At 70.6% G+C, this 57671-nt stretch carries 52 protein-coding genes, 2 pseudogenes and 1 riboswitch (1 of these 55 running past the window's edge); of the genes and pseudogenes, 20 read left to right on the plus strand and 34 right to left on the minus strand.

What is annotated here, in order from left to right; translation table 11 throughout:
- The first annotated feature begins 271 nt into the window (after positions 1-271).
- Positions 272-943, plus strand: coding sequence for a potassium channel family protein (locus tag ADK57_RS10630; protein WP_053749146.1), 672 nt, complete (start codon positions 272-274; stop codon positions 941-943).
- Complete coding sequence (locus ADK57_RS10635; protein ID WP_053749147.1) at positions 943-1620, plus strand: potassium channel family protein; 678 nt, start codon at positions 943-945, stop codon at positions 1618-1620. The genes ADK57_RS10630 and ADK57_RS10635 overlap by 1 nt, the downstream gene beginning before the upstream one ends.
- A 73-nt stretch (positions 1621-1693) precedes the next feature.
- Here ADK57_RS10635 and ADK57_RS10640 read toward each other — a convergent pair whose 3' ends face one another.
- The 8 genes from ADK57_RS10640 to ADK57_RS10675 form a co-directional block, all read right to left on the minus strand.
- Positions 1694-2455, minus strand: coding sequence for a DUF3159 domain-containing protein (locus ADK57_RS10640; protein ID WP_053749148.1), 762 nt, complete (start codon positions 2453-2455; stop codon positions 1694-1696).
- Positions 2456-2458: 3 nt separating this feature from the next.
- Positions 2459-2857, minus strand: coding sequence for an OB-fold nucleic acid binding domain-containing protein (locus ADK57_RS10645; protein WP_053749149.1), 399 nt, complete (start codon positions 2855-2857; stop codon positions 2459-2461).
- Positions 2858-2902: 45 nt separating this feature from the next.
- On the minus strand, positions 2903-3586 hold the full coding sequence (locus ADK57_RS10650) for a response regulator (RefSeq protein ID WP_053749150.1): 684 nt from the start codon (positions 3584-3586) through the stop codon (positions 2903-2905).
- Complete coding sequence (locus ADK57_RS10655) at positions 3583-6147, minus strand: sensor histidine kinase (RefSeq protein WP_053749151.1); 2565 nt, start codon at positions 6145-6147, stop codon at positions 3583-3585. Before ADK57_RS10655 ends, ADK57_RS10650 begins: the two co-directional genes overlap by 4 nt.
- A gap of 123 nt (positions 6148-6270) precedes the next feature.
- Complete coding sequence (locus ADK57_RS10660) at positions 6271-6963, minus strand: ABC transporter ATP-binding protein (RefSeq protein WP_053749152.1); 693 nt, start codon at positions 6961-6963, stop codon at positions 6271-6273.
- Positions 6964-7171: 208 nt separating this feature from the next.
- A complete protein-coding gene (locus ADK57_RS10665; RefSeq protein ID WP_053749153.1) occupies positions 7172-7945 on the minus strand; it encodes a DUF3710 domain-containing protein in 774 nt (257 codons plus the stop codon).
- Between the two features lies 1 nt (position 7946).
- Positions 7947-8507 (minus strand): dUTP diphosphatase, encoded by a 561-nt coding sequence (gene dut / locus ADK57_RS10670; protein WP_053749154.1) that lies wholly within the window; start codon positions 8505-8507, stop codon positions 7947-7949.
- Entirely contained in the window at positions 8504-9088 is a 585-nt protein-coding gene (locus ADK57_RS10675) for a PaaI family thioesterase (RefSeq protein WP_053749155.1), read from the minus strand. The genes dut and ADK57_RS10675 overlap by 4 nt, the downstream gene beginning before the upstream one ends.
- 58 nt (positions 9089-9146) lie before the next feature.
- Between ADK57_RS10675 and ADK57_RS10680 the strand changes: the two genes are divergently transcribed.
- A complete protein-coding gene (locus ADK57_RS10680; RefSeq protein ID WP_053749156.1) occupies positions 9147-9608 on the plus strand; it encodes a DUF3093 domain-containing protein in 462 nt (153 codons plus the stop codon).
- 101 nt (positions 9609-9709) lie between these two features.
- On the opposite strand, the gene ADK57_RS10685 is transcribed toward ADK57_RS10680, so the two are convergent.
- The 4 genes from ADK57_RS10685 to ADK57_RS10700 form a co-directional block, all read right to left on the minus strand.
- A complete protein-coding gene (locus ADK57_RS10685) occupies positions 9710-10642 on the minus strand; it encodes a hypothetical protein (protein WP_053749157.1) in 933 nt (310 codons plus the stop codon).
- A gap of 13 nt (positions 10643-10655) precedes the next feature.
- Positions 10656-10952, minus strand: a complete 297-nt coding sequence (locus tag ADK57_RS10690) for a DUF4193 domain-containing protein (RefSeq protein ID WP_005481602.1) — start codon at positions 10950-10952, stop codon at positions 10656-10658.
- Positions 10953-11357: 405 nt separating this feature from the next.
- Positions 11358-12608, minus strand: a complete 1251-nt coding sequence (locus ADK57_RS10695; protein WP_053749158.1) for a sensor histidine kinase — start codon at positions 12606-12608, stop codon at positions 11358-11360.
- A gap of 6 nt (positions 12609-12614) precedes the next feature.
- Positions 12615-13268 (minus strand): response regulator transcription factor, encoded by a 654-nt coding sequence (locus tag ADK57_RS10700; protein ID WP_007385219.1) that lies wholly within the window; start codon positions 13266-13268, stop codon positions 12615-12617.
- A 417-nt stretch (positions 13269-13685) separates the two neighbouring features.
- On the opposite strand from ADK57_RS10700, the gene ADK57_RS50420 reads away from it, so the two are divergent.
- Positions 13686-13859, plus strand: a complete 174-nt coding sequence (locus ADK57_RS50420) for a hypothetical protein (RefSeq protein WP_199830532.1) — start codon at positions 13686-13688, stop codon at positions 13857-13859.
- A gap of 143 nt (positions 13860-14002) precedes the next feature.
- On the opposite strand, the gene ADK57_RS10705 is transcribed toward ADK57_RS50420, so the two are convergent.
- Both ADK57_RS10705 and ADK57_RS10710 read right to left on the minus strand, forming a co-directional pair.
- The gene (locus tag ADK57_RS10705; RefSeq protein ID WP_053749159.1) at positions 14003-14818 is read right to left on the minus strand and encodes an inositol monophosphatase family protein; all 816 of its coding nucleotides are present in this window, start codon (positions 14816-14818) and stop codon (positions 14003-14005) included.
- A gap of 8 nt (positions 14819-14826) precedes the next feature.
- A complete protein-coding gene (locus tag ADK57_RS10710) occupies positions 14827-15954 on the minus strand; it encodes a ferrochelatase (protein ID WP_053749160.1) in 1128 nt (375 codons plus the stop codon).
- A gap of 165 nt (positions 15955-16119) precedes the next feature.
- On the opposite strand from ADK57_RS10710, the gene ADK57_RS10715 reads away from it, so the two are divergent.
- From ADK57_RS10715 to sepH, 3 genes are all read left to right on the plus strand, one after another.
- Positions 16120-17358 carry an MFS transporter gene (locus tag ADK57_RS10715; protein WP_053749161.1) on the plus strand — a complete coding sequence of 413 codons (1239 nt, stop codon included), beginning with the start codon at positions 16120-16122 and terminating at the stop codon, positions 17356-17358.
- Positions 17318-18637, plus strand: coding sequence for a D-arabinono-1,4-lactone oxidase (locus ADK57_RS10720; RefSeq protein ID WP_053749162.1), 1320 nt, complete (start codon positions 17318-17320; stop codon positions 18635-18637). Before ADK57_RS10715 ends, ADK57_RS10720 begins: the two co-directional genes overlap by 41 nt.
- 655 nt (positions 18638-19292) lie before the next feature.
- Positions 19293-20354, plus strand: a complete 1062-nt coding sequence (gene sepH, locus ADK57_RS10725; protein ID WP_053749163.1) for a septation protein SepH — start codon at positions 19293-19295, stop codon at positions 20352-20354.
- Positions 20355-20414: 60 nt separating this feature from the next.
- Here the strand turns inward: sepH and ADK57_RS10730 are convergent, their stop codons facing one another.
- Positions 20415-21266 (minus strand): sulfurtransferase, encoded by an 852-nt coding sequence (locus ADK57_RS10730; RefSeq protein WP_053749164.1) that lies wholly within the window; start codon positions 21264-21266, stop codon positions 20415-20417.
- 297 nt (positions 21267-21563) lie between these two features.
- On the opposite strand from ADK57_RS10730, the gene ADK57_RS10735 reads away from it, so the two are divergent.
- The 3 genes and pseudogenes from ADK57_RS10735 to ADK57_RS51020 form a co-directional block, all read left to right on the plus strand.
- Positions 21564-22367 carry a VOC family protein gene (locus ADK57_RS10735; protein WP_053749165.1) on the plus strand — a complete coding sequence of 268 codons (804 nt, stop codon included), beginning with the start codon at positions 21564-21566 and terminating at the stop codon, positions 22365-22367.
- 201 nt (positions 22368-22568) lie between these two features.
- A pseudogene (locus ADK57_RS51015) lies at positions 22569-22949 on the plus strand (ABC transporter transmembrane domain-containing protein); the annotation flags it as partial.
- Between the two features lie 277 nt (positions 22950-23226).
- Positions 23227-23451 (plus strand): annotated as a pseudogene (locus ADK57_RS51020) (hypothetical protein); the annotation flags it as partial.
- Between the two features lie 23 nt (positions 23452-23474).
- Here ADK57_RS51020 and ADK57_RS10745 read toward each other — a convergent pair.
- Genes ADK57_RS10745 through ADK57_RS10760 form a run of 4 tightly spaced genes read right to left on the minus strand, consistent with a single transcriptional unit; the run spans position 23475 to position 28840 of the window.
- Positions 23475-24092, minus strand: coding sequence for a thymidine kinase (locus ADK57_RS10745; protein WP_053749167.1), 618 nt, complete (start codon positions 24090-24092; stop codon positions 23475-23477).
- Positions 24093-24141: 49 nt separating this feature from the next.
- Positions 24142-25344: an alkaline phosphatase family protein gene (locus ADK57_RS10750; RefSeq protein WP_053749168.1), complete on the minus strand. Its 1203-nt coding sequence runs from the start codon at positions 25342-25344 to the stop codon at positions 24142-24144.
- Positions 25344-25940 (minus strand): DUF5998 family protein, encoded by a 597-nt coding sequence (locus ADK57_RS10755; RefSeq protein ID WP_053749169.1) that lies wholly within the window; start codon positions 25938-25940, stop codon positions 25344-25346. Before ADK57_RS10755 ends, ADK57_RS10750 begins: the two co-directional genes overlap by 1 nt.
- A gap of 53 nt (positions 25941-25993) precedes the next feature.
- Entirely contained in the window at positions 25994-28840 is a 2847-nt protein-coding gene (locus tag ADK57_RS10760) for a bifunctional GNAT family N-acetyltransferase/acetate--CoA ligase family protein (protein WP_053749170.1), read from the minus strand.
- Between the two features lie 178 nt (positions 28841-29018).
- Between ADK57_RS10760 and ADK57_RS10765 the strand changes: the two genes are divergently transcribed.
- Positions 29019-29300 carry an HPr family phosphocarrier protein gene (locus ADK57_RS10765; RefSeq protein WP_053749171.1) on the plus strand — a complete coding sequence of 94 codons (282 nt, stop codon included), beginning with the start codon at positions 29019-29021 and terminating at the stop codon, positions 29298-29300.
- Between the two features lie 126 nt (positions 29301-29426).
- Here the strand turns inward: ADK57_RS10765 and ADK57_RS10770 are convergent, their stop codons facing one another.
- From ADK57_RS10770 to ADK57_RS10785, 4 genes are all read right to left on the minus strand, one after another.
- Positions 29427-30122, minus strand: a complete 696-nt coding sequence (locus tag ADK57_RS10770; protein WP_053749172.1) for a GntR family transcriptional regulator — start codon at positions 30120-30122, stop codon at positions 29427-29429.
- Between the two features lie 278 nt (positions 30123-30400).
- Positions 30401-31186, minus strand: a complete 786-nt coding sequence (locus tag ADK57_RS10775) for a M23 family metallopeptidase (RefSeq protein ID WP_053749173.1) — start codon at positions 31184-31186, stop codon at positions 30401-30403.
- A gap of 12 nt (positions 31187-31198) precedes the next feature.
- A riboswitch (cyclic di-AMP (ydaO/yuaA leader) is annotated at positions 31199-31366 on the minus strand.
- Between the two features lie 215 nt (positions 31367-31581).
- On the minus strand, positions 31582-32970 hold the full coding sequence (locus tag ADK57_RS10780; protein WP_053749174.1) for a M16 family metallopeptidase: 1389 nt from the start codon (positions 32968-32970) through the stop codon (positions 31582-31584).
- On the minus strand, positions 32967-34316 hold the full coding sequence (locus ADK57_RS10785; protein WP_053749175.1) for a M16 family metallopeptidase: 1350 nt from the start codon (positions 34314-34316) through the stop codon (positions 32967-32969). The genes ADK57_RS10780 and ADK57_RS10785 overlap by 4 nt, the downstream gene beginning before the upstream one ends.
- Positions 34317-34708: 392 nt before the next feature.
- Here ADK57_RS10785 and ADK57_RS10790 point away from each other — a divergent pair, with 392 nt between their 5' ends.
- A complete protein-coding gene (locus ADK57_RS10790) occupies positions 34709-37165 on the plus strand; it encodes a DNA gyrase/topoisomerase IV subunit A (RefSeq protein ID WP_053749176.1) in 2457 nt (818 codons plus the stop codon).
- On the opposite strand, the gene ADK57_RS10795 is transcribed toward ADK57_RS10790, so the two are convergent.
- Entirely contained in the window at positions 37162-38271 is a 1110-nt protein-coding gene (locus ADK57_RS10795) for a CobW family GTP-binding protein (protein WP_078973057.1), read from the minus strand. The genes ADK57_RS10790 and ADK57_RS10795 overlap by 4 nt on opposite strands.
- 378 nt (positions 38272-38649) lie before the next feature.
- On the opposite strand from ADK57_RS10795, the gene ADK57_RS10800 reads away from it, so the two are divergent.
- The 3 genes from ADK57_RS10800 (at position 38650) to ADK57_RS10805 (ending at position 40176) form a co-directional block, all read left to right on the plus strand.
- The gene (locus tag ADK57_RS10800; protein ID WP_234390120.1) at positions 38650-39147 is read left to right on the plus strand and encodes a DUF6082 family protein; all 498 of its coding nucleotides are present in this window, start codon (positions 38650-38652) and stop codon (positions 39145-39147) included.
- Between the two features lie 285 nt (positions 39148-39432).
- Entirely contained in the window at positions 39433-39588 is a 156-nt protein-coding gene (locus ADK57_RS49860; RefSeq protein WP_159050038.1) for a hypothetical protein, read from the plus strand.
- 351 nt (positions 39589-39939) lie between these two features.
- A complete protein-coding gene (locus tag ADK57_RS10805; protein ID WP_107091523.1) occupies positions 39940-40176 on the plus strand; it encodes a hypothetical protein in 237 nt (78 codons plus the stop codon).
- A gap of 173 nt (positions 40177-40349) precedes the next feature.
- On the opposite strand, the gene ADK57_RS10810 is transcribed toward ADK57_RS10805, so the two are convergent.
- Positions 40350-41516 (minus strand): citrate synthase/methylcitrate synthase, encoded by a 1167-nt coding sequence (locus ADK57_RS10810; RefSeq protein WP_053749179.1) that lies wholly within the window; start codon positions 41514-41516, stop codon positions 40350-40352.
- A gap of 123 nt (positions 41517-41639) precedes the next feature.
- On the opposite strand from ADK57_RS10810, the gene ADK57_RS10815 reads away from it, so the two are divergent.
- The 4 genes from ADK57_RS10815 to ADK57_RS10830 all read left to right on the plus strand — a co-directional run bounded on the left by ADK57_RS10815 (position 41640) and on the right by ADK57_RS10830 (position 46388).
- Positions 41640-42896: a citrate synthase gene (locus tag ADK57_RS10815; RefSeq protein ID WP_053749180.1), complete on the plus strand. Its 1257-nt coding sequence runs from the start codon at positions 41640-41642 to the stop codon at positions 42894-42896.
- A gap of 54 nt (positions 42897-42950) precedes the next feature.
- The gene (locus ADK57_RS10820) at positions 42951-43895 is read left to right on the plus strand and encodes a sucrase ferredoxin (RefSeq protein WP_053749181.1); all 945 of its coding nucleotides are present in this window, start codon (positions 42951-42953) and stop codon (positions 43893-43895) included.
- 145 nt (positions 43896-44040) lie between these two features.
- The gene (locus tag ADK57_RS10825) at positions 44041-45711 is read left to right on the plus strand and encodes an ATP-binding protein (protein ID WP_053749182.1); all 1671 of its coding nucleotides are present in this window, start codon (positions 44041-44043) and stop codon (positions 45709-45711) included.
- The gene (locus ADK57_RS10830) at positions 45708-46388 is read left to right on the plus strand and encodes a response regulator (protein WP_053749183.1); all 681 of its coding nucleotides are present in this window, start codon (positions 45708-45710) and stop codon (positions 46386-46388) included. The genes ADK57_RS10825 and ADK57_RS10830 overlap by 4 nt, the downstream gene beginning before the upstream one ends.
- 78 nt (positions 46389-46466) lie before the next feature.
- Here ADK57_RS10830 and ADK57_RS10835 read toward each other — a convergent pair whose 3' ends face one another.
- From ADK57_RS10835 to ADK57_RS10860, 6 genes are all read right to left on the minus strand, one after another.
- Positions 46467-48059, minus strand: coding sequence for a cation acetate symporter (locus tag ADK57_RS10835; RefSeq protein WP_053749184.1), 1593 nt, complete (start codon positions 48057-48059; stop codon positions 46467-46469).
- A complete protein-coding gene (locus ADK57_RS10840) occupies positions 48056-48616 on the minus strand; it encodes a DUF485 domain-containing protein (RefSeq protein ID WP_078973058.1) in 561 nt (186 codons plus the stop codon). The genes ADK57_RS10835 and ADK57_RS10840 overlap by 4 nt, the downstream gene beginning before the upstream one ends.
- Before the next feature lie 69 nt (positions 48617-48685).
- A complete protein-coding gene (locus tag ADK57_RS10845; RefSeq protein WP_053749186.1) occupies positions 48686-49369 on the minus strand; it encodes a response regulator transcription factor in 684 nt (227 codons plus the stop codon).
- A complete protein-coding gene (locus ADK57_RS10850; protein ID WP_053749187.1) occupies positions 49366-50517 on the minus strand; it encodes a sensor histidine kinase in 1152 nt (383 codons plus the stop codon). Before ADK57_RS10850 ends, ADK57_RS10845 begins: the two co-directional genes overlap by 4 nt.
- Entirely contained in the window at positions 50514-51038 is a 525-nt protein-coding gene (locus tag ADK57_RS10855; RefSeq protein WP_053749188.1) for a DUF1453 family protein, read from the minus strand. Before ADK57_RS10855 ends, ADK57_RS10850 begins: the two co-directional genes overlap by 4 nt.
- Positions 51039-51619: 581 nt before the next feature.
- Complete coding sequence (locus ADK57_RS10860) at positions 51620-53740, minus strand: DNA gyrase/topoisomerase IV subunit B (RefSeq protein ID WP_053749189.1); 2121 nt, start codon at positions 53738-53740, stop codon at positions 51620-51622.
- Positions 53741-54179: 439 nt separating this feature from the next.
- Between ADK57_RS10860 and ADK57_RS10865 the strand changes: the two genes are divergently transcribed.
- A complete protein-coding gene (locus ADK57_RS10865) occupies positions 54180-54410 on the plus strand; it encodes a DUF7455 domain-containing protein (RefSeq protein WP_053749190.1) in 231 nt (76 codons plus the stop codon).
- A gap of 109 nt (positions 54411-54519) precedes the next feature.
- On the opposite strand, the gene ADK57_RS10870 is transcribed toward ADK57_RS10865, so the two are convergent.
- The 3 genes from ADK57_RS10870 to ADK57_RS10880 form a co-directional block, all read right to left on the minus strand.
- Entirely contained in the window at positions 54520-55377 is an 858-nt protein-coding gene (locus ADK57_RS10870; RefSeq protein ID WP_053749191.1) for a serine protease, read from the minus strand.
- Positions 55378-55499: 122 nt separating this feature from the next.
- A complete protein-coding gene (locus ADK57_RS10875) occupies positions 55500-57038 on the minus strand; it encodes an RNA polymerase sigma factor (protein WP_053749240.1) in 1539 nt (512 codons plus the stop codon).
- A gap of 430 nt (positions 57039-57468) precedes the next feature.
- A protein-coding gene (locus tag ADK57_RS10880) for a FadR/GntR family transcriptional regulator (RefSeq protein ID WP_078973059.1) crosses the window boundary here: on the minus strand, positions 57469-57671 show its 3' portion. It continues 685 nt past the right edge of the window; 203 of the gene's 888 nt are visible here — the last part of the coding sequence; its start codon lies beyond the right edge, outside the window — the gene reads right to left on this strand; its stop codon occupies positions 57469-57471.

Consider the following 57671-nt stretch of genomic DNA (forward strand, 5'->3'; position numbering starts at 1 on the left):
GCGTCCACCTCTCCGAGGAATTCCAGCTCCACCCCGAACAGTCCACCGACGCCATCGTCATCCACCACCCCGAAGCCAAATACTTCAACGCACGCTGAGCCAAGCCCTCGCCCGTACACGGATGAGGGCATGGACGGAGTTGCGGCATAAGCTCGTGTTCGGGCAACGCCGGATGCTGTTGCCCCTTGTGGCCCGGCAGACTGAGAGAGAAGAGTGATCAGGGTGTTTTCGCAGGTCATCGGGATGACCAGGACTGCGGGGTAGGGCTTAAGTGCACATCGTCATCATGGGCTGCGGGCGAGTGGGTTCGGCCCTCGCCCAGACCCTGGAGCAGCAGGGGCACACGGTCGCCGTGATCGACCAGGACCCCACCGCCTTCCGGCGACTGGGCTCCGGGTTCGGCGGCCGTCGTGTCACCGGCGTCGGCTTCGACCAGGACACCCTGCGCGAGGCGGGCATCGAGGAGGCCGGCGCCTTCGCCGCGGTCTCGAGCGGGGACAACTCGAACATCATCGCCGCGCGCGTCGCCCGCGAGATGTTCGGCATCGAGAACGTCGCGGCCCGTATCTACGACCCGCGGCGTGCCGAGGTGTACCAGCGCCTGGGCATCCCGACCGTGGCGACCGTCCGCTGGACGGCCGACCAGATGCTGCGCCGCCTGCTGCCCTCGGGTGCCGAGCCGCTGTGGCGCGACCCCACCGGCGGCGTCCAGCTCGCCGAGGTGCACACCGCCACGTCCTGGGTGGGCCAGCGGATCAGCCGTCTCCAGGAGGAGACCGGCGTGCGCGTGGCGTTCCTGACCCGGCTCGGCGAGGCGATCCTGCCCACCTCGCAGACGGTGTTGCAGGAGGGCGACCTGGTGCACGTGATGATGCGCACCGACGAGGTCGACAAGGTCGAGGCGGCGTTCGCCAAGGGTCCCGAAGAGGAGGGCGGTCACTGATGAGGGTCGCCATTGCCGGTGCCGGCGCGGTCGGCCGCTCGATCGCGGGCGAGCTGCTGGAGAACGGTCACGAGGTCCTTCTCGTCGACAAGGCGCCGACCGCCATCTCGGTCGAGCGTGTCCCCCAGGCGGAGTGGCTGCTGGCCGACGCCTGCGAGATCACGTCCCTGGACGAGGCGGCGCTCCAGCGCTGCAACGTCGTGATCGCCGCGACCGGCGACGACAAGGTCAACCTGGTCGTCTCCCTGCTGGCGAAGACGGAGTACGGCGTTCCGCGCGTCGTCGCCCGGGTGAACAACCCGAAGAACGAGTGGCTGTTCAACGAGTCCTGGGGCGTGGACGTCGCCGTCTCCACCCCGCGCCTGATGTCGGCGCTGGTCGAGGAGGCGGTGAGCGTAGGTGACCTGGTCCGGCTGCTCCGCTTCAGCCACGGCGACGCCAACCTGGTCGAGTTGACCCTGCCGGAGGAGTCGGCCCTGGCCGGCACCCAGGTCGGCGACGTCGAGTGGCCGCAGGACACGTCCCTGGTGACGATCATCCGCGGCACCCGTGTGCTCACCCCGTCCCAGGAGGACTCCCTGGAGGCGGGCGACGAGCTCCTCTTCGTGGCCGCCCCGGCCCGCGAGGAACAGCTGGAGGACCTGCTGTCGGTGCGCCGGGACGACACGGTGAGCTGATCCCTCCGGGGGTAACGACGAGGAAGGGCGCCCCGAACACTCGGGGCGCCCTTCCTCGTCGTACGGGCTACGCCTACCGGCGGTGCCGGCCCGCTGTCGACTCGTCGTGGTCCTGCGCGGAGGCCGCCGTGCGTTCCTGCTCCGCGCGCTCCTGCGCCTCCATCTCGGCGAAGACGTCGATGGGAGCCGGTGCCTTCGCCAGGAACACCCACGTCAGGTAGACGGCCAGCAGGAACGGCGGGATCTTGAGGGCGATCAGGACCCAGCCCAGCTGGGTCGTGTCGGCCCACCAGTACAGCGGGAACAGGATCGCGCACTTGGCGAGCAGGATCAGGCCCCAGGCCCAGCTGGCCTTGGCGTACGCCTTCTTGCGGCCCGGGTTGCGGGTGCGCCAGGAGAGGTTCTCCTTGAAGACCGGGCCGAGGATCAGGCCGATCAGCGGGACGCCGCAGAGGGTCGTGATGATGTAGGCGAACCCCAGGCCCAGCGTGTAGAGCATGCCGGGGAGATAGAAGTCCTTGGCGTTGCCGGTCATCATCGCGAAGACGACACCGAAGGCCACGCCGAAGACACCGCTGAAGGCGTGCTTGACGGTGTCCCGCATCGCCAGCCGGACCACGACCAGCAGCAGGGACACACCGAGGGCGGCGATCGCCGACAGGTGCAGGTCCTTGTTGATCGTGTAGATCGTGACGAACAGGAGGCCGGGCACGACGGTCTCGACCATGCCCCGCACGCCGCCGAAAGCTTCGAAGAGCGCGGCCTCGGTCACCGCCCGGGCGTCCGGCTGCTCAGTGACTTCGGTGTCTTGTGTCGGCTTGTCGAGCGACGTCACCGGCTACTCCCGTCCGAGGGGTCTGAGTTCGTATTTCGGGTTGAACAGCACCCGGCGGCCCCGGCTCATCGAGACCCGGCCCGATGCGATCAGCTTGCGGCCCGGTTCTATCCCCACGATGGAGCGCCTGCCGAGCCACACCACGTCCAGCGCGGCGGAGCCGTCGAACAGCTCGGCCTCCAGGGCCGGGACTCCCGCGCGCGGGCGCAGGGTGACCGTGCGCAAGGTACCAGTAACGGTGACGACCTGGCGGTCGTGGCAGTCACCGATGCGCGTGCAGCCGGCGGTCGCGGTGTCCTCCCGCAGCTCCTCGGACTCCAGGTCCTCCTGCGACGAGGAGAGCCGGTCGAGCATGCGCCGGAACCGGCCCACCGGCTTCTCGGAACGAGGAACAGCACTCATATCTGAAGCGTACCGGGGCCCACCGACAGCTACGTACCCCCGGTGCTAGCGCTCGAACCGGTACCCCATGCCGGGTTCCGTGATGAAGTGCTTGGGATGCGAAGGATCCGCCTCCAGCTTGCGCCTGAGCTGCGCCATGTAGACCCGCAGGTAGTTCGTCTCCGTCCCGTACGACGGCCCCCACACCTCCTGGAGCAGCTGTTTCTGGCTGACCAGGCGGCCGGTGTTGCGCACCAGCACCTCCAGCAGATGCCACTCCGTGGGTGTCAGCCGTACGTCCTTCCCGTGCCGCCGGACCTTCTTCGCGGCCAGGTCGACGGTGAACTCGTCGGTCTCGACCAGCGCCTCGTCCTCGCCGCCCCCGGTGGGTTCGGCGCGGCGGACGGCGGCGCGCAGCCGGGCGAGCAGCTCGTCCATGCCGAAGGGCTTGGTGACGTAGTCGTCGGCGCCGGCGTCCAGCACCTCGACCTTCTCGTCGGAGGAGTGCCGGGCGGACAGCACGAGGATCGGCACGCGGGTCCAGCCGCGCAGGCCCTTGATCACCTCGACGCCGTCCATGTCGGGCAGGCCCAGGTCGAGGACCACCACGTCCGGGTGGCGGGCGGCGGCGAGTTCGAGGGCTGTGGCGCCGTCGTGCGCCGCGTCGACCTCGTACTTGCGCGCCCTGAGGTTGATCACGAGGGCACGCACGATCTGCGGCTCGTCGTCGATCACCAGCACCCGGGTCATGTGACCTGCCTCTCGGGTCGTAAGGGGTGAAGAAGCTCCTCGGGGTGAAGCAGCCGCTCGGGGCTCGATCCTGCCGCCCGGAGCGTGAGGACCATGGTGAGGCCGCCCCCGGGCGTGTCCTCGGCGTTGAGGGTGCCGCCCATCGTCTCGGCGAAGCCGCGCGCGACCGCCAGGCCGAGTCCCACCCCGGCCCCGCGCGGGGCATCGCCGTAGCGCTGGAAGGGCTCGAAAATGCGCTCCTTGGCCTCGTCGGGGACGCCAGGACCCCGGTCGACCACCCGCACCTCCACCCGGTCCGCGATCGCGCTGGCGGACACCAGGACGGCCTTGCCCGCCGGGCTGTACTTCACGGCGTTCTCCACCAGGTTGGCCACCGACCGCTCCAGCAGCCCGGGGTCCACGGCGACCATGGGCAGCGTCTCCGGAATGTCCAGGTCGGCGGTGCCTTCGGGCACTCCGCCGAGCGCCATCGGCACCACCTCGTCGAGGTCGATCTCCCGGATCAACGGGGTGACCGTGCCGGTCTGCAGCCGTGACATGTCGAGCAGATTGCCCACCAGGTGGTCGAGCCGGTCGGCGCCGTCCTCGATGCCTTCCAACAGCTCAGCCTGGTCCTCCTCGGACCACGCCACGTCGTCGGACCGCAGCGACGAGACGGCCGCCTTGATCCCGGCCAGTGGCGTACGGAGGTCATGACTCACGGCGGCCAGCAGCGCGGTGCGGATCCGGTTTCCCTCGGCCAGCGCGCGGGCCTGGTCGGCCTCCTCCTGGAGGCGCCGCCGGTCCAGCACCACCGCGGCCTGGGCGGCGAAGGCGGCCAGCACCCGCTGGTCCTCGGCGGGCAGGACGCGGCCGGTCAGCGCGAGCGCCATGTGGTCCCCCACCGGCATGTCGACATCGGCGTCCTCCGGCCGCTCCACGGGCCGCCCGAGGCCGACCCGGCCCGCGCAGGTCCACGGGTCGACGTCGCTCTCCCGCTCCAGCAGGGCCGCCGACTCCATGCCGAAGGTCTCGCGGACCCGCTCCAGGAGCTCCTCCAGACCGGTCTCGCCGCGCAGTACGTTGCCCGCGAGGAAGGACAGGATCTCCGACTCGGCGCGCAGCCGGGCCGCCTGATGGGTGCGGCGGGCGGCGAGGTCGACCACGGAGGCCACCGACACTCCGACGCCCACGAAGATCGTGATGGCGACGATGTTCTTGGGGTCGGCGATGGTCCAGTGGTGCACGGGCGGTGTGTAGAAGTAGTTCAGCAGCAGGGAGCCCACCGCAGCCGAGGCCAGCGCGGGCAGCAGCCCGCCGAGCAGGGCCGCCGCCACCACGACCGTCAGGAACAGCAGCATGTCGTTGGCGAGGCCGAGGTGGACGGTGTTGAGCAGGACGGCCATGATCACCGGGCCGGCCACGCCGACCAGCCAGCCCCAGATGATCCGGGCCCGGCCGAGCCGTGCGCCCCGGGCGACCGGCAGGCCGCGCCCCTTGGCGACCTCCTCGTGGGTGACGATGTGCACGTCGAGGTCGGGCCCCGACTCCCGGGCCACGGTCGTACCGACGCCGGGTCCGAAGACGTACTGCCAGGTCTTGCGGCGCGAGGAGCCGAGGACGATCTGGGTGGCGTTCACCCCGCGCGCGAAGTCCAGCAACGCGACCGGTATGTCGTCGCCGACCACGTGGTGGAAAGTGCCGCCCAAGTCCTCGACCAGGGTCCGCTGGACGGCCAGTTCCTTCGGGGAGGCCGAGGTCAGCCCGTCACTGCGGGCTATGTAGACCGCCAGCACCTCGCCCCCGGCGCCCTTCTCCGCCAGCCGTGCCGCACGGCGGATCAGCGTCCGCCCCTCCGGGCCACCCGTCAGCCCGACCACGATCCGCTCCCGCGACCCCCAGATCTTCGACACCCGGTGATCGCTGCGGTACTGCTTCAGATGCGCGTCGACCTGGTCCGCCACCCACAGCAGCGCCAGTTCCCGCAGCGCGGTCAGGTTGCCGGGCCGGAAGTAGTTCGAGAGCGCCGCGTCCACCTTGTCGGGCTGGTAGATGTTGCCGTGCGCCATCCGGCGGCGCAGTGCCTGTGGCGACATGTCGACCAGCTCGATCTGGTCGGCCCGCCGCACCACCTCGTCCGGCACCGTCTCCCGCTGCCGCACCCCCGTGATCGACTCGACCACGTCCCCCAGCGACTCCAGATGCTGGATGTTGACCGTCGAGACCACGTCGATCCCGGCCGCCAGGAGTTCCTCCACGTCCTGCCACCGCTTGGCGTTGCGCGAGCCGGGGATGTTGGAGTGGGCGAGTTCGTCCACCAGAGCGACGGCGGGGGCCCGCCGGAGCACGGCATCGACGTCCATTTCGGTGAAGACCCCGCCTCGGTACTCCAGCTCCCGGCGCGGGATCTGCTCCAGGCCGTGCAGCATCACCTCGGTGCGCGGCCGCCCGTGACACTCCACGAAGGCCACCACGCAGTCGGTGCCGCGCTCGACCCGCCGGTGCGCCTCGGACAGCATCGCGTACGTCTTGCCGACGCCCGGTGCCGCACCGAGGTGGATCCGAAGCTTGCCGCGTCCCATGGCCTCATTGTCTTCCGGTCACTGCTGCCTACGCAGCGTCGACCTTACGGCCAATAATCGCGACAAAAGGGGTCGGCTGCCGTCCGCGGACCGTCTTTGACGCAACCCTGACGCCCGGAGGCGTCACCTCTCGACGATCTCCCCGTCGCTCAGCTCCAGAACCCGGTCGGCCAGGTCCAGCAGGTTCGCGTCGTGCGTGGCGACGAGCGCGGTGACCTGCTCACTGCGTACGACGGCACGCAGCAGCTCCATCACGGCGTGACCGGTCTCCGCGTCCAGCTGGCCGGTCGGCTCGTCGGCGACGAGGAGCGAGGGGCTGTTGGCAAGGGCGCGGGCGATGGCGACCCGCTGCTGCTGGCCGCCGGACAGCTCGCCGGGCCGCTGCTGCGCGTGGTCGGCGAGTCCGACCAGGGACAGCAGCAGCTCGACACGCTCCTCCCGCTCGCGCGGGTCCGCCCGGCGCAACCGCATCGGCACACCGACGTTCTCCGCGGCCGTGAGGATCGGGATGAGCCCGAAGGACTGGAAGACGAACCCGATACGGTCCCGGCGCAGCGCGAGCAGCCCGTCCTCGCCCAGCTCCGCGAGGTCGAGCCCGTCGACCGTGACCTGTCCCTCGTCGGGTACGTCGAGCCCGCCGACGATGTTGAGGAGCGTGGTCTTCCCGGACCCCGAACGCCCCTTGAGGGCGACGAGTTCGCCGCGCGGCACCTCGAAGGAGACCCCGCGCAGGGCGTGGACTGCGGCGGCCGAGTCGCCGTACGACTTACGGACGTTCTCGACGCGCACCATGGTCTCGGTGACCACCTGAGTCATGCATCCTCCCCCGTGGACCGGGCGCCAGTATCACCAACCGGCGCCCGGCAGTTCAACGGTTCAGCTCGGACTGTCCCCGTGGGTGAGCGTTTCCCGGGCCACGAAGAGGCTGTTGCCGCCGGCCGGGCGGTCGAGCGACATCCCTGTGCGGTCCGCGTACGACAAGGGCCGCACCCCCTGGGCGGGGTGCGGCCCTTGTCGCGTCTGTCTAGCGGACCTCGGTGATCTCCGGTCCGCGCTGCAACTGGCCCATGCCGCCGGAGAAGCGCGAGGTGCCGTCGTCCTGCTGGACGTTCTCGGGCACCATCTGCGCGTCGTTCGGCAGCTTCAGGACGATCGGGTCGCGAGGCGCCATCGGGCCCTCACCGCGGACCACGACCGTGTCCCGGAAGATCTGCTCCAGCAGGCCCGCGGCCTGCGGCTGTACCGCGCCCTGGCCCGAGATGACACCGCGCAGGAACCAGCGCGGGCCGTCCACACCCACGAACCGCACCACCTGGAAGCCGCCCGTGCCGTCCGGCAGCTGCACCGGCACCTGTGCACGCAGCTCCCAGCCCAGCGGACCCTCGACCTCGTCGACGATGCCGCCCTGCTGGGTGATGCCCGACCCGATCTCCTCGCGCACCTCGCCCCAGATGCCCTCGCGCTTGGGAGCGGCGAAGGCCTGCAACTGGATGGCGCTGTCCCGCAGGACGACGGTCGCCGCGACGATCGCGTCGCCCGCGACCTCGACCCGCAGCTCCATGCCGTCGACGCCGGGCACGAACAGACCGCCCAGGTCCACGCGGCCCTCGGCCGGGTCACGCACCTCGGAGTCGTCCCAGGGCCCGTCGGGCCGCGGCTCCGGCTCCAGCCTCACGCGGGGGCGCCCGCCCTCGTCCTCGACCTTGTCGTCCGCCTCAGTGTCGACACCGTCGACGACCTGCTCGGGCTCGCCGGCCGCGTCCTCGGCGGCACCCTTCTTCTTGCGACGTCCGAACACGTCACTGTCCTTCCCGGTCGGATACGACCGAAGCGTATCGATTCCCACCCGTAGCGCCGCCGTCGGCGGCCTGACCGCTTGTGCTGTTTGTGCTGCTCGAGCCACCCACAGCCGCATGGCCGCCGGTGGACCCGAAGCCCCCCTCGGCCCTAGCCGAGTCGGGAAGTTCCGCGACCTCCTGGAAGCGGACCCTCTCGACCTGCTGGACGACCAGTTGGGCAATCCGGTCGAAGCGCTCGAACCGCACGGACTCGCGCGGGTCGAGATTCACCACGATCACCTTGATCTCCCCACGGTACCCGGCATCAACCGTCCCCGGGGCATTCACGAGAGCGACACCGCAGCGGGCGGCGAGGCCGGATCGGGGGTGCACGAAGGCCGCGTACCCCTCCGGGAGCGCCACAGACACCCCCGTGGGCAGCACGGCCCGTTCTCCCGGCTTCAGTTCGCGGCTCTCGGTGGTGCGCAGATCGGCTCCCGCGTCACCGGCATGTGCGTACGCCGGAAGCGGCACGTCGGGGTCGACGCGGCGGATCAGCACGTTCACGGGGTCACGGCTCACGGGTTCACCTCGAAGGCACGGGCACGCCGGACCTGGTCCGGGTCGTTCATGGCGGCCTGGATCTCCTCCTGGCGGCCGTTCTCGACGAAGTGGTCGACCTTCACCTCGATGAAGAGGGCGTCGGCGCGGACGGCGACCGGCCCGTCGGGGCCGCCGATGCGTCCGGTGGCGGTCGAGTAGATCTTCCGCCCCGCCACCGCAGTCACCTCGGCCGCCAGGTGCAGTGTCGTACCGACGGGCACGGGCCGTACGAAGTCCGTCTCCAGCCGCCCGGTCACCGCGATCGTCCGCAGCAGCCAGTTCAGCGAGCCGAGGGTCTCGTCGAGGGCGGAGGCGAGCACGCCACCGTGCGCGAGGCCCGGAGCGCCCTGATGGGCGGACTGCACGGTGAACTCGGCCGAGATGGTGACACCCTCGCCGGCCCGCGCCTGGAGGTGCAGCCCGTGCGGCTGCTCGTCGCCACAGCCGAAGCACTGTTCGTAGTGCGCCCCGAGGAGCTCACCGGGCGCGGGAGCGTCCGGGTGCCGCACGGGTTTCACCGCGTCGGCGGGAGGCTTAAGAGCTGCGGAAGTACCACTCACAGCCGCAGACCTTACCCGCGCGTCGGCCGGTTCCCGACACCGTGCCAAGCTTGGCCTCATGCAGCTCTCCGCCACCCCGTACGAAGAACGCCTCACCGCACCCCGCTCCTGGTGGCTGATCTCCTTCCTGGTCGGGGTCTCGATGGCGTTGATCCTGCTGCCCTTCGGCACGCTGCCGCTGCTCGGCGGCCTGGTCGGCGGGACGGCCGTGGCGGCGGTCGTGGCCAGCTCGTACGGCTCGCCGCGAATCCGCGTCGTGGGCGGCTTCCTGATCGCGGGCGAGGCGAAGATCCCGGTGACGGCCCTGGGCGAGGCGGAGGTCCTGGACCCGGAGGAGGCGCGCGCCTGGCGCACGTACAAGGCCGACACCCGCGCGTTCCTGCTGCTGCGCGCCTACATCCCCACCGCGCTGCGTGTGGACGTCACGGACCCGGCCGACCCGACGCCGTACCTGTACCTGTCGACGCGTGAGCCCGAGCGGCTGGCGGAGGCACTGAAGTCGGCGCGCGCGGCGGCCTAGAGGCCGGCGTAGAACACCCGGGCGGGGCTTCACTCGGAGTCCCGTGGCGGGGCTTCTCCGAGGCGGGCCAAAATCTTTTTCACCGCCGCGCAAAAATTTCGTCAGGGCCTGATTTCTTTGCCTCCGCGCCCGATCCCCTTCGAAATGTCCCCGATTTTGAGCGGATTCTCGGGGTGCTCCAGCGGGGGCAGTTCGGCAAGCGCGTCCCAAGGCACCTGGATCTTCCGGAGATCCTTCCGGATCCGCTCCGCAAGTCTTCTCGTGTCCCGGCGGTTCATGACCGCCCCGACAGTCGCGCCGACCAGGAACGGCATCAGGTTCGGCAGGTTGCGCACCATGCGCTTCATGATCTGCTGCCGCATCTGTTGCTTCATACGGCTGTTGAGCGCCGTGCCCACCGTGGACGGCTTGGTGACATCGATGCCGCGCTCTCCCGACCAGGAGTCGAGATACGTGGTGCTGCGCTGCTTGAGATTGCCCGGCGGCCGTACGCCGTAGACCTCGTAGAGTTCGGCGATCAGTTTGAGCTCGATCGCTGCGACGCCGGTGATCTCGGCGGCCAGTTCCGTCGGCATGGCGGGCGGCACGGGCAGCATGGCCACCGCCCCGATACCCGCTCCGACCGTCGCGGTGGCGCCCGCGGCGCCGGCCACGAGCTTGTCCGCGAGCTCCTCGGGCCCCAGCCCGGGGAACTGCCTGCGAAGCGCCGCGAGGTCCCGTACGGGGATCCGCGGGGCGTTGTCGATGATCCGGTCGGCGAGGTACGCCAGACCCGCCCTGGCCCGGCTACCGCCCTTGCGGACGCCTTCCCGGGCCTTGTCCCGGATCACCACGGCCCGTCGCCTGGCGACGGGCGCGGGGGTCTCGGCCGGTGCCGGCGGGTCGGCCCGGCCGGCCACCGGTTCGAGCGAGGCCGATCCCTTGTCGGATGAGCCCCGCTCGTCGTCACGCGCGCCGAGCCGCCCTTCGGACGGCTCCTGGTCCGCTCCCGGTCGGTGGGAGCGGCGCTTCCGGGGAGGGGTCGAGCCAGTCACGGCCGACCCGCCCTCAGTCGCAGTCGCGGCAGATCGGCTGACCGTTCTTCTCTCGGGCCAGCTGGCTGCGGTGGTGCACCAGGAAGCAGCTCATGCAGGTGAACTCGTCCTGCTGCTTGGGCAGCACCCGGACGGCCAGCTCCTCGTTCGAGAGGTCTGCGCCGGGCAGTTCGAGACCCTCTGCGGCTTCGAATTCGTCGACATCCACTGCGGAGGTCGACTTGTCGTTCCGTCGGGCCTTCAGTTCTTCAAGGCTGTCCGAGTCGACGTCGTCGTCGGTCTTGCGTGGGGTGTCGTAGTCGGTTGCCATGTCGCTCTCCCCCTCTGGGTGTCTGCAGTGTCTCCAGCGCACGTAACGCGTGAGAGGCCGGACTTGTGCCCGACCCGAGGCGGAGATTTTGCCTCACATCAAGGTCTGTTACTCAATCGACACCCAACCGGACTCCTCATGAGTGATCGGGTTGGATGGCGATCGGGACCGTACACGGTCCGAATCCCGCACTTCAAAGGCGTCTCACCGTGTACTTCCCGTGATCAGGACCCCCGAAAACCCGGATTTTCCCGGCTTTACGACAGGGTGCATGATCACTGAGAGTAGATGGCCGGAAATTCGTCCTTGTGATCGATCACACACCGGGTTGTCCGGAAGGCGGCCTGGAAATTCCGCGCAAAGCGAACATCCCTGTGTGTTGGATCGTGTGCGGGGGCCATGATCTCAGACGGGAAGGGTCACCCGCATCACGAGCCCACCTCCCTCACGCGGCTGAGCCGAGATGTGGCCGCCGTGCGCCCGGGCCACGGACCGGACGATGGACAGACCGAGTCCGACGCCCTTGTCGCTGCCCGTGCGCTCGGTACGCAGCCTCCGGAACGGCTCGAAGAGGTTGTCGATCTCGTACGCCGGCACCACCGGGCCCGTGTTGGACACCACGAGCACCGCCTGGCCGTGCTGGACCTCCGTCGTCACCTCGACCCAGCCGCCCTCGGGCACGTTGTACCGCACGGCGTTCTGCACGAGGTTCAGGGCGATCCGCTCCAGCAGCACGCCGTTGCCCTGGACGACCGCGGGCTTCTGCTCGCCGCGGATCACCACTCCCTTGGCCTGCGCCTCGCCGTGCACCTGGTCGACCGCCTGCTCGGCCACCTCGGCGAGGTCGACCGGCTTGCGCTCGACGATCTGGTTGTCGCTGCGGGCGAGCAGCAGCAGCCCCTCGACGAGCTGCTCACTGCGCTCGTTGGTGGCCAACAGCGTCTTGCCGAGCTGCTGCAGCTCCATCGGGGCGTTCGGGTCGGACAGGTGCACCTCGAGGAGCGTGCGGTTGATCGCGAGGGGCGTTCTCAGCTCGTGCGAGGCGTTGCCGACGAAGCGCTGCTGCGCCGTGAACGCCCGCTGCAGCCGCTCCAGCATCTCGTCGAACGTGTCGGCCAGCTCCTTGAGCTCGTCGTCCGGGCCGTCCAGCTCGATACGGCGGGACAGGTCCGAGCCCGCCACCGCGCGCGCGGTGCGGGTGATCCGGCCGAGCGGCGACAGCACGCGGCCTGCCATGGCATAGCCGAACGCGAAGGCGATCACGGCGAGACCGAGCAGGGCCAGCAGGGAGCGGCTGAGCAGGTTGTCCAGGGCGACCTGGCGCTGGTGGTCGATGCAGGCACTGATGGCGGAGTTGAACTCGGGGAGCGTCAGGTTGCTGGCGTTGTTGACGGCCGGGCAGTTGTCGCTGGTGACCTTGATCGCGTCGCCGTCCGCGATCTTGAACAGCGGCTCGTTGCCCGTGTTCAGCGCCTGCGCGGCGAGCAGATAGATGATCGACAGCAGCAGGATGCCGGCGATCAGGAACATGCCGCCGTACAGCAGCGTGAGCCTTATCCGGATGGTCGGGCGCAGCCACGGGAAGGGCGGCTCCGGCCTTCGGGGGTCCCAGGTGGGCTTCGGGGGCGCCTGGGGCGGCGCCGGGGACGCGGCCACGGCCGATCAGATCCGGTAGCCGGAGCCGGGGACGGTCACGATGACGGGCGGCTCACCGAGCTTGCGGCGCAGGGTCATGACGGTCACCCGCACGACGTTGGTGAACGGGTCGGTGTTCTCGTCCCACGCCTTCTCCAGGAGCTGCTCGGCCGAGACGACCGCGCCCTCGCTGCGCATCAGCACCTCCAGGACGGCGAACTCCTTGGGCGCCAGCTGGACTTCCTTGCCGTCGCGGAAGACCTCGCGGCGGTTCGGGTCGAGCTTGATCCCGGCGCGCTCCAGGACGGGCGGCAGGGGCACGCTGGTGCGCCGGCCGAGGGCACGCACGCGTGCCGTCAGCTCGCTGAACGCGAAGGGCTTGGGCAGATAGTCGTCGGCGCCGATCTCCAGGCCTTCGACACGGTCGCTGACGTCGCCGGATGCCGTGAGCATCAGCACGCGGGTGGGCATGCCGAGTTCGACGATCTTGCGGCAGACGTCGTCGCCGTGCACGAGAGGGAGGTCACGGTCGAGGACGACCACGTCGTAGTCGTTCACGCCGATGCGTTCCAGGGCGGCCGCACCGTCGTACACGACGTCGACGGCCATGGCCTCCCGGCGCAGTCCGGTGGCCACCGCATCGGCGAGCAGCTGCTCGTCCTCGACGACGAGTACGCGCACGTCGCTTGTCCTTCCTGTGTCCACCCGCGTAGCGCTTCTGGGGCCCGCGGGCAGGGGGGTTGGTGAGTGTGTTGGCCTCCATCCTGCCCTTTTCGGTCATAAGTCGGCTGTAAGGCGGGTGAGCACGGGCTGAAGGACAGGTATGAGGCCGGGGAATGCGAGATTTTCTCGACGGGTTGAGGTTTCCGTGGAAGAGAGCGGGGGGAGGACGGCTTTACACCCCGCGATCACGCTCTGCATGTGCCGCACCACCATGCGGCACGCCGCGATCCGCTTTCCGCAGAGTGGGCGTGGGTGTCCGGCACCGTCGCCGCCCAGCACCGGGCAGCGCTGGGCACCTACTGGAGACGTGATCGCCCCTTCCGAACGGCACACCCCCGTGCCATCGACCCACGACCCAGGACGAGGGGGCGCAGCATGGACGCATTCACCACAGGACTTCGGCAGCGCATAAGGGCGACCGAGTCCGACCTGACGCGGGCTCGCGACGAGGGCGACGACTTCCTCGTCGAGGTGGAACAGGCCGAACTCGACGACCTGCGCCGCCTCGCCGCCGAACACGGTGTGGAGGTCGGCGCGTCGCGCGTCTGATCAGCTCATAACGCATGACAACGGGACCCCTGGCGAATCCAGCGCCGGGGGTCCCGCTGTTTGCCGGTTCGCCCGGCAGCCAGGGCCCGCCAAGACCCACTGGCCCGACACCGGCCGAGGCGCCCCGTCGGCGAACGAGCCCTTCAGTCGTGCCAGGCGCCGAAGTCCTCCAGGAGGCGCTGGAGGGGCTCGAAGACGCCCGGGGTGGCCGCGACCGTCAGGGCGTGTGCGGGGCGCTCTCCGGGGCGTCCACCGGTCAGGACGCCCGCTTCCCGGGCGATCAGGTCGCCTGCGGCGAGGTCCCAGGGGTGGAGGCCGCGTTCGTAGTAGCCGTCGAGGCGGCCGGCGGCCAGGTCGCACAGGTCGACTGCGGCCGAGCCGCCGCGGCGGATGTCACGCAACAGCGGGATGAGTTTGCGGGCGACCTCGGCCTGGTGGACGCGGACGTCGGTGACGTAGTTGAAGCCCGTCGAGACCAGGGCCTGCTCCAGGGGCGGCGCGGGGCGGCAGGCGAGCCTGCGTTCGCCGTCCCAGGCGCCGGTCGCCCAGGATCCGCCGCCGCGTACCGAGTGGTACGTCTCGCCGCGCATCGGCGCCGCGACGACCCCGACGACGGTCTCGCCGTCCTGCTCGGCGGCGATGGAGACGGCCCAAGTGGGCAGTCCGTACAGATAGTTGACCGTGCCGTCGAGCGGGTCGATCACCCAGCGGACGCCGCTGGTGCCCTCGGTGGAGGCGCCTTCCTCGCCGAGGAAGCCGTCGTCCGGGCGGTGCTCGGAGATCAGGTCCGTGATCAGCTTCTCCGCCGCGATGTCCATCTCGGTGACCACGTCGATGGGGCTGGACTTGGTGGCGGCGACCGCCAGGTCGGCCGGACGGCCGTCCCGCAGCAGCACACCGGCGCGGCCGGCGGCCTCCTGGGCCAGCCTCAGCAGTTCCGCGTGCAGGGGGTCGGTCACAGCGCTCCTCACGCGTAGGGGCTGTCGGCGCCCGCGGCGGCGGGGCGGGGGGCACGGGCCGGGCAGCAGCCCACCGGGCAGAGGTTGTGATCGGCGCCCTGGGCGCCCAGGGCGCACGGCGTGACCTTCTGCCCATGCTCGACGGCGGCCCGCTCCAGGACGAGGTCGCGGATCGCGGCGGCGAACCGCGGGTCGGCGCCGACGGTGGCCGAGCGGCGGACCGGCAGGCCCAGCTCCTCGCCCTTGGCCTTCGCCTCCGTGTCGAGGTCGTACAGGACCTCCATGTGGTCGGAGACGAAGCCGATGGGCGCCATGACGACCGCCGGGGCCCCGGCCGCGTGCCGCTCCTCCAGGTGGTCGCAGATGTCGGGCTCCAGCCACGGGATGTGCGGGGCGCCGGAGCGGGACTGGTAGACGAGCTGCCAGGGGTGGTCGACGCCGGTGCGCTCGCGGACGGCGTCGGCGATCAGCTGCGCGACGTCCAGGTGCTGCCTGACGTAGGCGCCGCCGTCGCCGTGCTCCTCGACCGGGCCGGAGGTGTCGGCGGAGGCGATCGGGATCGAGTGGGTCGAGAAGGCGATGTGGGCGCCGTCCCGGACGTCCTCGGGGAGGTCGGCGAGGGACTGGAGCACGCCGTCGATCATGGGCTCCAGGAAGCCCGGGTGGTTGAAGTAGTGCCGCAGCTTGTCGATCTTCGGCAGCTCCAGGCCCTCGGCCTCCAGGGCGGCCAGCGCGTCGGCGAGGTTCTCGCGGTACTGGCGGCAGCCCGAGTAGGAGGCGTAGGCGCTGGTGGCTAGGACCAGGATGCGGCGGCGGCCGTCGGCGACCATCTCGCGCAGGGTGTCGGTCAGGTAGGGCGCCCAGTTGCGGTTGCCCCAGTAGACCGGCAGGTCCAGGCCGTGGTCCGCGAAGTCCTTGCGGAGGGCGTCCAGGAGGGCGCGGTTCTGGCCGTTGATCGGGCTGACCCCGCCGAACAGGAAGTAGTGCTGACCGACTTCCTTGAGGCGTTCCTTGGGGATACCGCGTCCCCGCGTCACGTTCTCCAGGAACGGGACCACGTCATCGGGTCCCTCGGGGCCGCCGAACGAGAGCAGGAGCAGGGCGTCGTAGGGGGTGGCATCGAGCGCGTCTGGCATGAGTAGATCCTGCCACCCGTCTCTGACAGCCGGGAAACGGCGGGTGACGTGCAGGGTTTTCCGTCCGGCCGCCCCAGGTGCGTTAGGGTCACCTAACTCGTAAGCTGTATCTGCGGCATTCGCGCCTTACTGAGCCGTCCCGTCCTCTGTCCGACCGGAGACCCCGTGCCCAGCCCCTACCGCGCCCTGTTCGCCGCCCCCGGCTCCAAGGGCTTCTCCGCCGCGGGCTTCCTCGGCCGCATGCCGCTGTCGATGATGGGCATCGGCGTGGTCACGATGGTCTCGCAGCTGACCGGACGGTACGGGCTGGCCGGCGCGCTGTCGGCCACCATCGCGCTCGCCGCCGCGGTGGCGGGTCCACAGGTGTCGCGGCTGGTGGACCAGTACGGGCAGCGGCGGGTGCTGCGTCCGGCGACGCTGATCTCGCTCGTCGCGGCGGCGGGGCTGCTGTTCGCGGCGCACTACGAGTGGCCGGACTGGACTCTGTACGTGTTCAGCGCCGGCATCGGCTGTGTGCCGAGCATCGGCGCGATGATCCGCGCGCGCTGGGCGGCTCTGTACCGGGACACCCCGCAGCTGCACACCGCGTACTCCTTCGAGTCGGTGATCGACGAGGTCTGCTTCATCTTCGGGCCGATCATCTCCATCGGTCTGTCCACGATCTGGTTCCCGGAGGCGGGGCCGCTGCTCGCCGCCTGCTTCCTGGCGGTCGGCGTCTTCTGGCTGACCGCACAGCGCGCCACCGAACCCGCACCGCACCCGCGCGCGCACCAAGGCGGCGGCACGGCCATGCACGCCCCCGGCCTCCAGGTCCTGGTGGCCACCTTCGTGGCGACCGGCGCGATCTTCGGGGCGGTCGACGTCGTCACCGTGGCCTTCGCCGAGGAGCAGGGCCACAAGGGTGCGGCGAGCCTCATCCTCGCGCTGTACGCGGCGGGCTCCTGCGTCGCGGGGCTCGTGTTCGGGCTGATGCGCTTCAAGGGGGCCGCCGAACCTCGCTGGTTGCTGGGCATATGCGCGATGGCCGTGAGTATGATCCCCCTCCTACTGGTCGGAAACTTGCCGTTTCTGGCCGTGGCGCTGTTCGTTGCGGGCCTGTCCATCGCTCCCACGATGATCACGACGATGTCCCTGATCGAACAGCACGTACCACGCGCGCAACTGACCGAGGGCATGACCTGGGTGAGCACCGGGCTCGCGGTCGGGGTCGCGCTCGGCTCCTCGGTGGCCGGCTGGGTGATCGACGCCGCCGGTGCGCGGACCGGGTACGGGGTTCCGGCGGTGTCCGGGGCCGTCGCGGTCGCGGTCGGTTTCCTCGGGTTCCGCCGGCTCAGCAGGCCGGTTCCGCATCGGGGAGGCACCGTTGAGCAGCACAGCGAGCGGGAAGAACGGCACGTGGCGTAACTGGGGCGGCAACGTCGCCGCCCGTCCCGCGCGGGAGGTCACTCCCGCCTCGGTCGACGAGCTGGCGGATGCCGTACGGAAGGCTGCCGAGGACGGGCTGAAGGTGAAGGCCGTCGGCACCGGGCACTCCTTCACGGCGATCGCCGCCACCGACGGTGTGTTGATCCGCCCTCAACTGTTGACCGGCATCCGCACCATTGACCGGGACGCCATGACGGTCACGGTCGAGGCCGGCACCCCGCTCAAGAGGCTCAACATGGCCCTGGCCCGCGAGGGCCTGTCGCTCACCAACATGGGCGACATCATGGAGCAGACGGTCTCCGGGGCCACCAGCACCGGCACCCACGGCACCGGCCGCGAGTCGGCCTCGATCGCCGCGCAGATCAGGGCCCTGGAGCTGGTCACCGCGGACGGGTCGGTGCTCGCCTGTTCCGAGAAGGAGGACCCCGAGGTCTTCGCGGCCGCCCGAATAGGGCTGGGCGCCCTCGGCATCGTCACCGCGATCACCTTCGCCGTGGAGCCGATCTTCCTGCTCACGGCCCGCGAGGAGCCGATGCCCTTCGACCGGGTCGTCGCCGAGTTCGACCAACTGTGGGCCGAGAACGAGCACTTCGAGTTCTACTGGTTCCCGCACACCGGCAGCACCAACACCAAGCGCAACAACCGCAGCGCGGGCCCGGAGAAACCGGTGGGGCAGCTCGCCGGCTGGTTCGAGGACGAGTTCCTCTCCAACGGCGTCTTCCAGGCCGCCCAGTGGGTCGGCCGCGCGGTGCCCGCCACGATCCCGTCGATCGCGCAGATCTCCAGCAAGGCCCTGTCCGCGCGGACCTACACCGACATTCCCTACAAGGTCTTCACCTCGCCGCGCCGGGTGCGTTTCGTGGAGATGGAGTACGCCGTCCCGCGCGCGGCCGCGACCGAGGCGCTGCGCGAGCTGAAGACGATGGTGGACCGCTCGGGCCTGCGGGTCAGCTTCCCGGTCGAGGTGCGCACCGCGCCGGCCGACGACATCACGCTCTCCACGGCATCGGGCCGCGACACTGCGTACATCGCCGTCCACATGGTCAAGGGGACGCCGTACCAGGCGTACTTCACCGCCGCGGAACGGATCCTGACCGCGCACGAGGGCCGCCCGCACTGGGGCAAGGTGCACACGCGCGACGCCGAGTACTTCGCGGGGGTCTATCCCCGCTTCGGAGAGTTCACCGCGCTGCGGGACCGGCTTGATCCTGAGCGTCGGTTCCAGAACGACTACTTGCGGAGGGTGTTGGGGGCGTAGTCGAGGGGCTGGGGGCGAAGGACGAGGCCCGCCAGCCCCTCGGCCGTTTCCGGCTCCCGACCCGCGCGCGGTAGACCGCGCCCTCGGCGAACTCGCCGGGAACGGACGGCGCTTGAAGAAGTTGGCTCAAGTTCAGCTTTTTCCCGTCCCCTCCGACTCCGCGTCCGTGCCGGACCTTTCACGCACACCGGGACCTTGCCGACCTTTCCCGAACCGGTCAACCAACTGCACGAGAAAGGGACATACGAACGAAACCAATAGTTCCGTTTCTGGTGATTGCGTGAAGCAGGCCACGCTCAAGATCCGGAAATCCGCGCCACCGCAGCCGAGTTCCACCCCTTGCCAGAAGTTGGGCGGCGCGCCAATCCACGCACGTGGCCCGAATGGAGTACTGTTGCGAGCCCTGGGTCAGGTCTCCCTCCTGGGCGTCCGTGGCCTTCAAGGACCGCCTGGAGGGGGCTAGTTGCACAGGGTGACGGAGTTGGTCACTTAGCGTTGCGAATAGGTAACCGTGCCATAACGGCGGTCCAGGGCCCGCGCCCGACACGCCGGGCAACTCGGCAAGGTTGTGGCAGGCTGCACCCGGGCAGGCCACACTCGACTAGCGGAAGCAGCGACGCACGTGACGTCGGCAGGCACCACCCGGGAGGTCCCCATGCCCGAACTGCGTGTCGTGGCCGTCTCGAATGACGGCACACGGCTGGTGCTGAAGGCTGCGGACAGCACGGAGTACACGCTTCCGATTGACGAGCGTCTGCGCGCCGCCGTCCGCGGCGACCGTCCCCGCCTTGGCCAGATCGAGATCGAGGTGGAGAGCCATCTCCGCCCCCGCGACATCCAGGCACGTATACGCGCCGGTGCGACCGCGGAAGAGGTCGCACAGATGGCCGGTATCCCCGTCGACCGCGTGCGGCGCTTCGAGGGTCCCGTGCTGGCGGAGCGCGCGTTCATGGCCGAGCGGGCCCGGAAGACTCCGGTCCGCCGCCCCGGCGAGAACGCGGGCCCACAGTTGGGCGAGGCCGTCCAGGAGCGGCTGACCCTGCGCGGCGCCGAGAAGGACACCGTCCAGTGGGACTCGTGGCGCCGCGACGACGGCACCTGGGAAGTCCTGCTGGTCTACCGGGTCGCGAGCGAACCGCACTCGGCGAGCTGGACGTACGACCCGCCCCGACGGCTCGTCCAGGCGGTCGACGAGGAGGCGCGCTCGCTGATCGGCGAGTCCGAAGACCTCGCCGCCTCGCCGGAGCCCAGCTTTCCCTTCGTACCGCGCATCGCACGGCTGCCGCGCGACCGTCCGCTGGACCGTGCCCTCGACCGGGAGCGGCCGAGCCTGCCGGCGCCGCCGCCCGAGCCCGCCGAGGAAGGCACGAGCGCGACTGCGAGTGCGAGCGAGCGGGACTCGCTGACCAGCCTGTTGGAGGCGGTGCCGAGCTTCCGGGGCGACCTGGTGGTCCCGGAGCGGCCGTCGGAGACCCCCGAGGCGGAGGAGGAACCCGCCCCGGAGCCCGAGACCGAGGAGCCCCCGGCTCCCGCGGCCTCGGCCGGTTCCGCCTACGCGGACGTCCTCATGCCCCGGTCCGTCGGCAGCCACCGCGACCGTCTCATCGGCTCCACCGACCGCCAGGCCGAGGCGGACGGCGTCCGCCCCGGACGCCGGGCGGCGGTCCCGAGCTGGGACGAGATCGTGTTCGGGACGCGGCGGAAGAAGCAGGAGTAGTCGACGTACGACATCGGGAGGGGCCCGCGCCAGTCGGTGCGGGCCCCTCCCGTCGTACGCCTACCGGGGGTCGGGGCCCACGGCGACGGGGCGCGACGGGTCCGACGACCACTCCGACCAGGAGCCGACGTACAGCGCGGCCGGGATGCCCGCCACCGCCAGTGCCAGCACCTGGTGCGCGCCGGAGACGCCGGAGCCGCAGTAGACGCCGACCTCCGAGCCGTCGGTGGCGCCCAGGGTCTTGAAGCGTTCGGCCAACTCCTCGGCGGGCAGGAAACGTCCGTCCGCCGTCACGTTGTCCGTCGTGGGCGCGGAAACGGCGCCCGGAATGTGCCCGCCGACCCGGTCGATCGGCTCCGCGTCACCCCGGTAGCGCTCCCCCGCCCGTGCGTCCAGCAGTACGCCGGAGCGCGCCAGTGACGCCGCCTCGTCCGCGTCGAGCAGGCCGGTCGGAGCCGGCGCCGGCCGGAAGTCCCCGGCGGCCGGCTCGGGCGTGTCCGCCGACAGCGCGCCCTGCCAGGCCGGCAACCCGCCGTCGAGGACACGCACGTCCGGGTGACCCGTCCAGCGCAGGAGCCACCAGGCGCGGGCGGCCGCCCAGCCCTGTCCCCCGTCGTACACGACCACCGGCGTCCCCGGCGAGACGCCCGCCCGCCGCATGGCGGCGCCGAACTCCGCGAGGTCGGGCAGCGGGTGCCGCCCGCGCTCGCCGGGCGCGGAGGCGAGCTCCCGGTCCAGGTCGACGTAGACGGCGCCCGGAATGTGCCCGGCCGCGTACTCGGCACGGCCGTCGAACAGGGGTTCCCCGGCCGCCTTGGCCACGCTCAGCTGCCAGCGGACGTCGAGCAGCACCGGCGGGTGGCCCGCCGCCAGGTCGCTCGCGAGTTCGGATGCGGAGATGATGGCGTTCATGGCCACCATCCTTGCGCACGGGGTGGCCGCATCGTTCGTGTCCGGCTACTCTGCTCGGCCGGACAGGCCCGATCACGAGGCGTACGGGATCGGGCACATGCTGTACAGCCGATCGCCACCCGTCGGTCATCCCGCGGAAGCGGACGCGCGACCGCGAGGCGGGCATTCTCCGGTCACGGGCCGGCGCACGGCGGCGCGCCCGGAGCGCGTGGCACCACGGCGGGTGCGAGCATCGGCACGGGGGTCCGTCAGAGCGGAAGCGACACGGCACCGCGAGGGGCCGAGGAGAGAGTGACGATGACCGAGGCAAGGGGGTCGACCGGCCCGAACGGCGAGACACACGCTCGTCATGTGCCCGGCACGCCCTGCTGGGTGAGTCTGATGGTGCACGGGATGGCGGCGACCCAGGAGTTCTACGGTGCACTGTTCGGCTGGGAGTTCCAGCCGGGCCCGCAGCAGCTGGGCCCCTACGTCCGGGCCCTGCTCGACGGACACGAGGTGGCCGGCATCGGTCAGTTGCCGCCCGACCGCCACCTTCCCATCGCCTGGACGCCCTATCTCGCCTCGGACGACGTGGATCTGACGGCCGAGACGGTACGGCTGTGCGGTGGCACGGTCGGGGTGGGGCCGCTGGACGCCGGAGACGCCGGACGGCTGGTGATCGCTTCCGACCCGGCGGGCGCGGTCTTCGGCGTCTGGCAGGCGGCGGCACACCTCGGCACGTCCATCGCCGGCGTCCCCGGCACACCGACCTGGCACGAGCTGCTGACCTTCGAGTCCGCGAGCGTCGCCAAGTTCTACGAGACGGTGTTCGGTTACGAGGAGGAGCCGGTGGTCTCCGCCGACTTCGACTACGTCACCCTGCACATCGCCGACCGCCCCGTCGCCGGCATCCACGGCGTGGGAAGCACCCTGCCGCGGGACCGCGGGCCGCACTGGATGACGTACTTCGAGGCCGCCGACACGGACGACGCGGTCGCGCTTGTGCTGGACCTGGGCGGCCATGTACTCATGTCGCCCCGCGACAGCGCACACGGGCGGGTGGCGACGGTGGCGGATCCGGAAGGCGCGTGGTTCTCGCTGATCCAGGGGGTGCGCTGAGACGGGGGCTGCGGACGTGCCGGGACTCGCGCCGGACGCCGGCACGGCCGCCCAACTCGCGGGAAGACGCCGTCCGGCGTCAGGCGAGCCCGTTTCCCAGCAGTCGCACCGAGCCGTCGGCCGGCGAAACGTGCCGGCCCGCGTCGGCGCCGAGTTCGCCCGCCGCTTCTTCGGCGGCGAACTCGCACTCGCGTCCAACACGGATTGCGTACCGAGGTGTTCGCCGCGATGCAGCGCTACGACGGGGTGGGACGGGACGAGTTGCGCACCGGTCAGGTCGTCTCCCGGGCCAACAGCAACCTGCAGCAGATCCAGATCGTGCTCGGCATGCTCCCCATCCCGATCGGGGTCAGCGCCCAGTTCGCCGTCTCCGTGGTGGCCATGCTGTGGCTGTCCCCGCCGCTCGCCCTAGTCACTCTGGTCACCCTGACCGTGGTGCCCGCGCTCGCCTTCACCGCGGCCCGCAGCCGGGTCCGCCTGGTGCCCGCGAACCGGGCCACGCAGGCCCAGGCGGCCACGATCGCCGAGCACGTCGAGGAGACCGTCACCGGCGTGCGCGTGGTCAAGGGCTTCGGGCAGGAGGACGCCGAGGCTCCGCGCTGCCCGCGGCCGGTCAGGTCGGCGCCCTCGCCCTGGGCGGCTGGCCGACCCTGCACGGCAGCATCGACGTCGGTACGTTCCTCACTTCGCGGGGTACTGACGCTGCTCGCGGGCGCGGCGCGGCTGCTCTCCAACTTCACCGTCACCGCACAACAGGCCCGGGCAGCCTCCGAACGCGTTCACGAAATCATCGACGCCAAGCCCGACATCACCGATCACCCCCACGCCAGGGACCTCCCCGACGGCCCGCTGGAGCTCGAACTGCGCGACGTCACCTGCCGCGAGGCGCCGTACCACCGTCGTCGTCGCCCACCGCACGACCACGGCGGCCCGCGCCGACCGCATCGTCGTCCTCGACCACGGCCGGGTCGTCGAACAGGGCTCCCACGATGAGCTGTTGGCGGCCGACGGGGCGTATGCCCGGCTCTGGCGACACGGGGCTGGCAACGCGCCAGCCCCTCTTTCGGGAGTGACCCGGCCCTGAAGCCCCTCGCCCTCGCCCGCCGTCTAGCGGGCGAGGGCGGCCGAGGAACTGGTCATCCGGCGGCGGTGGTGGCGTCGGCACAGCACCTCGTAACCGACCTCCGCCGCCGGGCGGTTCACATCGCCCACGACGACCTGCTCGCCCTCCACCACCATCTCGCCGCCCACGGTGCGGGCGTTGTGCGTGGCGCGCGCACCGCACCAGCACATGGCTTCCACCTGGAGCGCCTCTATCCGGTCCGCCAGCTCGATCAGACGCTGCGAGCCGGGGAACAGCTTGGTGCGGAAGTCGGTGGTGATGCCGAAGGCGTAGACGTCCAGGCCCAGGTCGTCCACCACGCACGCCAGTTGGTCGATCTGCTCGGACGAGAGGAACTGCGCCTCGTCGACGATCAGGTAGTCGACCTTGCAGCCCTGCTCGATCTCGGCCACGACGTAGCCGAACAGGTCCATGTCCGGCCCGGCCTCGACCGCCTCGGTCACCAGACCGAGCCGCGAGGACAGCTTCCCCTCGCCCGCGCGGTCGTCGCGTGTGAAGATCACGCCCTGGAGGCCGCGGGCCGAGCGGTTGTGCTCGATCTGGAGAGCCAGCGTGGACTTCCCGCAGTCCATCGTTCCGGAGAAGAACACCAGCTCGGGCATGGCGAGTCGAGCACCTTTCAGCACAGGGGAAACAGGGGCGGGTGAAGCGTCAGGAGCGTACTTCGAGCAGCGGGACCAACTGCTCGGCAGGGGTCATCGAACCGTGGTTGCCGACCATCGCCGACTCCTTGGGCTCCCGCTCCGAGGCGATGATGAGCACGTCGTCGCGGGCGGCGGCGACCACGTCGCCGAGGCGGCCGTACACCCGCTGGTCGACCTGGTCGGGCCGGCCGAACCAGCCCGCCGCGATCGCCTCGTCCCGCGAGGCCACCCAGAACTGCTCGCCGAGAACCTCGCGCCAGCAGGTCAGGACGTCGTTCTCGGCGCCCGGCACCGCGTACACATGGCGGGCGCGGCCCTCGCCGCCCAGCAGGGCGACCCCGGCGCGCAGCTCCCAGTCCTCGTCGAAGTCGATGCGGTGCTGCTCGTCGAAGGGGACGTCGATCATGCCGTGGTCGGCGGTGACATAGAGCGCGGAGTTCGGCGGCAGCTGCTCGGCGAGCCGCTGGACCAGCCGGTCGACGTACATGAGCTGGCCGCGCCAGTTGTCCGAGTCGACGCCGAAGCGGTGGCCGGCGCCGTCGAGTTCGGCGTAGTACGTGTAGACCAGGGAACGGTCCGCGGCGGCCAGCTGCTCGGCCGCGAGATCCATGCGGTCCTCGCCGGACAGCCGCCCGTGGAACGTTCCGCCACTGAGCGCGACCTTGGTCAGCGGGGTGTTCTCGAAGGTCGGGGACGACACCTGGGCGGCGTGCACCCCCGCCTCGTGGGCCAGCTGGAAGACCGTGGGGTACGGCTGCCAGATCTTCGGCGAGGTCCAGGGCTGCCAGCGCAGCTGGTTCATCAGCTCGCCGGTGTCCGGATTGCGCACGGTGTAACCGGGCAGGCCGTGGGCGCCGGGCGGGCGGCCGGTGCCGACGGAGGCGAGGGAGGTGGCGGTGGTGGCCGGGAAGCCGGTGGTCAGGGGTCGGCCGGTGCCGCCGCGCGAGCTGCCGAGGAGCGAGGTCAGGAAGGGCGCCTCGTCCGGGTGCGCCCTCAGCTGTTCCCAGCCGAGGCCGTCGATCAGGAACACGCAGTTCCGGTCGGCGGCGGTGAGCTCCGCGATGGCGGCGGTCATGCCGGGTACGGCCATGCCCGCCGCCAGCGTGGGCAGCAGGTCGGCGAGGGAGCCGGTGCCGTACTCGGGGGCGGGCGCGGAGGCGGGGGCGAGCGGCTGCGGGTGGTGGTCCCAGGCCGAGACGGGCTGTGCCATCAGCGGGTGACGTCCGCGGTCGCCTCGGAGATGGCCTGGGCGAAGGCGAGCGCCTGGCGCACCGTCTCCGGGCCGTCCCCGGCCTCGCTCACGCGCAGGCTCAGGTCGTCCGCCGTCGAGCTGCCGGTGTAGCCGTGGTCGGCCTCGCAGTTGGGATCACCGCAGGCGGCGGGTTCCAGGTCGAGGCGGGAGACGGCGCCCCACCCGATGGTCAGCACGACCTCCCGGGGCGGCGTGCCCGGCACGTACTGCTCCGGGTTGGCGACCACTCGGCTGACCACCACCGACGAGATCCGGCCGAGCTTCACGGATTCGGTGGAGGTGGTGGCGTACGGCGTCGGAGAGGTGGTGTCGGCAGCCTGCTCGTCGGTGTGGCTGACGATGAAGCGGTTGCCGGTGAGGACGAGGACGGTCACATGCCGCCGCACCTCGTTCTGGTCGAACGTGGTCTCCTGGTGGACCAGGTACGACCGGATGGTGTCGCCGCCCACGGCGGCCTCCACCGCCTCGGCCACGAGGGCCGGGTAGTAGCCGCTGCGTTCGATCGCCGCTCGCAGCCCCTGGGTCGTCGTACTGGTCTTGGCCATGACGTCCATCCTACGGGGACCCACTGACTGCGAGGCACCGCTCCGTGCCGGGGAAACGTCGCTCAGTAGGCGGGGAGGGTCCGCGGGCCGAGGTCGTCGCGGGCGGGCGGCGGCGCGAGCCGCACGGACGCGCCAAGGACGCTCAGGCCGTGCGGGGCGACGACGACGGGCTCCAGGGTGACCGCGACGACCTCCGGGTGGTCGTCGACCAGCCGCGACACACGCAGCAGCAGTTCCTCCAGGGCGGGGGTGTCGACGGGGGTCGAGCCGCGCCAGCCGAACAGGAGCGGGGCCGTCCGGATCGACCGGACCAGGGAGGTCGCCTCCCGGTCGGTGACCGGAACCAGCCGGTGTGCCATGTCCCCGAGCAACTGCGAGGCGGCCCCGGCCAGCCCGAACGACAGTACGGCCCCCGCCGCCGGGTCGATCACGGCCCTGACGACAGTGTCGACGCCACGGGGCGCCATCCCCTGCACCACCGGCCGCAGCTCCTCCGGCTTCCCGAACAGCTCGGTCAACTCGGCGTACGAGCGGCGCAGTTGTTCTTCGTCCGCGAGGTCCAGGCGTACGCCGCCCAGGTCGGCGCGGTGTCGCAGGTGCGGGGCGGTGGCCTTGAGGGCGACCGGGTAGCCGAGGGTGCGGGCGGCGGCGACGGCGTCCTCGGGCGTGGCCGCGGGCAGGGCCCGGTGGACCTGCACGCCGTACTTCCCGAGCAGCTCGCAGGTCTCCTCGGTACCGAGGGTGAGCCCCTGTCCCCGCGCGAGAAGCCCCCCGATCAGTTCGGCGGCCGCCTTCTCGTCGATGTCCTCGTACTCGGGGACCTTGCCGGGCTCCGCGGCGTCCCGCCGCCACTGGGCGTACTTGACGGCTTCGCCGAGGGCGCGGACGGCGCGTTCGGCGGCGGGGTAGGCGGGGATGAGGCGGGAGCAGTTCTCGGGGGCGGGCGTGTCGTCCGCCGGCTTCGTGGCCAGTCGGTCGAGGGCACGGAAGGGGTGGTCGCGGCCGACTGCGCCGGGAGCCGTCGAACTCGCCTGGGGTGCGGTGCTCGCCGCGGCCGACAACGCCTCCGCCAGCCCTCCGAGCTCCACGTGCACCACCAGCACCGGCTTGCCCGGCACCCGCTCCGCCGCCGATCTCAACGCCTCCGCCAACGCCGCGTCCCCGGGATACCCCTCCCCCACCGCCGGTATCGCGGTCACCACGACGGCGTCGCACGCGTCGTCCGCCAACGCCCGGTACAGCGCCCCGTGGAAGTCCTCCGGCGACGCCCCCGTCGTCAGATCCAGCGGAGGCAACGGCCTGAGCCCCTCGGAGAGACACGCGTCGTACGTCAGCAGCCCCAGCGACTCGGAGTTGCCGAGGATCGCCACCCGCGGCCCCGTCGGCAGCGGCTGGCGCGCGAGCAGCAGCCCCACGTCGACCAGCTCGGTGATCGTGTCGACCCGGATCACCCCGGCCTGCCGCAGCAGCGCGGACACCGTGGCGTGCGGCAACCGCGTCGCCCGTACGGCATGGCCCTGCGGCGCCGCGCCCCCGTGCCGCGCCCCCTGCACCACGACCAGCGGCTTCACAGCCGCCGTCCGCCGTGCGAGCCGGGTGAACTTGCGCGGGTTGCCGATGGACTCCAGGTACATCAGGGCGACATCGGTGTCGGGGTCGTCGTACCAGTACTGAAGGACGTCGTTGCCGGAGACGTCGGCCCGGTTGCCGGAGGAGACGAAGGTGGACACGCCGGTGACTCCCGTGACCCCGCCGCCACGCCGGTGCAGCCGGGAGAGCAGGGCGATGCCGATCGCGCCGGACTGGGCGAACAGCCCGATCCGGCCCGGCCGGGGCGCCTGCGGCGCGAGCGAGGCGTTCAGCCGGACGTCCGGGGAGGTGTTGATGACCCCGAACGCGTTCGGCCCGATGATCCGCATGCCGTACGCGCGCGCGTGGCGGACGAGTTCGCGCTGGCGCTCGCGCCCCTCCGGCCCGCTCTCGGCGTACCCGGCGGAGAGCACCACCAGCCCCTGCACGCCGTGCAGGCCGCACTCCTCGACGACTTCGGGGACATGCTTCGCGGGCACGGCGACGACCGCGAGGTCGACGGGCCCGTCGATGTCCCGCACCGACCGGTACGCGGGCACCCCGGCGAGTTCCTTCTGCTCCTCGGGGAGGGCCTTGTTCACGGCGTAGAGACGGCCGGTGAAGGCGGCGTCCTTGATGTTGTCGAGGACGCTGCGGCCCACCCCGCCCGGTGTGCGCCCGGCCCCGATCACGACGACGGACCCGGGCATGAGCAGCCGCTGCACGGACCGCCCTTCGGCACGCTGCTCGCGCGCGTACTGCACGGCGAGCGAGCGGTTCGTCGGCTCCAGGTCGAACTCCAGGCGTACGACGCCGTCCTCGAAGCTGCGCTTCTGGGTGTACCCGGCGTCCGTGAAGACCTTGATCATCTTGCTGTTGGCGGGCAGCACCTCGGCGGCGAAGCGCCGGATGCCGCGCTCGCGCGCGACGGCCCCGATGTGTTCGAGCAGGGCGGAGGCGACTCCGCGCCCCTGGTGGGCGTCCTGCACGAGGAAGGCGACTTCCGCCTCGTCGGCCGGGGCGGAGGCGGGCATGCCGTCGGCGCCGATGCGGTCGTAGCGTACGGTGGCGATGAACTCGCCGCCGATGGTGGCCGCGAGTCCCACCCGGTCCACAAAGTCGTGGTGCGTGAAGCGGTGGACGTCCTTGGCGGACAGACGAGGGTAGGGCGCGAAGAAGCGGTAGTACTTCGACTCGTCCGACACCTGCTCGTAGAAGCTGACGAGGCGATCGGCGTCATCAACGGTGATGGGCCGGATGCGCGCGGTGCCGCCGTCGCGCAGCACCACGTCGGCCTCCCAGTGGGCGGGGTACTCGTGCCGGTCCGACGAGGTCTGCATGGGCCCCAGAGTACGGCTCGCGTAGGACAACGGCGCGAGGCAGTCTGTGGAGGATGGAAGCCGGACCGAGGCCGCGGTCCGGCACCACGCCGGGGCGGGACGAAGGACCGCTCCGGGCATGCTTCACGATATGGGAAACTGGTCTAGACAACCCTGATACACCGAAGGGCAGCATCACATGGCTGAGCGCCGCGTCAACGTCGGCTGGGCCGAGGGTCTCCACGCCCGCCCCGCTTCCATCTTCGTCCGGGCCGCCACGGCCGCAGGTATCCCGGTGACGATCTCCAAGGCCGACGGCAACCCCGTCAACGCGGCCTCCATGCTGGCCGTCCTCGGTCTGGGCGCCCAGGGCGGCGAGGAGATCGTCCTCGCCTCCGACGCCGAGGGTGCCGACGTGGCCCTCGACCGTCTGGCGAAGCTGGTCTCCGAGGGGCTCGAGGAACTCCCCGAAACCGTCTGAGCACGCAATTAGCGGTTGCAGCGAAGGGCTCGCCCGAATTATCGGGCGAGCCCTTCGTATTTCCCGCTGGCGGGCAGCAGAAATAATCCCCCGCGAATTATCCCCTCTTTGTATACGGTGCCCGTGTTAATGCCGCAGGCTCGTCATGTTTACGGGATGTTGCGAGTTCCTCACACGGTCCGGCCGCTCTCCGCCGCCGGTGAATCGCAGCCGGTGCGCCACCGTCGCGCGCTCCGTGTGAAGCGCCGTGAGCGCCCGCGCACGTTCGTTGTCACCGCGCGCCACCGCATCCACGATCGCGCCGTGCTCCGCCCACGACTCCACGGGGTTGGCCGGCGCCTCCACCGCGTACATCCAGGCGATCTTGTGGCGCAGCTGGGTCAGCATCGAGGTCATCGCGGCACTGCCGGAGGCCTGCGCGAGCGTCTCGTGGAACCAGCCCCCCAGGGAGCGCAGGTCCTCACTGTTGCCCCGCCTGGCTCGCTCCTGGCCCAGCCGGACCAGGCCGCGCAGCACCTTGAGATGGGCCTCGGTACGCCGCTGGGCGGCCCGGGAGGCGCCGAGCGGCTCCAGGAGCATGCGCATCTCCAGCAGGTCGGCACCCTCCTGCTCGGTGGGTTCCGCGACGCACGCGCCCGCGTGCCGCCGGGTCACCACGAAGCCCTCCGCCTCCAGCGTGCGCAGGGCTTCCCGGACGGGGACGCGCGAGACGCCGTAGCGGCGCGCGAGCAGTTCCTCGGTGAGCCGGCTGCCGCGCTCGTAGACACCCGCGACGATGTCGTCCCGGATCGCCGTGCATACCGAGTGCGCCGGAATACGCATGACCGACCTCCGCTTTAATCCCCGTGAAACGTCGACGATTGACGTGTGTTCAGTGACTCTATTGCAATCAGCGGGAATTTCCGATGGCGGGCCGGAATCCATGGATATTTTTTGGACAGACGGCCGTCTGTAACACCGAAAGCCCCGGCTCGGAGAGCCGGGGCTTCGGGATGCGGAGCCGTCTGTCGCCGGACGTCGTACGTCGGACGTCCACGGGACGCGCGCGGGGGTCGTTCGCGGGACGCGCGCGGGGGTCGTTCGCGGGCGCGAGCCGAGCGTCAGACGTTCACGCCGTGCGAGCGGAGGTAGGCGACGGGGTCGATGTCCGAGCCGTACTCCGCGGTCGTACGGGCCTCGAAGTGCAGGTGCGGCCCGGTCACGTTGCCGGTCGCGCCGGAGAGGCCGATCTGCTGCCCCGGGGTGACCGTCTGGCCGACGGAGACGCCGATGGACGACAGGTGGCCGTACTGGGTGTACGTGCCGTCGTTCATCTTGATCACGACGTTGTTGCCGTACGACCCGCCCCATCCGGCCTCGACGACCGTGCCGGAGCCGACCGCGTGGACGGAAGTGCCGCTCGCGGCGTGGAAGTCGACGCCGGTGTGGCTGCCGGAGGACCAGACGCCGCCGCCGGCCTTGTAACCGGTCGAGATGTACGAGCCGGAGATCGGGGCGACGTAGGAGTTGAGGCGCTTGCGCTCGGCCTCGCGGGCGGCGCGCTCCTTGGCCTCGCGCGCCTCCTTGGCCTCGGCGGCCGCTGCCTTGGCCTCGGCGGCCGCCTTCTTGCGCGCGGCCTCCTCGGCCTTCTGCCGCGCTTCGGCTTCCTCGGCCGCCTGCTTCTGGGCGGCGGCCTGGGCGTCGATCTGGTCGGCGACCGAGTCGCCCATGGTGATGACGGGGATGAGACCGGTCTGCTCGACGGCCGGTTCGGCGGCGAGCGCCGGGGCGGCCAGGGTGCCGATGACGCCGGTGGTGGTGAGCGCGGCGGCACCCGCGGCACGGGCGGTGGTGCGCTTCATCCGACTGGGACGACGATGCTTCCCGGTGGCGCAAGTGAACGCCATGTAGTGGCTGGTCCTTTCCTTCCCTCTCGCCTACCGGGTTAGCTGACGGGTTCGGAGCAGGAAGGTCTCCTACGGACCCCCTCGCGGTGCGCGCGGGCGTCCGATTCACCCCAGGGACTTGTGGTGTGGGTCCCCGGCTCCCCTGGCTCGCGCCATGTGGGGACTCGGCGATGACTGTCCGGTGCCGCGGATGCGGCGCGGTGCCTGACGGACAGCCCGCATGAACCTAAGCGGGGCAACTTTCAATCCCCAAACGGATCACGGGTTTTGTAGCGCATGCCACAGGGCAGACAGGCAACCTCTCCCTCAATTCGGACATAGAGGGGCCCTGGTGACTCTTGAGTCACCAGGGCCCCTGGGCGCGCGGGCGTCTGCTCCGCTACGCGCGCGTGCGCCTACTCCGCCGAGACGACGGTGACTTCGCCGATGCCGAGGGCCTCCACGGGCTCCTTGATCTGCGCCGCGTCCCCGACGAGGACGGTCACCAGCCGGTCCACCGGGAAGGCGCTCACGGCCGCCGCGGTGGCCTCGACGGTGCCGGTCGCGGCGAGCTGCTGGTAGAGCGTCGCCTGGAAGTCGTCCGGCAGGTGCTGCTCGACCTGGTCGGCCAGCGTGCTCGCCACGGCCGCCGCGGTCTCGTACTTCAGCGGCGCCACCCCGACGAGGTTCTGCACGGCGACGTCCCGCTCGGCGTCGGTGAGCCCCCCGGCGGCGAGGGTGCGCAGCACCGTCCACAGGTCGTCGAGGGCGGGACCGGTGTTCGGGGTGTCGACGGAGCCGCTGATGGCGAGCATCGCCGCACCGCTGCCGTCCGGCGCGGAGCGCATGACCTGCCCGAACGCCCGCACACCGTAGGTGTAGCCCTTCTCCTCGCGCAGGACTCGGTCCAGGCGGGAGGTGAGGGTGCCGCCCAGGCAGTAGGTGCCGAGCACCTGCGCCGGCCACACTCGGTCGTGCCGGTCGGGGCCGATACGGCCGATCAGCAGCTGCGTCTGAACCGCGCCGGGACGGTCCACGATGACGACCCGGCCGGTGTCGTCGGCGGTCACCGGCGGCACGGGACGCGGCTCGGCCGAGGAACCGGTCCAGGAGCCGAGCGTGTCGCCGAGCAGCGCGTCGAGGTCGATGCCGGTGAGGTCGCCGACCACCACGGCGGTGGCGGTGGCGGGGCGGACGTGCTTCTCGTAGAAGGCGCGTACGGCCACGGAGTCGATGTTCTCGACCGTCTCCTCGGTGCCCTGGCGCGGGCGCGACATGCGCGAGGTCACCGGGAACAGCTCCTTGGAGAGCTCCTTGGCGGCACGCCGGGACGGGTTGGCCAGCTCGTGCGGGATCTCGTCCAGGCGGTTGCGCACCAGTCGCTCGACCTCGCTGTCCGCGAACGCGGGCGCCCTGAGGGCGTCGGCGAGCAGGCCGAGCGCCTTGGCCAGGCGGGAGGCCGGGACTTCGAGGGAGAGCCGTACGCCGGGGTGGTCGGCGTGCGCGTCGAGGGTGGCGCCGCAGCGCTCCAGCTCGGCGGCGAAGTCCTCGGCGGAGTGTTTGTCGGTGCCCTCGGAGAAGGCGCGGGCCATGATCGTGGCGACGCCGTCCAGGCCGGCGGGTTCGGCCTCCAGGGGCGCGTCCAGGAGCACCTCCACGGCGACGACCAGCTGGCCGGGGCGGTGGCAGCGCAGGACCGTCAGGCCGTTGTCGAGCGTCCCTCGCCGGGGCGCCGGGAAGGCCCAGGGCCTGGCCTCGCCCGCCTGGGGCTGGGGGTGGAATTCCATCGTGGCGAGCTCGGTCACCGGGCCGCCTCCTCGTTCTCGTCCTGGTCGGCGGGGGCTTCGGGGGCGATCGGTTCGTAGACGAGCACCGCGCGGTTGTCGGGGCGCAGGCGGGCCTTGGCGACCTCCTGGACCTCTTCGGCCGTCACGTCGAGGACGCGCTGTACGGCGGTCAGGGCGAGCTGCGGGTCGCCGAACAGGACGGCGTACCGGCACAGTTCGTCGGCGCGGCCCGCGACCGTGCCGAGCCGGTCCAGCCACTCGCGCTCCAACTGGGCCTGGGCGCGTTCCATTTCCTCGGCCGTGGGGCCCTCCTCGGCGAACCGGGCGAGCTCCTCGTCGATGGCGGCCTCGATGACCGGCACCTCGACGTCGCCGGAGGTCTTCACGTCCAGCCACCCCAGGGAGGGTGCCCCGGCCAGCCGCAGCAGGCCGAAGCCGGCCGCCACCGCCGTACGGTCGCGCCGTACCAGCCGGTTGTAGATGCGGGACGACTCGCCGCCGCCGAGGACGGTGAGCGCCAGGTCCACCGCGTCGCACGCGCGCGTGCCGTCCTCCGGGAGCCGGTAGGCGGCCATCAACGCGCGCGCGGGGACCTCCTCCTCGACGATCTCGCGCAGCTGCCCGCCCATGACGTCGGGCAGCGAGCCGTCGCGGGGCGTCGGCTTGCCGTCGTGCGACGCGATGGACCCGAAGTACTTCTCGATCCAGGCGAGCGTCTGCTCCGGGTCGATGTCGCCGACGACCGACAGGACGGCGTTGCCCGGCGCGTAGTACGTCCGGAAGAACGCGCGGGCGTCCTCCAGGGTGGCCGCGTCCAGGTCGGCCATCGAGCCGATCGGGGTGTGGTGGTAGGGGTGGCCCTCCGGGTAGGCGAGGGCGGTCAGCTTCTCGAACGCCGTGCCGTAGGGGACGTTGTCGTAGCGCTGCCGGCGCTCGTTCTTGACGACGTCCCGCTGGTTCTCCATCGACTCGTCGTCGAGGGCGGCCAGCAGCGAGCCCATGCGGTCGGCCTCCAGCCAGAGCGCGAGCTCCAGCTGGTGGGTGGGCATGGTCTCGAAGTAGTTGGTGCGCTCGAAGCTGGTGGTGCCGTTGAGCGAGCCGCCGGCACCCTGGATCAGCTCGAAGTGGCCGTTGCCCTTGACCTGGCCGGAGCCCTGGAACATAAGGTGCTCGAAGAGGTGAGCAAGGCCGGTACGACCCTTGACTTCGTGGCGCGAGCCCACGTCGTACCAGAGGCACACCGCCGCGACGGGGGTCAGATGGTCCTCGGAGAGCACCACGCGCAGGCCGTTGGCCAGGCGGTGCTCGGTCGCTGTCAGTCCGCCGGAGCCTGCCTGGGCTGTGGCCGTGTGACCCATGGGCATGTACGTCCCTTCGATCGCGGTCGCGGTCGCTGAAACCGCGGTTTTCCTGCCTGTCCTGCCACTGTATGCAAGCGTGCGGACCGTCGGCGAAGTTCCCGGACGACGTACGCCGTCAGCGAGATCGCGTAGCCTGCGGGCAGCCGCGGTCAGGCGCGCCCGCCCACACCGGGCCGGGCGGCCGACAGCGGGCCCTGGCCCGCGCTGTCAGTGCCGCGGTCCACAATGGTTTGCGTCAGATCGCGTTCACGCTTCAGCAAGAGTGAGCCGAAGGGACGCGTCGGTGTCGAAAGGTCGAGCGCGCTAAGGCCCGAAGGGCTGAGCACGGTCGGGTTCTCGACACCGACCTGAGCGCCCCGTAGGCGAACGTCCAGAAACAGGAGGAGCCGGCAGCGATGGCCCGCCGCAGCACGAAGACCCCGCCGCCCGACGACTCGTACGAGGAGAAGATCCTCGACATCGACGTCGTCGACGAGATGCAGGGCTCCTTCCTCGAGTACGCGTACTCGGTCATCTACTCCCGCGCCCTGCCGGACGCCCGCGACGGCCTCAAGCCGGTGCACCGCCGCATCGTCTACCAGATGAACGAGATGGGCCTGCGCCCCGACCGCGGCTATGTGAAGTGCGCCCGTGTCGTCGGCGAGGTCATGGGCAAGCTGCACCCGCACGGCGACGCGTCGATCTACGACGCCCTCGTGCGCATGGCCCAGCCCTTCTCGATGCGCGTCCCGCTGGTCGACGGCCACGGCAACTTCGGCTCGCTGGGCAATGACGACCCGCCGGCCGCCATGCGGTACACCGAATGCCGCCAGGCCGAGGCCACGAGCCTGATGACCGAGTCGATCGACGAGGACACGGTCGACTTCAACCCCAACTACGACGGCCAGGAGCAGGAGCCGGTGGCCCTTCCGGCCGCCTTCCCGAACCTCCTGGTGAACGGCGCGTCGGGCATCGCGGTCGGCATGGCCACGAACATGCCGCCGCACAACCTGGCCGAGGTCATCGCGGCCGCCCGCCACCTGATCCGCTACCCGAACGCGGACCTCGAGGCCCTGATGCGGCACGTGCCGGGCCCCGACCTGCCCACCGGAGGCCGGATCGTCGGTCTCTCCGGTATCCGGGACGCGTACGAGACGGGCCGCGGCACCTTCAAGATCCGCGCCACGGTGGCCGTGGACAACGTGACGGCGCGCCGCAAGGGCCTGATCGTCACGGAGTTGCCCTTCACGGTCGGACCCGAGAAGGTCATCGCCAAGATCAAGGACCTGGTCGGCTCGAAGAAGCTGCAGGGCATCGCGGACGTCAAGGACCTCACCGACCGGGCGCACGGCCTGCGCCTCGTCATCGAGATCAAGAACGGCTTCGTGCCGGAGGCGGTCCTGGAGCAGCTCTACAAGCTGACGCCCATGGAGGAGTCCTTCGGCGTCAACAACGTGGCGCTGGTGGACGGCCAGCCCCTCACCCTCGGCCTCAAGGAGCTCCTGGAGGTCTACCTCGACCACCGCTTCGAGGTCGTGCGCCGCCGCAGCGAGTTCCGCCGGACCAAGAAGCGTGACCGTCTGCACCTGGTCGAGGGTCTGCTCACCGCGCTGGTGGACATCGACGAGGTCATCCGCCTCATCCGCTCCAGCGACAACTCCGCGCAGGCCAAGCAGCGCCTGATGGAGCGCTTCTCTCTGTCGGAGATCCAGACCCAGTACATCCTCGACACCCCTCTCCGCCGCCTCACCAAGTTCGACCGCATCGAGCTGGAGTCGGAGAAGGACCGGCTCAACGCGGAGATCGCGGAGCTGACCCGGATCCTCGACTCGGACGCCGAGCTGCGCAAACTGGTCTCCGCCGAACTGGCCGCGGTGGCGAAGAAGTTCGGCACCGAGCGGCGTACGGTCCTGCTGGAGTCGGCGGGCTCCCCGGCGGCCGCCGTGCCGCTCCAGGTGGCCGACGACCCGTGTCGCGTGCTCCTGTCCTCCACTGCCCTGCTGGCCCGCACGGCGAACGGCGAGCCGTTCCCGGAGGACGCCGACGCCCGGCGCACCAAGCACGACGTGATCGTCTCGGCGGTGCCGGCCACGGCGCGCGGCGAGGTGGGCGTGGTCACGTCCTCCGGACGCCTGCTCCGGGTGAACGTCGTCGATCTGCCCCAGCTCCCGGACACCGCGTCGGCACCGAACCTCTCCGGGGGCGCCCCGGTGTCGGAGTTCGTCTCCCTGGAGGGCGACGAGACGGTGGTCTGCCTGACGACACTCGACGAGTCCTCCCCCGGTCTGGCGATCGGTACCGCCCAGGGCGTCGTCAAACGCGTGGTCCCCGACTATCCGACCAACAAGGGCGAGCTTGAGGTCATCACCCTCAAGGAGGGCGACCGGATCGTCGGCGCGGTGGAGCTGCGCACCGGCGAGGAGGACCTGGTCTTCATCACGGACGACGCGCAACTACTGCGCTACCAGGCCTCCCAGGTCCGCCCCCAGGGCCGCCCGGCCGGCGGCATGACGGGCATCAAGCTGACAGAGGGCGCGAAGGTCATCTCCTTCACGGCCGTCGACCCCGCCGCGGACGCGGTGGTGTTCACGGTCGCGGGCTCGCGCGGCACGCTGGACGACTCCGTCCAGACGACGGCCAAGCTGACCCCGTTCGACCAGTACCCGCGCAAGGGCCGCGCCACCGGCGGCGTCCGCTGCCAGCGCTTCCTGAAGGGCGAGGACTGCCTGTCCCTGGCCTGGGCGGGCCCCGTCCCGGCGAAGGCGGCCCAGAAGAACGGCACCCCGGCCGACCTCCCGGAGATGGACCCGCGCCGCGACGGCTCGGGCGTGTCGCTGGCGAAGACGGTGTCGGTGGTGGCGGGACCGGTCTAGACCCCCTCCAGGGTCTCGTCCTCCGGCTCCTGTACGTAGCGCAGAACGCCCCACATGCCGTGCTCGTCGGCGTGTGGGGCGTCGCTCCTGCACGCCTCCAGTTCCTTGCCGAGGGCGGGCGCGTCGATGCCGGAGCCGATGAGCACCAGCTGGGTGAGGCGGGCGTCGGCGGGCGTCCAGGGTTCCGGGTAGAAGCGCAGGAACGGTCCGACGGCATGCACGCCGTAGCGGTTCTTCGAGTCGTACGGTCCGAAGTCGACGTACCCCTTGATCCGGTACAGCCCCTGGGGCCTGCTGTCGAGGAACTGCATCAACGAACGCGGGTCAAGAGGCACTTCGGAGACGAAGGACAGACTGTCGTAGCCGCTGTGCAGGTGCTGGTCGTGCCCGTCCCCTGCCGTGTGCTCGTGCAGGTCGTCGAAGGTCAGTTGCCCGATGCGCTCCTCGCCGGGCCGGCAGTCGAAGAGGAACTCGGGGTCGATGCGGCCGTAGCGGGCGGGCACGACGGCGGCCCGGTCGACGAGGGACCGGACCAGCCCGAGGACCCGCTCGCCGTCGACGGCCCGGTCCAGCTTGTTGACCACGACGAGGTCGGCGAGGCCGAGATGCCGGTCGATCTCGGGGTGCCGGGCGCGGGTGTCGTCGAACTCGGCGGCGTCGACGACCTCGACCAGCCCGCCGTACACGATCCCCGGATGCTCACTGGCGAGCACCATGCGTACGAGCTCCTGCGGTTCGGCGAGCCCGCTGGCTTCGATCACGATGACGTCGATCCCCAGGGAGGGCCGGGCCAGCCGTTCCAGGTACTCATCCAGCTCGCCGACGTCGACGGCGCAGCACAGGCACCCGTTCCCGAGGGAGACGGTGGAGTCGCTTAGCGCACCGGCGACGGCCATCGCGTCGATCTCGATGGCACCGAAGTCGTTGACGACGGCGCCGATACGGCTGCCTCCGCTGCGGTGGAGGAGGTGGTTGAGCAGCGTGGTCTTGCCGGAGCCGAGGAATCCGGCGAGCACGACGACCGGGATCTGGCGCTGCCCCGGACTCCCTGTCGGGCCCGGACTCGGACACGGGCCTGCGCTCGTCTGCGGGCTCGACTGACTCAACGTGCGACCTCTCTCACACCAACGCGCGCACCGGCTCGCGGCCCGGCGCACGTACGAGGATTGAATGCCGACCCAGGATACGAGCCGGAAGAATCGCCGCGAAGTGAACGATTGTTAGCAGCGCTTGCGGGGCAGACGTTGGGCAAGGCGCCGGTTCGTGCGACCCTCGCTTCCCTCCGTGCGCCTCCTCTCCGCCTCCCCCGCCGATCAGAGCCGCTCGGCACCCTGGGAGACGGCAAGCGCCGCCCACCGCTCGCCGGTCCCCTACAGTCGACCCGCACCCCGACGACCGGCGGACGGCCGCCTGATTCGGGGGTTGACATGGCCACACGGAATTTTGGAGTACCGGGGTTGGGCTCCGCCGCGGCGGCGGGCCTGATGCTCGCCACCGCCACGTTGACTATGGCTTCGCGTCAACGGCGGCTCGAAGAGGCCCGCCTGCAGGTGAGGCGTATGGAGCTCGAGGAAATGGCGGCCCGACGCAAGGCGCTGGCGCACCAACAGCGCATGCACTGGGAGTTGCTGGCCAAGGCCATCGACGACCCTTCCCTCGCCGAGGTGATCGACACCTACGACAAGAGCATCCCGGCTGCGAAGCGGCGCCAGTACTTCTACGCCAACGCCTGGTACGTCAACCTGTACCACCTCTACCGCTCAGGAATCCTGGACCAGCAGGAGTTGTACGGACATCTGCGTGAGCTCTTCCAGAGCCCCCTCCTGCGGGAGTACTGGGAGGCTTCGAAGGGGCAGCGCGCCACTTTGAAGCAGTCGTCGGACGAGGCCAGGATCGGGCGCATGGTCGACGGCCTCATCAAGGACCTGGACGAGGCCGAGACGGACGAGTGGTGGGTCGTGGGCACGCCGCCGACAGCATGACCACCCGCTCCGACCGGTCAACACTCCGACCGGTCAACCCACCTGCCCCCGCGACAAGGCCGGGTGGCTTTTTGCGTCCTGGCCACACGTTCCTCGGGGATCTCAGTACCGTGTTGCCCATGTCCATCCGTCGTTAACGTTCAAGCTCCCGGTATCCCTTCAGGGTTCACAAACCGCGTCCCTCACGTGAGGACACGTCTGTGACCTCAGCGGCGCGGGACGTCATCCCGCAATCGGCAGCCGGTCCGCCCGCGCCAAGGCCTTCGGGCCAGAGGGAAGCCGATCTTGAGACGCAAGCGCGAGCGGAAGGATCGACGGTGGATCCACGTACGGCAGCACGTCCGGCAGCACGTCTCCTCGGAGCGCGTGTGCGCGTCCTGCGAGGTCTTCCTCGTGATCGCGTGGCTGATCGAGCACCAACCGCGGGTCCGAATCGCGTGAGCCCCAGCTGAGCGATCAGTCAGGGCTCACGTCCACCACAAGGGCCTCGTCCTCCGGTCCGGGGCCTGGCCGACGGGAGGGCGGGGGCGTTCGTCATCTCGGCGTGGCCGCAGGCGCGGATATTCAGGAGACCAGCAACGTCGGGCCGTCGTCGCGGAGGATCATGAGTGCCGCTGCAGTCTCGGCGACGGCTGGGCAGTCACCCGACAGCGTGACCACTCCGACCGATCAACCTCCTGCCGTGGCGACACGGCCAGGTGATCTTTCGCCATATGGCCACTTCGCACCACCAACCCCAGCTAACCTGCTGCGCAAAACTATGCCCCCACCCATCGTTAAGGACCACCACCCTTGAAAATCGTGCGCCGCATTGGTGTGCCTCCAAGTGCCCGTGGCAGTGCCTCAGGAGCAAACTGCCCGGACGTGTTCGAGCTGAGCGACGGCAACTTCGCCGTCATCGGCACCGAGGCCACCGAGGCGCTGGAGCGTGAACTCCCCGCCGATGCAGCCCGCGCCGACTACGAGCGCATCGTCATCGTCAGCAGGGAGACCCTGATTCGCGCCAAGGCAGACATCCCCGACACCTGACGTCAGCGCACGAGGCGCATCCACCCCGAACCCGTCCCGTGAAGCATTCCCCCCGGCCGCACAGAACCGCTGAGCGAACCGGGCATTGACCCGGCGAGCAGTTCGGCACCCCGTTCCTGCTCGATCACCACCGATGAGGCCTGGCGCCAGAACGGCACCAGGCCACACGCATGTCAGGCGGCCCCCGGCACCGCCACCGGCGCCCCCGGCCCCACATACCGCGCCACCGGCCTGATGATCTTCGAGTCCGCCGCCTGTTCCAGGATGTTGGCGCTCCAGCCCACCACGCGCGCCGCCGCGAACGTCGGTGTGAACATCTCGCGTGGCAGGCCGCACAGTTCCATGACCACGCCCGCGTAGAACTCGACATTCGTGTGGAGTTCCCGGCCCGGCTTCAGTTCGGCGAGGATCCGCTCGACGTGGCGCTCGACCTCGACTGCGAAGTCGACGCGCGGACCGCCGAACCGCTGGGCGACCTCGCGGAGCATCCGGGAACGGGGGTCCTCCGTGCGGTAGATCGCATGACCGAAGCCCATGATGCGGTCACCGGCCAGGACCCGCTCACGAATCCAGGAGTCGATGCGGTCGGGAGTGCCGATCGCGTCCAGGGTGTCCAGTGCACGACTGGGCGCACCCCCGTGCAGCGGTCCGGACAAGGCCCCCACCGCCCCCACAAGACACGCCGCCACATCGGCACCGGTCGACGCGATGACCCGGGCGGTGAAGGTTGATGCATTGAAGCCGTGATCAATGGTTGAGATCAAGTACTGCTCGACCGCCCGGGCACGCTCCGGTTCCGGCTCCGAACCCGTCAGCATGTAGAGGTAGTTCGCCGCGTACGGCAGGTCCTCGCGCGGCTCCACCGGCTCGAGCCCCGCACCCAGCCGGTGCAGCGCGGTGAGCAGAGTCGGTACGGCCGCCGCCGCGGCGACGCCGTCCTCGCGGCGACTGTCCACGTCGAGGTCGTACACCGGGCGGAAGCCCTTCGCCGCACCGAGCAGCGACAGCGCGGTGCGCATCCCGGCGAGCGGGCCGGAGCCCGCGCCGGCCGCGGCGATGGCGGGCAGCGCGGCCCGTACCTCGCCGGGCAGCCGCCGCAGTGCGGCGGTCTCGGCGGCGAAAGCGGCGCCGCGGTCGGCACCCGGCAGCTCGCCGTGGACCAGGAGATGCCAGACGTCCTCGAAGCTGCGGGTCTGCGCGAGTTCGACGGCAGAGTACTGGCGGTAGTGGTAAAAACCCTCGCGCCCCCGCACGTCACCGATCTCGGTGTCGGTGACGACGACGCCCGCGAGTCCCCGCGGTACGTCGACCAGAGCGGCTGCGGACTTGTTGACGGACATGATTCCTCCCTCGACTTGATTCGACTGTCCATGATTGACTGATTTCCTGTCAATATTGATTGAATCAATACACGCCAATCAACGGCCGATCAACAAGCCGAGCTACGGATACGGTGACGTCTTATGCGCGATCAAGAACCTCTCTCCCGCCCCGCCGGACCGCGGCTGAGCACCAAGGAGGCCGCCGAGCTGCTGGGCGTGAAGCCCGAGACCGTGTACGCCTACGTGAGCCGCGGTCAGCTCACCAGCCGGCGCGCACCCGGCGGCCGGGGCAGCACCTTCGACGCCAAGGAGGTGGAGGCGCTCGCCCGGCGCAACAGGCGTGACAGCGGCGGGGGGTCGGGCTCCGGAGGCGAGCTGTCCGTACGGACACGCATCACGCTGATCGAGGCGGACCGGTACTACTTCCGGGGCGTCGACGCGACCGAACTGGCCGCCCGGCACTCCTACGAAGAGGTCGCCGAATGGCTGTGGACCGGGCAGATGCGCCCCGGTGCCACCTTCACGGCGCCCGAGGCCGCCGCCGCCGTCGCCCGCCGTGCCGTGGACGCGCTGCCCGAACACGCCGCTCCCACCGACCGGTTGCGGGTCGCGGCGATCGCCGCCGCGGCCGCGGATCCGCTGCGCTTCGACCTCTCCGAGGAAGCCGTGCTGGGCACCGCGCGCGTCCTCATCCCCACGCTGGTCGCCGCCCTGCCACCGGTCCTGCACGACCACGGCGACGGCGGTCCTCTCGCCCACCGGCTGTGGACCCGGCTCAGCGGCCGACCCGCCGACGAGGCGTCCCTGCGCGCTCTGGACACCGCGCTCGCCCTGCTCGTCGACCACGACCTCGCCGCCTCGACCCTCGCCGTGCGCGTCGCCGCGTCGGCCCGTGCGCACGCCTACGCGGCCGTCTCCGCCGGGCTCGGCGTGATCGAGGGCCCTCTGCACGGCGCGGCCAGCGGGCTCGCCCACAGGCTGTTGCTCGACGTGCTCGACCAGGGCAGCGCGGCCCCCGTGATCGCGGACGAGCTGCGGGCAGGCCGGCGCATTCCGGGGCTCGGCCATCGTCTCTACCCCGGCGAGGACCCACGCGCGCGTGCCCTGTTCGGTCTCCTGGAGCAGATCCCCAGGGCCGAGCCCGCCTTCGCCGCGGCCCACGACATCGTGGCCACCACCGCCCGCCACGCACCCCTGCACGCCAATGTCGACCTGGCCCTCGCCGTCCTCACCGCCTCCTCCGGCATGCCTGCCGCGGCGGGCGAGACGATCTTCGCGGTGGCCCGTACGGCGGGCTGGATCGCCCATGCCCTGGAGGAGTACGGGGAGCGCCCCCTGCGCATGCGTCCGAGCGGCCACTACGTCGGTCCGAGGCCGCCGCAGCCCCTCCCGGAGTAGGACTCGCGCCCGGCCGGAAGTCGCCTCGCCTCAAGTCAGGTTAGGCTCACCTCTGTGAGTACGTGCTCAACCGTCTCCCAGGAGCTCGACGAGCCCATTTCCGGGACCGCGGCCACGGCGAGGACCTGGCTACTGCTGGAGCAGCCCGGTCCCTGGGGTGCCAAGGCGCTCACTTCGAGCCACCTGGACCCCGCGCTGGGCCGTGCCCTGGAGGCAGCCGCCAAGGGGACGGACGTACGCGTCGCACTGATCCGCCGCCCCGGGCGGCACGCCGACAGCGGCACGCCCACCACGCGTCACGTGTACGCCGCCCACACCCTGCCCGGGAACGCATGGCTGCACTCCGCCACCACCTGCGACCCGCGGCAGCTGCTCGACCTCGACTTCGCCGCGCTCGGCAGGGGCGACCACAGCAGCTTCGACACGGCGCTCGACGGGCGGCCCCACACCGGCGAGCCGCTCGCCCTCGTCTGCACCAACGGCAAGCGCGACCGCTGCTGCGCACTCCTCGGCCGCCCGCTCGCCGCCGAGCTCGCCGCGTCCGGCGTCGAGGGCACCTGGGAAGTCACCCATCTGGGTGGTCATCGCTTCTCACCGACGCTGCTCGTGCTGCCCTACGGATACGCCTACGGCCGCGCCGAGGCCCATGCCGTCAAGCAGGTCCTGCACAGCGTCCAGGAGGGGCGGATCGTCGTGGAGGGGTGCCGCGGGAACTCGGCCTGGGAGCGACCCGGCCAGGCGGCCGAGCTGGCCGTGCGCACGGCCACGGGCGAGCACGCGGCGGACGCCCTCGCCGTCGTCCGCACGGAGGGCGTCGCACCGCGCTGGGAGGTGACCGTCGCCCACTCCGACGGACGGAGCTGGCGGGTCGTCGTGGCCCAGGGCGCGTCCCTGCCGCCCCGCGCGGAGAGCTGTGGGGCGTCGGTGCTCGGCTCGCCCGCGCGGATGGACGTGATCGCGGTGCGCGAGCTGACGGCGACGACGGCGCTCGCAAGCTGAAGGCGCACCCAGCGGTTCACCGAGGCCCTCCGGTTCACCGAGGCCCTCCGGCAACACGTCTCATCCATGCGTCTCACATATTGATCAAGTAATCCACGCCACACCCCCTGCAGCAGCCGAGGCACACCCACGTACCGTCATGGGTATGAGCCGCACTCCCCCCGCCCGCCGCCTGCGCCTCGGCCTGCCCCGGCGCGTGTTCTCGCAGGTGCTGCTGATGCAGCTGGCGATCGCCGCGGGAGTCGCGGTGCTCGCGACCGGACTGTTCCTCGCCCCCCTCAGCAACCAGCTGGACGACCAGGCTATGCGCCGGGCGCTGGCGATCGCGCAGACCACAGCCGCCGAACCGCGGATCGCCGAAGAGGTCAAGAACACGCCTCCGACGGCCGACGGGCCCGTCCAGAGGGCGGCGGAGCGGATCCGCGAGTCCACCAAGGCCGAGTACGTCGTGATCATGGACTGGCGAGGCGTGCGCTGGTCGCACCCCACCCCCGACCAGGTCGGCAGGATCGTGTCGACCGACCCCGGCCAGGCCCTCGCCGGCAAGGAGGTCATGGAGATCGACAGCGGCACCCTGGGCCGCTCCGCCCGCGGCAAGGTACCGCTGCGCGACAGCGACGGCGACATCGTCGGCGCGGTCTCGGTCGGCATCGCGTACGACAGTGTGCGGGCGCGGCTGATCCACGCGATCCCGGGGCTGTTCGCGTACGCCGGCGGCGCCCTGGCCGTCGGTGCCCTGGCCGCCTGGCTGATCTCCCGCCGGGTCCATCGCCAGACCCGGGACCTGGCCTTCTCGGACATCTCGGGGCTGCTCGCGGAGCGCGAGGCCATGCTGCACGGCATCCGGGAAGGCGTCGTGGCCCTGGACCGCACCGGTCGCATCCGCCTGCTCAACGACGAGGCGCAGCGCCTGCTGGGCATCGGGGACGAGGCCGTCGGCCGCTCCCCCGACGAGGCGCTCGGCCAAGGCCGTACCGCCGACGTCCTCGCGGGCCGGGTGACGGGCACCGACCTGCTCACCGTGCGCGGCCAGCGCGTGCTGGTCACCAACCGCATGCCCACCGACGACGGCGGCGCGGTCGCCACTCTGCGCGACCGCACCGAACTGGAGCAGCTGGGCCGGGAACTCGACTCCACGCAGGGACTGATCGACGCCCTGCGTGCCCAGGACCACGAGCACGCCAACCGCATGCACACGCTCCTCGGACTGCTCGAACTGGAGATGTACGACGACGCCGTGGAGTTCGTCGGCGAGGTCGTCGGCGATCACCGCGCCACCGCCGAACAGGTCACCGAGAAGATCCTGGACCCCTTGCTTGCCGCCCTGCTGGTCGGCAAGGCGACCGTCGCGGCCGAGCGCGGAGTCGCCCTGTGGGTCTCGGACCGGACCCGGCTGCCGGACCGGCTGGTTGACCCCGGTGGGCTGGTCACGATCCTCGGCAACCTGGTGGACAACGCCCTGGACGCCGTCGCGGGCACAGCGCACGCGCGCGTGGAGGTCGAACTGCGTGCGGAGGGGCGCACCGCGGTTCTCAGGGTGCGGGACACGGGCCCCGGAATCCCGGTGGAGCACCGCGAGCTGGTCTTCACCGAGGGCTGGTCCACGAAGAAGCCGCCGGCCCATCGCAACCGCGGCATCGGGCTCTCCCTGGTGCGCAGGCTCGCCGAGCGCCAAGGTGGCAGCGCCACGGTCGGCGAGGCGGGCGGCGGGGGCGCGGAGTTCACGGTCGTCCTGCCCGACGCCCTGGCCGAACCGGAACCGGCCCTCACCGCGCCGCAGGCACAGCCGTCCGCCATCGAGGAGGAGTCGCGATGATCGAGGTCCTGGTCGTGGACGACGACATCCGGGTGGCACGGGTCAACGCCGCCTACGTCGAGAAGGTCCCGGGCTTCCATGTGGCCGGCGAGGCACACAGCGCGGCGGAGGCGCTGCTCCAGCTGGAGGCGCTGCCCCACGTGGACCTGGTCCTCCTGGACCACTACCTGCCCGACGAGACGGGCCTCACGGTCGTCCAGGAGATGCGCCGACTCGGCCACCAGACCGACGTGATCATGGTGACGGCGGCGCGGGACGTCTCCACGGTGCAGGCCGCGATGCGGCAGGGCGCGCTGCAGTACCTGGTCAAGCCGTTCGCCTTCGCGGGCCTGCGCGCCAAACTGGAGGCGTACGCGCAGCTGCGCCGCACCCTCGACAGCGGCGGCGAGGCGGAGCAGGCCGAGGTGGACCGCATCTTCGGCGCCCTGTCCACACCGTCGGAGCCCGAACTCCCCAAAGGCCACTCCCCCACTACCGCGGAGCTCGTCCGCCGCTCCCTGATGAACGCCGAAGGCCCTCTGTCGGCTCAGGAGATCGCCGAACGCACCGGTGTGAGCCGCCAGACCGCCCAGCGCTACCTGAAGCTCCTGGAGCGCACGGGACGGGCCAGACTCACCCTCAAGTACGGCGACGCGGGCCGCCCGGAACACCGTTACGTGTGGGCGACCCGCACCTGAGGGCACGACCGCTGGGGCCGCCCCTGTACGCAGGTGAGGCCGATGCGTACGACGGTGAAGACGCCGCCCCTCCGCCCCTTACACGGCCCCCGCTCCGGTCAGGGACCGCACCTCGGTCTCCGCATGCTTGGCCTCGTCGGGCAGTTCCGCCGAGGTGACCGTGCCGAGCCAGCCCGCGACGAAGCCCAGCGGGATCGAGACGAGACCGGGGTTCTGCAGCGGGAAGTACTGGAAATCGACGCCGGGGAACAGTGATTCGGGGCTGCCCGACACCACCGGCGACAGCACCACGAGCACGACGGCCGGGATCAGCCCGCCGTAGACGGCGCACACGGCGCCGCGGGTGGTGAAGCCCCGCCAGAACAGCGAGTAGAGCAGCACCGGCAGATTGGCTGATGCGGCGACGGCGAAGGCGAGTCCCACGAGGAACGCCACGTTCAGGTCGCGCGCCAGCAGACCGAGGGCGATCGCGATCACCCCGATGCCGACGGCAGCGGCGCGGGCGACGGCCACTTCGCTGCGCGGCTTGACGTGCGGGCGCCGCAGTGAGGCGTACAGGTCGTGGGCGACGGACGCGGAGGAGGCGAGCGTGATCCCGGCGACCACGGCGAGAATCGTGGCGAAGGCGACGGCGGCGACGATCGCAAAGAGAACCGTTCCTCCCGTGGAGTCCGCGCCGCCGCCCAGGTCGAGTGCCAGCAGTGGAACAGCCGTGTTCCCGGCCGCGTTCGATCCCCGAACCGCCTCCGGCCCCACGATCGCCGCCGCGCCGAACCCGAGGACGATCGTCATCAGGTAGAAGCCGCCGATGAGGCCGATCGACCACACGACCGAACGCCGGGCAGCGCGCGCGGTGGGCACGGTGTAGAAGCGGGACAGGATGTGCGGCAGCCCGGCCGTGCCCAGCACCAGCGCGAGTCCCAGGCTGATGAAGTCGAAGCGGGCGGTCCAGTCCCCGCCGTACTTCAGACCGGGTGCCAGGAACGAGTCACCGTGACCGCTGCGCTCCGCAGCCGTGAGCAGCAGCTGGTCGAAGTCGCCGTGGAACCTGAGCAGGACGAGCACGGTCAGCGTGACGGTGCCCCCGAGCAGCAGTACCGCCTTCACGATCTGGATCCAGGTCGTGGCTCGCATCCCTCCCAACGACACATAGATCACCATGAGCGCGCCGACCCCGATGACCGTCCAGGTCTGCGCCACCTCGCTGGTGCCCCCGAGCAGCAGCGCGACCAGACTGCCCGCTCCCACCATCTGCGCCACCAGATACAGAACGGACACCGTGACCGAGGAGGTTCCCGCCGCGATCCGCACGGGCCGCTCCCTCATCCGCGCCGCGACCACGTCGGCGAGCGTGAACCTCCCGCAGTTGCGCACCAGTTCGGCGACGAGGAACAGCACCACGAGCCAGGCCACGAGGAATCCCACCGAGTACAGCAGTCCGTCATAGCCGTAAAGGGCGATGAGTCCGGAGATACCGAGGAAGGAGGCGGCCGACATGTAGTCACCCGCGATGGCAAAACCATTCTCCATCGGAGAGAAGAGCCGGCCCCCCGCGTAGAACTCCTCCGCCGAACCGTGCCGGTGACGGCTCACCCATGTCGTGATCCCCAGCGTGACGGCGACGAACACACTGAACAGCAGCAACGCCAGTGTCTGATGGTCCCCCGTCACGACACACCGCCCCGGATGCCGCGCGTCAGTTCCTGGGTGTCCCACCGCAGTTCGAGCGCGGCCCGGTCCCGGCGCAGCCGCGCATGCCGCGCGTACGCCCAGGTGAACAGGAAGGTCGTAAGGAACTGCCCCAGCCCAGCCAGCATCGCCACGTTCACGGCGCCCGCCACGGGGCGCGCCATCAGCCCGGGCGCCGTCGTCGCGGTCACGACGTAGGCGACGTACCAGACGAAGAACACGACGACCGCGGGCACCACGAACCTCCGGTACCGGCTACGCACCTCCTGGAAGGCCGCGCTGCGCTGCACCTCCAGGTACACCTCGGCCGCGGCAACAGCCGGGGCCTCGTGCTCCTGCCGCACCCCAGACACCGCCGGCACGGGCGCGCCGACACCACCCGACTCGCCCCAGCCGGAGGCCAGCGCGTCGTACCAGGGGTCGTCGTACCTCACCTGTCCGCGCCCCTCGGCCTGCGCCTGATCATGACCGTCGTGGTTGTCGACCGAACTCTCGGCACCACCGCCGCCTCCGCGGGGGCGACCGTTGCTTGGCTGCATGCCCAAGGATGGACAGAACCGGAAGGTCCCCGACTCTTCTTCCCGGCGCTCTTCACCCCATCAGGTGACTCACCCCCTCGGCGGCCGTACAAGCCCTTTCCCGTACGCATAACGCACCGCCTGCGCACGGTCCTTGAGTCCCGTCTTGGCGAAGAGGTTGTTGATGTGGGTCTTCACCGTCGCCGTGGAGACGTGCAACCGACGGGCGATCTCCTGATTGCCGAGGCCCTCGGCAATCAGGACCAGCACCTCGGTCTCCCGCACGGTGAGCCCGTCCGGCGCCCCGGCGGGCGCCGCCGATGCCGGCTCGGGTTCCGACAACCTCTCCAGGAGCCGTCGCTGGATGCTCGGCGACAACCCCGCGTCCCCGGACAGCACACTCTGCACGGCCCGCACGATCTCGTCACCCCCCGCGTCCTTGGTCAGATAGCCACGCGCTCCCGCTCGCAGCGCCGGGAACAGCGACTCGTCGTCCGCGTAGGTCGTGAGCACCACGACCTGTGTCCCGGGATACTCGGCCCGGATACGGCGGGTCGCCTCCACCCCGTCGCAGCGGGGCATGCGCAGATCCATCAGCACCACGTCCGGGGCGAGTTCGGCCACGAGCTTCACGGCCTCGTCTCCGTCCCCCGCGGCTCCGACGACGTCGATTCCGGGCAGCAGCCCCAACAACATCACGATGCCCTCACGGACCACGGTCTGGTCGTCCACGACCACCACCCGCGCCGCCTTCTCCCCCGCTCCCTCCGTCATACAGGCACCTGCAACGTCACCACGAACCCCTCCTTGTCCGGCCCCGCGTCCAGCGAACCGCCCAGCAGTTCGGCACGCTCCCGCATTCCCAGAAGACCGTACCCGGCACCACTCTCGCCGAGTTCACCCGGCGAACCGCCCGAGTCCCGCACGACCAGCGTCACTTGCTGCTCGCCGTACTCCAGCCTCACCTGCACCTTCGCCCCCGACGCATGCTTGCGTACGTTGGTCAGGGCCTCCTGCGCGACCCTGCGCACAGCCTGCGACGCCTCGGCCGGCAGTGGCCTGCGCTCACCCGAAATGGTGGCTGCGGCACCGGCGGCCTCACCGACGAGCTGGGTCAGGAAGTCCTCCAGCGGAGTCAGCTCACCACGCAGCGCCGACAGCGCCTGCCGGGTCTCGGCGAGTCCGTCGCGGGCCATTCCCCGGGCCGCCACCACCCGCTCGAGGATCTGCTCCCGGTCTGCCCCTCCCTCGATCAGCAGCCGGGCCGCCTCCAGGTGCACGAGCTGCGCCGAGAGACTGTGGGCCAGCACGTCATGGATCTCCCGTGCAATGCGCGCCCGCTCCGCAAGGGCCGCCGACTCCGCCTCCGCCGCCCGCGCGGCACGCTCCTGGGCGAGCAGCCGCTGGGCGTTGCCGCGGGCCTCGGCGTCCAGCCGCAGGACATATCCGGCGAGGGCGAGCCCCGCTGTCGTGGCCGCGGTGGTCAACCAGGGGTCGTCATTGACCGCGGCGTACGAAGTGAGGGCGACCGCGGTCACCGGCAGGGCGGCCATGAGGGGCAGCCGCTCCAGTGCGGTGACGGCACACCCGCACCACAGGACGAGGGCGGGAACCCTGAAGTCGGCGGTCTGGGCGACCACCGCAATCCCCAGGAGCACGGTGGTGAGAGCCAGGGAGGGCCAGAGCCGGTGCGCCAGGGTGGTGCGGTAGAGGGCCCAGGCCACGAACGCGGCCAACAGGACGGCCCCCGCGGCCCCGAGCGCCTGCCAGCCGTGCACCTGGCTGCCAGTGAAGACGCCCCACAGGAGCATGCCCAGCACCAGGGCACGCACCACCCACCCGAGCAGGCGCCGGGGGCCCGAGGTCCCGCCACGCCCGAGTGCCTCTCGGGAGGGCCAGCGTGTCCAGGCGTTCTCCGTCACACACGTTCCTTCCACGCCGGCGCGGACATGCGGTCACCGTACGCCGTGCCGAACTCGACAGTCGGGCGCAGGGACTGGGCCCGCCAGGCGAGGATCCCGGAGCGGACCAGAAGCGTGGCCGCCAGGGCGAGCAGCAGGGCGGAGGAGTCCTGATGGATGCCGAGCGCCGCGCCGAGCGCGAAGAGGCCGACCCGCAGTCCGATACCGACGGCCCAGACCGCTCCGCTCGCCTTGGTGCTCTTGCTCCACACCGCGCCGCCCGGCTCCACCCATATTCGGGTGGTCCAGGCCCAGCCGGCTCCGATGGCGAGGCCCGTGAACAACTCGGCGACGAGCAGGACGACCGATGCCGTGTGGTGATGCGCGTCCACTATCCGCGGCTCGCGGAACGCTACAACGGCCAGGACCGCCGGCAGGAGCCACCAGCGCCTTTTGGTGTCGATCCGGCCGGGGCGGAACTGCCGGACGACCACCAGGACGACCACGGCCACGATCATCAACGCGTCGACGAGCCCAGGCATCAGAGCCTCCGTAGCGAGGAAAGGCGAGACGGCAGCGAGCACCGCCGACGCCTTCGACGCTACGCAAATGCGCAGGCCGGCAGATCGGAGCAGGGGTGGATCATGGGTGGATCCCCGACCACCGCGGGCCTCCACCCACGGGTGGAGACACCCTCGGTGCATCCGCTGGACTCGCCAGACAGCGAGTTCGCACCACGCATCAGACCCGCACAGACACCGGACTCGCACACACATCGGACCCGCGCACACGCCGACTTCGCACCACACATCGGCCCCGCGCCCGCGCCGGTTTCGCACCACACATCGCACCCGCGCACACGCCGGACTCGCACACACGCCGGGCTCGCGCGTCCGCTGCAAGCCGACGCGAACGGCACCGCCGTGCGCACCCTCCCGCCGCGACCGGCACCGCCGTGCAGGCCGTCCCGCCGCAGCCGCAAACACCCGGCGCCCATGCCGCACGCCTCGACGCGCCCAACCCGGACACAGCCCCGGCCTTGCACCTCACGCCCGCCCTGCCCTGCCCCGACTACCCGCCCCTGGGCCCGGCCCATCTCACCGGCCCGAGCCCAGCGCAGCGGCTACGCGTCGATGCGCGACCGGTCCAACGTCGCCGCCGAGTTGGAGATGAACTCCTTGCGCGGCGCCACGTCGTTGCCCATCAACAGGTCGAAGACCTGCTCGGCGGAGTCCAGGTCGGAGAGGTTGATCCGGCGCAGGGTCCGGTGGCGCGGGTCCATGGTGGTCTCGGCCAGCTGGTCGGCATCCATCTCGCCGAGGCCCTTGTACCGCTGGATGGAGTCCTTGTACCGGACCCCCTTGCTCTGGAACTCCAGGAGCTTGTCCCGCAGCTCACGGTCCGAGTACGTGTAGACGTATTTGTCCTGGCCCTTCTTCGGCTGGATGAGCTCGACGCGGTGCAGCGGCGGCACCGCGGCGAACACCCGACCCGCCTCGACCATGGGTCGCATGTAACGGTGGAACAGCGTCAGGAGGAGAGTCCGGATGTGGGAGCCGTCCACATCGGCGTCGGTCATCATGATGATCTTGCCGTAACGGGCCGCGTCGATGTCGAACGTCCGGCCCGAACCGGCTCCTATGACCTGGATGATCGCGCCGCACTCGGCGTTCTTGAGCATGTCCGTCACGGATGACTTCTGGACGTTGAGGATCTTGCCACGGATCGGCAGCAGCGCCTGGAACTCGGAGTTCCGGGCGAGCTTGGCGGTGCCGAGCGCGGAGTCTCCCTCGACGATGAACAGCTCGCTGCGCTCCACGTCGTCACTGCGGCAGTCGGCGAGCTTGGCGGGCAGCGACGAGGACTCCAGGGCCGTCTTGCGGCGCTGTGCGTCCTTGTGCTGACGTGCGGCGATCCGCGTACGGGCGGCGGCGACGGCCTTCTCCATGACGACGCGGGCCTGGGCCGCCGCGTCCCGCTTCGTGGAGGTGAGGAACGCCTTGAGCTCACGGGAGATCACGGTGTTCACGATGCGGCGGGCCGCCGAGGTACCGAGGACCTCCTTGGTCTGCCCCTCGAACTGCGGCTCCGCGAGACGGACCGTGACGACCGCGGTGAGGCCCTCCAGGGCGTCGTCCTTGACGATGTCGTCCTCAGCGACGCGCAGCAGCTTCTTGGTGCGGAGCACCTCGTTCATCGTCTTGGCGACGGCCTGCTCGAAGCCCGCGACATGGGTGCCGCCCTTGGGGGTGGCGATGATGTTGACGAACGACTTCAGGGTCGTGTCGTAGCCGGTCCCCCAGCGCAGTGCGACATCCACGCCGAGCTCACGGGTGACCTCGGTGGGCGTCATCTGACCGTGGTCGTCCAGGACGGGGACGGTCTCCTTGAAGCTGCCCTGACCGGAGAAGCGGAGGACGTCGCAGACCGGCTTGTCGGTGGCCAGGTACTCGCAGAACTCGCTGATACCCCCGTCGAAGCGGAAGGACTCCTCGCCCTTGCTGCCTCCCTCGCCCAGACCGTACTCGTCGCGGACGACGATGGTCAGGCCGGGGACCAGGAAGGCGGTCTGGCGGGCGCGCTGATGCAGGTGCTCAAGGGAGAGCTTGGCGTCCTTGAGAAAGATCTGGCGGTCGGCCCAGTACCGCACACGCGTGCCGGTACGGGTCCTGGGGATCTTTTTGGCCTTGCGCAGGCCACCCGCCTCGAACTTGGCATCCGGACCCGTAGCGGCGAAGGCTCCGGGCACACCACGCCGGAAGCTGATGGCGTGGGTGTGGCCGCTACGGTCGACCTCGACGTCCAGCCGCGCGGACAGGGCGTTCACCACGGAGGCACCGACGCCGTGCAGACCGCCGGACGCGGCGTACGAGCCGCCGCCGAACTTGCCGCCGGCGTGCAACTTGGTCATGACGACCTCGACACCGGAGAGGCCGGTCTTGGGCTCGACATCGACCGGGATGCCGCGGCCGTTGTCACGGACCTCCACCGAGCCGTCGTCGTGGAGGATCACCTCGATGTGATCACAGTAGCCCCCGAGGGCCTCGTCGACAGAGTTGTCGATGATCTCCCACAGGCAGTGCATCAGGCCCCGACTGTCGGTCGAGCCGATATACATTCCCGGGCGCTTGCGCACGGCCTCGAGCCCCTCGAGGACGAGCAGGTGCCGCGCGGTGTAGTTGGAACCGTCCCGGTCTGCTCCTGCCAGCAGAGCTGTGGACGGCACGGACGTCTCGGCGGTCACGCGGTTCGCTCCTCGCTGAATTTCAGGTGGGGCCCTTCTGGGTAAGGGCGCGGCTTGGGTTGCCGCTCAGAGGGTACCGAGGCCTGGTAGAGCCGATGTAACGCCACCCTCGTATGAACTCACACTAGTCCAGGGTCGCATGCATGTTCGATCCCTCGATGGAGTGAAGTACATATCACGTTCCCTTCCAGGCATGAACCATTTAGGCTCCGGGCACGTCCTCATGAACAACCGGCAACCCAGCCGGGAGGACCGACACCGACCGACAGCGCGAACCCGTACGCATCGAAGACACGCAATACGGCACATTCGCCGCCAACCGGCAGCAGACAGCCGCCTCGGAGAGATTTTTCGAGGAAAAGCCCCGAGCGGGAACGTTTTCGGGCTGGTTGGATGTTGACCCTGGTACGACAGCTCGTCGAGCTAGAGAAGAGGCGACGTGACTACTGTTCTGACCCCCGCGAGCCCGCTGACGGCCGCTGACCGCTGCGACCGCTGCGGCGCCCAGGCGTACGTGCGCGTCGTTCTGCTCAGCGGCGGAGAACTGCTCTTCTGCGCCCACCATGGTCGCAAGTTCGAGCCGGAACTCAAGAAGATCGCCGCTGAGATACAGGACGAGACGGAGCGACTCACGGCCGCTCCTGCATCCGCCTCCGAAGAAGAGCGCTGACACTCGCGTCCACGACGAGCCAGCACCGGCACAGGCCGGCCAAGGGCGGCTGCCCCTGCTCCCAGGGGCAGCCGCCCTTGCTCGTGCCCAGCGCGGCCCTCAGCCGCCGTCAGACACCCGTACGCGGCACTCCGGCCCCGCCACGCCAGTCCAGCGCCCGCATGACGTCGGAGACGCGCGTGTAGACACCGGGGCTGCCCGCACGACCGCAGCCGCTCCCCCAGGACACCAGCCCGATCAGCTCCCCCTGGGCGACCAGCGGCCCGCCGCTGTCTCCCTGGCAGGCGTCGGGCCCGCCCTCCGCCTCCCCGGCGCACAGCATGGCGTCGGCGACGTACCTACCGTCGGCACTGCCCGGATACGCCTCCTCGCACAGAGCGTCCGGGAGGACACGTACTCGTGCCGCCCACAGGCTGTGCGCATAATCACCGGCGCCCGTGACGTCACCCCAGCCGTACACCATGGCACTCGCCCCCGGTCCGTATGCCGGATCATCGGCAGCCGCCATCTTGACGACCGAGTCCTGTGACAGCGGCTCGGCGAGACTGAGCACGGCAAAGTCCCCCGCGTTGCTCGCCTGGTCGTAGTCCGGGTTCACCCAGGTGTCCCGTACGCGGATCTCGCGGCCCTGGTCCGAGCGAAGGTCCGTTCGGCCCGCGATCACCTTGAGGTCACCGATGCGGTCCGGCGGGGCGCCCAGGACGTCCTCGCCCAGACAATGGGCCGCGGTGAGCACGGTGGTCCGGCCGACCGCCACACCGCCACAGAACTGTCCTGCCCGCGTACCCCCGAACCGGTCACGGCTGGCCAACGCCACCGTCCACGGACTCTCGGACACGTCGACGGGGAAGCCGCCGACGACGATGCTGTCGGCGGCCACGGGGGCGGCGGACACCAGTGGTATGGCTGCCGCCGCGGCCGCCAGAACCAGCGGCCGGGCCAGCGCCCGGGCAATGCGACACCGCATGCCTGCTCCTCACTCCGGGGTGTTGATCGGACACCCAGAGTCATGCAGAGCATCGTGGCCCGCAGCACGAAGGCCCGGATCCCTCTCGGTGATCCGGGCCTTCGATGTCTTACAGCCGCGACCTAGTCGAGGTAGTCGCGCAGCACCTGCGAACGCGACGGGTGGCGCAGTTTCGACATGGTCTTGGACTCGATCTGGCGGATGCGCTCGCGCGTGACGCCGTACACCTTGCCGATCTCGTCGAGGGTCTTCGGCTGACCGTCGGTGAGACCGAAGCGCATCGAGACGACGCCCGCCTCGCGCTCGGACAGGGTGTCGAGGACGGAGTGCAGCTGCTCCTGCAGGAGCGTGAAGCTGACCGCGTCGGCCGGGACCACGGCCTCGGAGTCCTCGATGAGGTCACCGAACTCGCTGTCGCCGTCCTCGCCCAGCGGGGTGTGCAGCGAGATGGGCTCACGGCCGTACTTCTGGACCTCGATGACCTTCTCGGGGGTCATGTCGAGTTCCTTGGCCAGCTCCTCCGGGGTGGGCTCGCGGCCCAAGTCCTGGAGCATCTGGCGCTGCACGCGCGCGAGCTTGTTGATGACCTCGACCATGTGCACCGGGATACGGATGGTGCGGGCCTGGTCGGCCATCGCGCGGGTGATCGCCTGACGGATCCACCAGGTGGCGTACGTGGAGAACTTGTAGCCCTTGGTGTAGTCGAACTTCTCCACCGCGCGGATGAGACCGAGGTTGCCCTCCTGGATGAGGTCCAGGAAGAGCATGCCGCGGCCGGTGTAGCGCTTGGCCAGGGAGACCACCAGACGGAGGTTGGCCTCCAGGAGGTGGTTCTTGGCCCGGCGGCCGTCCTCGGCGATGATCTCCAGCTCGCGCTTGAGCTTCGGAGCGAGCTTGTCGGCGTTGGCCAGCTTGTCCTCGGCGAACAGACCGGCCTCGATGCGCTTGGCGAGTTCGACCTCCTGCTCGGCATTGAGCAGCGGGACCTTGCCGATCTGCTTGAGGTAGTCCTTGACGGGGTCGGCGGTGGCACCGGCGACGGCGACCTGCTGGGCGGGCGCGTCGTCCTCGTCATCGTCGGAGAGGACGAAGCCCTTGTTCTCGGCTCCCTCCTCTTCCTCTTCGCCGGGCTTGACGTCCTCGAGGACCTCGTCCTCGACGGCCTCGGCGTCGTCCTTGCCGGCGGTCGTCTTCTTGGCCGCCGTCTTCTTCGTGGCGACGGTCTTCTTCGCGGCCGCCTTCTTGGCAGTCGTCGCCTTCTTGGCGGCGGCCTTCTTCGCGGGCGCCTCGTCCTCGACGACGGGCTCGACGGCGGGTGCCGCCGGCGTGGCGGTGGCGGTGGCCTTCTTGGTGGTCACCGTCTTCGCCGCGACCGTCTTGGTGGCGGTGCGCTTGGCCGGACTCTTCGCTGCGACGCTCTTTCGGGTGCGCTTGGGCTCCGCGGCACTGACCATCAGCGTCACACCCTCTTCCTCGAGGATCTGGTTGAGGCTGCGCAGTACGTTCTTCCACTGAGTGGCCGGAATCTGGTCAGCTTCGAAGGCCCGACGCACGTCATCGCCGGCGATCTGCCCCTCAGCCTTTCCCCGCTCAATGAGCGCCATGACAGAGACGGACTCGGCGATCTCCGGCGGGAGCGTACGGGATGTGCTGGCCGACACGAACAACCTCTCGGAACGTTGGAAAACGGCTTCCGGCCCCGTCCACGGCGGACAGGAGCCGACCACCGGCCTTGGAGATGGGCCGACGGCGCGGGCGGGGGCCGGGAAGATGCACAGCGCCTTTGACGGCGTCCGTATTCCCTCCGCGGCTGTCACCTCTTAGGTCATCGCGCTGTCTCCACGAGTGTTACGCCCAATCTGCGTGGCCCGAGTCACACCCCGTAAGCTCTCAAAAACGGTCAGACACGGGCAGAGGAGGTCAGTCGCAGCCTCGACCTGGGCACTCCGGCGGGCTCAAGGCCACGTCGCGCCGTCGGACCCCGCAGAATCCCCTGAGGATCCTGCGGGGTCCGACGGGGGGCGGTTCGCCGGCCGGGCGATGCCATAGGAGGGGGAAGGCACCGCCGACCGCGCCGCCCGCGGTGCCCGGTCAGTGCTCCCGCGGGGCGGGCACCACGCGCTCCACCTCGGGATGGACGGTGAGAAGTTGGCGCATGGCCGTCTCGGCCGCGGTGCCGTCGCCGGTCGCGAGGGCGTCGGCGATCCGGCCGTGATGCGCCAGCGAGGTCTCGTTCGGGCGGTCACAGCCGGTGACCGGGCTGCCCGAGACCTGAAGGGCGGCCGACACGATCC

This window comes from Streptomyces sp. MMG1533, assembly GCF_001279775.1.
GTDB lineage: Bacteria > Actinomycetota > Actinomycetes > Streptomycetales > Streptomycetaceae > Streptomyces.

What these genes read in the sequence shown, in the direction of transcription:
- ADK57_RS10635 (WP_053749147.1), top strand. Translation starts at nt 943, where the DNA reads ATGAGGGTCGCCATTGCCGGTGCCGGCGCGGTCGGCCGCTCGATCGCG.
- ADK57_RS10645 (WP_053749149.1), bottom strand. Translation starts at nt 2,857, where the DNA reads ATGAGTGCTGTTCCTCGTTCCGAGAAGCCGGTGGGCCGGTTCCGGCGC.
- ADK57_RS10650 (WP_053749150.1), bottom strand. Translation starts at nt 3,586, where the DNA reads ATGACCCGGGTGCTGGTGATCGACGACGAGCCGCAGATCGTGCGTGCC.
- ADK57_RS10655 (WP_053749151.1), bottom strand. Translation starts at nt 6,147, where the DNA reads ATGGGACGCGGCAAGCTTCGGATCCACCTCGGTGCGGCACCGGGCGTC.
- ADK57_RS10660 (WP_053749152.1), bottom strand. Translation starts at nt 6,963, where the DNA reads ATGACTCAGGTGGTCACCGAGACCATGGTGCGCGTCGAGAACGTCCGT.
- ADK57_RS10680 (WP_053749156.1), top strand. Translation starts at nt 9,147, where the DNA reads ATGCAGCTCTCCGCCACCCCGTACGAAGAACGCCTCACCGCACCCCGC.
- ADK57_RS10690 (WP_005481602.1), bottom strand. Translation starts at nt 10,952, where the DNA reads ATGGCAACCGACTACGACACCCCACGCAAGACCGACGACGACGTCGAC.
- ADK57_RS50420 (WP_199830532.1), top strand. Translation starts at nt 13,686, where the DNA reads ATGGACGCATTCACCACAGGACTTCGGCAGCGCATAAGGGCGACCGAG.
- ADK57_RS10710 (WP_053749160.1), bottom strand. Translation starts at nt 15,954, where the DNA reads ATGCCAGACGCGCTCGATGCCACCCCCTACGACGCCCTGCTCCTGCTC.
- sepH (WP_053749163.1), top strand. Translation starts at nt 19,293, where the DNA reads ATGCCCGAACTGCGTGTCGTGGCCGTCTCGAATGACGGCACACGGCTG.
- ADK57_RS10730 (WP_053749164.1), bottom strand. Translation starts at nt 21,266, where the DNA reads ATGAACGCCATCATCTCCGCATCCGAACTCGCGAGCGACCTGGCGGCG.
- ADK57_RS10735 (WP_053749165.1), top strand. Translation starts at nt 21,564, where the DNA reads ATGACCGAGGCAAGGGGGTCGACCGGCCCGAACGGCGAGACACACGCT.
- ADK57_RS10745 (WP_053749167.1), bottom strand. Translation starts at nt 24,092, where the DNA reads ATGCCCGAGCTGGTGTTCTTCTCCGGAACGATGGACTGCGGGAAGTCC.
- ADK57_RS10750 (WP_053749168.1), bottom strand. Translation starts at nt 25,344, where the DNA reads ATGGCACAGCCCGTCTCGGCCTGGGACCACCACCCGCAGCCGCTCGCC.
- ADK57_RS10755 (WP_053749169.1), bottom strand. Translation starts at nt 25,940, where the DNA reads ATGGACGTCATGGCCAAGACCAGTACGACGACCCAGGGGCTGCGAGCG.
- ADK57_RS10760 (WP_053749170.1), bottom strand. Translation starts at nt 28,840, where the DNA reads ATGCAGACCTCGTCGGACCGGCACGAGTACCCCGCCCACTGGGAGGCC.
- ADK57_RS10765 (WP_053749171.1), top strand. Translation starts at nt 29,019, where the DNA reads ATGGCTGAGCGCCGCGTCAACGTCGGCTGGGCCGAGGGTCTCCACGCC.
- ADK57_RS10770 (WP_053749172.1), bottom strand. Translation starts at nt 30,122, where the DNA reads ATGCGTATTCCGGCGCACTCGGTATGCACGGCGATCCGGGACGACATC.
- ADK57_RS10775 (WP_053749173.1), bottom strand. Translation starts at nt 31,186, where the DNA reads ATGGCGTTCACTTGCGCCACCGGGAAGCATCGTCGTCCCAGTCGGATG.
- ADK57_RS10785 (WP_053749175.1), bottom strand. Translation starts at nt 34,316, where the DNA reads ATGCCCATGGGTCACACGGCCACAGCCCAGGCAGGCTCCGGCGGACTG.
- ADK57_RS10790 (WP_053749176.1), top strand. Translation starts at nt 34,709, where the DNA reads ATGGCCCGCCGCAGCACGAAGACCCCGCCGCCCGACGACTCGTACGAG.
- ADK57_RS10800 (WP_234390120.1), top strand. Translation starts at nt 38,650, where the DNA reads ATGCTCGCCACCGCCACGTTGACTATGGCTTCGCGTCAACGGCGGCTC.
- ADK57_RS10810 (WP_053749179.1), bottom strand. Translation starts at nt 41,516, where the DNA reads ATGTCCGTCAACAAGTCCGCAGCCGCTCTGGTCGACGTACCGCGGGGA.
- ADK57_RS10815 (WP_053749180.1), top strand. Translation starts at nt 41,640, where the DNA reads ATGCGCGATCAAGAACCTCTCTCCCGCCCCGCCGGACCGCGGCTGAGC.
- ADK57_RS10825 (WP_053749182.1), top strand. Translation starts at nt 44,041, where the DNA reads ATGAGCCGCACTCCCCCCGCCCGCCGCCTGCGCCTCGGCCTGCCCCGG.
- ADK57_RS10830 (WP_053749183.1), top strand. Translation starts at nt 45,708, where the DNA reads ATGATCGAGGTCCTGGTCGTGGACGACGACATCCGGGTGGCACGGGTC.
- ADK57_RS10840 (WP_078973058.1), bottom strand. Translation starts at nt 48,616, where the DNA reads ATGCAGCCAAGCAACGGTCGCCCCCGCGGAGGCGGCGGTGGTGCCGAG.
- ADK57_RS10845 (WP_053749186.1), bottom strand. Translation starts at nt 49,369, where the DNA reads ATGACGGAGGGAGCGGGGGAGAAGGCGGCGCGGGTGGTGGTCGTGGAC.
- ADK57_RS10855 (WP_053749188.1), bottom strand. Translation starts at nt 51,038, where the DNA reads ATGCCTGGGCTCGTCGACGCGTTGATGATCGTGGCCGTGGTCGTCCTG.
- ADK57_RS10870 (WP_053749191.1), bottom strand. Translation starts at nt 55,377, where the DNA reads ATGCGGTGTCGCATTGCCCGGGCGCTGGCCCGGCCGCTGGTTCTGGCG.